This is a genomic window from Acinetobacter sp. WU_MDCI_Abxc222 (assembly GCF_025514755.1).
Lineage (GTDB): Bacteria > Pseudomonadota > Gammaproteobacteria > Pseudomonadales > Moraxellaceae > Acinetobacter > Acinetobacter geminorum.
On sequence record NZ_JAHPVG010000003.1, the window covers coordinates 345,111 to 402,781 of the forward strand.

Here is a 57,671-nt window from a genome sequence, read left to right on the forward strand (position 1 = left end):
CCTACATTTGATCCAATCATAAGAATAAATGAATATTGTAATTACTTTATCAAAAATGGCTTCATTGAGTATAATATTGATTGTAGACATTATTTGGCAGGATACAAGGTTGAGTTGCCAGACCTAAAATTATAATAATTTTATTATTTATTTTATTTGAAGTATAATTATTTTAGAATTTATCAAATTATTAAACAAAAGAGATTTCTGAAATATATATTTACGTATTTAATACTGAACATGTATAGTTAAAGAAATTGTAAATTTATTCTAGTTGAAGCTAGTATTGAAATTTGCAAGAATTTTTATAACTAACTGTTTGTATTATTATTTATGGATATCTGGAAATTTTTAAAAAGCTTTAATACGACTGGCACATATCTCTTTATTTCTACAATTATATTGTGTTTAATGATTATATATTTTTACATTATACATCCTTCTTAATCTAAATTATAAATAGAGATAAAATAATTATTTGTTTTTTAACTCTGTAATTTGTATGAAGTAGTTCTCATTTTTGATTAAAAAAGATAAGAACATTGTGTAGAACCAAGTTTTATGAAAATATGACTTGGTTATAATACATGGAGAATATAATAAGAATTATTTTTAAAATACCTTAGTCCCAAAATATAAAGACTGTACTGATCATAACAACGATGTCTGAAGTAAAAGATATGGAGATTTTTTATGAAATTTTGCCAAGTTTCGAGTTTTCTTTTAACAATAGCTGTTAGTCATTTCATTTATGCTGCACCAGCTACAACAAATTCTGTATTAAGTTCTTCTCAAGCAAAAGGAATTATTAAAAACCAATATATTGTTATTCTTAATAAAGATGTTGGTCCTTCTAACGAGTTTGCACAAGGTATTGCTAAACAGCATGGTGGGAAGATATTACAGACCTACGATACTGTACTTAAGGGATTTGCAATTTATTTACCCGATGTTGCAGGCACTGCTTTTGTTGAGGCAATGAAAAAAAATCCCAAAGTCGTTTCTGTAGAAAATGACACAGTCATGAAAATTGATGCGACTACGCAAAGCAATCCCGATTGGGGTTTAGATCGTATTGACCAAAAAACCTTACCTTTAAATTCGGCTTATTCATACTTACAAACAGGCTCAGGTACAACAGCTTATATTGTTGATACAGGAATATTGTCTACACATCAACAGTTCTCCGGACGAGTATTAAGTGGCTATACCGCGATATCTGATGGAAATGGCACAAGCGACTGTAATGGTCATGGTACACATGTGGCAGGAACAGTTGGTGGTAGTACTTATGGTGTCGCTAAGAATGTAAGTTTGGTACCTATTCGGATTTTAGGGTGTGATGGATCTGGTGCTTCAAGTAACGTAATTGCAGGCTTAGATTGGATATTGAAAAATGGTAAAAAACCAGCTGTAGTGAATATGTCTTTAGGCGGTGGGACGAGTACATCATTAGATAGTGCGGTTGAAAATTTATTTAATAATGGTTATGTGATGGTTGCGGCTGCAGGAAACTCTAATACTGATGCTTGTAATAGTTCACCGGCAAGAGTAAGCAAAGCAATTACTGTCGCAGCTACAGACAGTACAGATACTCGTGCTAGTTATTCTAATTATGGAAGCTGTGTTGATATTTTCGCACCCGGAAGCCAGATTAACTCCGCATGGATTGGGAGTAATACCACAACTAAAGTTTTAAATGGAACTTCAATGGCTACTCCACATGTGGCTGGTGTGGTAGCTGAAATGTTGCAAAGTACGCCCACTGCAACACCTCAGACAATCTCGACCAATCTTTTAAATCAAGCAAGTAGTAATGTTGTAAAAAATCCTTCTGGTAGCCCAAATCGGTTGCTATATAAATCTCCTCAGTAAAAGCAGTTATTTAAATTAGAAAAGGTCCCGAAGGACCTTTTTTAGATTTTTGCATGAGTACCGTATTTATCAATCATGATCATGATTGAGCTGGCTTCATTTAAACCGCGAACCGTTACCTTAATACCGTTTTTTTGAAATTTATTCACTACTGAATCTAGCATGAAACTGAAATCACATCCCAAATATCAGTATAAGTAAGATTAATATGGACTTTATTTATATTTTTTATGGAAAATGCAATTATTTTTAGGAATTGAGAGAGGTAATTGTAAGTTTTTCCTTTAAGTTGCTTATCTTAATGAGATTCTCTGAGAGAGTTCATCTATTTTAATAGCTACTTTTATGCAACAGAGCCTTTCATAAATTTGGATTTTAATAGTTCTGCTATTCATCATAATACAAATCATATAGAGAACTTGTATAAACCAATCCGTAAAGGTTTAAAAATTCTCGGAAAATTTTGACAATTTATAAGGTGGACTCATGAATAAACATTTACTGGCAAAAATTGCTTTATTAGGCGCCGCTCAGTTAGTTACTCTCAATTCAGCATTTGCTGATGTTCCTCTTACTCCATCTCAATTCGCCAAAGCGAAAACAGAAAACTTTGACAAGAAAGTTATTCTATCTAATTTAAATAAGCCACATGCTTTGTTATGGGGGCCTGATAATCAAATTTGGTTAACTGAGCGGGCAACAGGCAAGATTTTAAGAGTTAATCCTGAGTCGGGCAGTGTAAAGACAGTTTTTCAGGTGCCAGAGATTGTCAATGACGCTGATGGACAAAATGGTTTATTAGGCTTTGCTTTCCATCCGGATTTTAAAAATAATCCTTATATCTACATTTCAGGTACATTTAAAAATCTGAAATCTACAGATAAAGAGCTACCGAATCAAACTATTATTCGTCGATATACCTATAATAAGTCAACAGATACGCTTGAAAAGCCAGTAGATTTATTGGCAGGATTACCATCATCGAAAGACCATCAGTCTGGTCGTCTTGTCATTGGTCCAGATCAAAAGATTTATTATACGATTGGTGACCAAGGGCGTAACCAGCTTGCTTATTTGTTCTTGCCAAATCAAGCACAACACACGCCGACTCAACAAGAGCTGAATGGCAAGGACTATCACACCTACATGGGTAAAGTACTACGCTTAAATCTTGATGGAAGTATTCCAAAAGATAATCCAAGTTTTAATGGAGTGATTAGCCATATTTATACACTCGGGCATCGTAATCCGCAGGGCTTAGCATTCACTCCAAATGGTAAATTGTTGCAGTCTGAACAAGGTCCAAACTCTGACGATGAAATTAATCTCATTGTCAAAGGTGGCAACTATGGTTGGCCGAACGTAGCAGGTTATAAAGACGATAGTGGCTATGCTTATGCAAATTATTCAGCAGCAGCCAATAAGTCAATTAAGGATTTAGCTCAGAATGGAGTAAAAGTAGCCACAGGGGTTCCTGTGACGAAAGAATCTGAATGGACTGGTAAAAACTTTGTCCCACCATTAAAAACTTTATATACCGTTCAAGACACCTACAACTATAACGATCCAACTTGTGGAGAGATGAACTATATTTGTTGGCCAACAGTTGCGCCGTCATCTGCCTATGTCTATAAAGGCGGCAAAAAAGCAATTTCTGGTTGGGAAAATACATTATTGGTTCCATCTCTAAAACGCGGTGTTATTTTCCGTATTAAGCTAGATCCAACTTACAGTACCACTTATGATGATGCGGTGCCGATGTTTAAAAGCAATAACCGCTATCGTGATGTGATTGCGAGTCCAGACGGGAATGTTTTATACGTGTTGACGGATACAGCTGGGAATGTTCAAAAAGATGATGGCTCTGTAACAAATACCTTAGAGAATCCAGGATCTCTCATTAAATTTACATATAAGGCTAAGTAATACAGTCCATTAAAAAACCGATCTATAAAGATCGGTTTTTTTAGCTTCAGTAAAACTATTCTGTTACGACTAATACTGGTAAATGAATTTCTCCTAAAAGGGCTTGAGTGACACTTCCTAAGAAGAATTTTTTAAAGCCTTTTCGACCATGAGAACCAATGACTAACAAGTCTGCTTTTAACTCAGTAGCTGCTTTAATAATTTCTGTATGAATTGTTTGACCTTCAACAATTTTTGTATCAACAGAAATTCCATGTTTGCTAAATTGTTCTTTAGCCTCGTCTAGAATACTCTGAATAGATGCTTTAGCTTTATTAAAATAATCCTGTGCTAATTCTGTACTATCTATAAATTCTACAGAAATGAAAGGATCTATGGTCAGCGCATATACTAGAGTCACTTTACTACCAAAGGCTTTAGCAATTGCTGTTGCGTGATTAACAGCAATGAGTGAAGTAGGAGAGCCATCGACTGGAACCAAGATATGGTGATAACTCATATATTGCTCCTTATTGTCCTTTGACAATGTATGGTGTGGAAACACCGAATTATTATCTTTGTGCTTATATTATGAACAATTTTAAAAGTAATATTGTTTATTTTTAGTATGAATAAAAGCCAGAAAGTTTATTAAATGTTTTATCTTCAGGGATTGTAATGGCTTACCAAGTAAGGTTGATTCTGTTTAAGTATTGAAATGACTTGATTGGCATCTATAGCAGATTCAAATAAGAAGCCTTGACCAATGCTATATCCAAATTGACGAAGTAACTCTTCTTGTTCTGGAGTTTCAATTCCTTCTGCAATGAGTCCAAGTGATAAATTTGGAGCGAGTAAACCAATTGCCTGAACAATCGCGTAAATTGATGGGTCGTGTTGCATCTTTTGTATAAAACTACAATCTACTTTTAAACTGTCAATTGGGTAGTCGCGAATATGTGTTAATGATGAAAAACCAGTACCAAAGTCGTCGAGTGCAATACATACACCATGCTGCTTTAATTTATTAAGTGCACGGATTACATACTCTGAACCACGATCACCTAGCATGTGCTCGGTGACTTCAACTTCAATATAATGAGTCGGTATTTGAAATTGATTAATCTTTTTCAAAAGCCTTTCAGCATAGTTGTCTCTCAAGAATTCAACTGGAGCCGCATTTAATGAAACAGGGAGCGGCTTAATACCAAGATCTATCCATTTGGCTATGTCACGTAAAACTTGGTGTTGCATTGTTTCACCAATTTTACTCGCTAAATTATAATCTTTAAAAGCTTCAGCAATTTGTGCGGGATAACCTCTTTGCGCTGAGGTTGTATGCCAGCGCAATAAAGCTTCAAACCCCACTACACGATGGGTATTTAGGTCTACTTTAGGTTGATAGTATGGCTGGATTGTATGATGACGAATCAACTGGCGAGCTAAATTAAGCTGAGAAGCGACAGTTTCAGTCATTTGCATCATGCACGGATCATACATGCGGATACCACCACGACCACGCGCTTTTAAGTCATGCAATGCCATATCAGCACAACTAAGTAAACCTGACTGGTCTATAGCATCTTGGGGATAAATCGCACACCCAATGCTCATGCCACCATTTAATACATTTCCTAAATAAGTAATTGGCTGATTTAACTGTTGCAGTAAAATTGCTGCTAATTCACGAACATCATTTTCAGATTTGAGGTTATTGATAATAACTGCGAACTCATCGCCACCTAATCTGGCAACAAAGCATCTTTCATCATCCATACAATGACTAAAGCGTTTGGATAAAACTTTTAATAAATGATCACCTGCGCTATGACCCAAAGTATCATTAATATGTTTAAAATGATCGAGATCAATTAAAAGTAATCCCACACTTGTTTGAGTGTCTTTTGAATAGGCTAGGGTACGTTTAAGCTGAAATTTAAATGAGCGTCGATTACATAACCCCGTCAGTTCGTCTCTCTCACTCATATTCCTAAGTTGGTTTTCTGCCAAATGCTGTTGAGTAACATTACGTGAGACACAGAGTATTTGTCCGATTTCTCCATTTTCCCGATGAATAGGGGTAAGCATATTATCCCAATACTCAGGATCTTGATCTGGTAAGCAGCTCATTCCTGCAAATCTGGCAACTTTACCTTGAAGGGCTTTTTTTAAAGCGACCCGTCCGCGTTTACGAATGTGAGGTGGCAATAACTCAAGCCATTTCATTCCAAATTCTGTTTCATCAACAGGGACACCTAAAGCGAGGCATCCTGATTTATTCATATGTGAAACTGTGCCGTCTACATTAAGCACCTTAATGCAATCTACACTGATATCTAACATTTGATTTTGTATTTCAATGTTCTTCTGTAAGTTTTGTTGTTCTTGAATATCGTGATCAATATCTAAAAAGCTAACATACCATTCATTATTTTGAGATAGGCCGCGATACTTAGAAGCTTGGATGGAGAGTTTGCACCATCTATATTTATTTCCAACTTGTAAAAGTCGACATTTAAATTCTATTCTTTTTTGCAGGCGAATTGCTTCGAGCCATCTATTTTTGACTTCATCTAAATCGACAGGATATATAAAATCTAGCCATCGCTGAGGCAATGGAGAAAAGGTATCCAGCCAATATTCTGTACACTCTACATTGCAATATAATATCAAGCCATTTTCATCACTAACCCAGGTGGGTAGAGGAATTTGCTCAACAATAAAATGCTTTTGGGTGTTGTTCGACATTGAAGTCATAACATGCCTAGAAAGATTGCAAGTTGATTAATCTATTTATTAGTCGTTATTGTAATCTTTCTGTAGTAATCAAAACAGCGATAAATAAATTTTAAGTGTGCTTTTTTTGAACTAAAATTGGGAGATTAAAACCAATATATACTTAATATTTAATTTATGTTTTTGTTATTTATTGATTTTTATTCATCTTAAGTAAAAAAAATATTTATGCTTATTTTTGTAAAAAACTTATTAAAACAGAAACTTATAATTATATTTATGTATTTATTTTAACGAAACTAAATGTAATGATGAAAAGTAGTAAATTAAAAAATTAATAAATTTGATTTATCAAATTTTATTCACAATATATAAATAAAGGTATCCTAAACAGAGTTTAAATAAATACAATAAGCACTATTAAGTTTACAAAAGTAATATAAAATAATAGCTTATATTGTCGTAAAATTCTTTTTGTCAAAAAGGATATATATTTCCTTTTTGTGCATTTTATAGCCTACATTTTCCCCAAGATGTAGGTTTTTTTTATTCATAATTTTTAGTTTTTATAAACTAAATCTATATAAAATAAAAAAAAGCCAAAAGGCTTTTTATACGGTTTCTGGTTTTTTCAACTGTTGTTGAATGTACAAGTTCATATAGTATTGTTCGATATAATCATCGGCGTAGTTGTTTGCTAAGGTTTTTGTTGCCACTTGCTCATGTTTTAAATAGCAGTTTGATTCAAGATCTTTCTCGAGTACCCACCAGCTACGGTTAATACGACGTACCTGGAATTTGTCACTTTTGTATTTTCTTTTAGCCATTTTCCGAAATTTGCTATTCAGTTATTGAAAGAGAATTTCTACTGGACTTAAGAGCTCAAGTCAACAGATAGAAGGTTAATTGATTATTTTATGTGGGATGCTATTTCTCTCAATATCAAAGTAGAGACATTAAAATAGTTAAGCTCTCGTAATGAGAGCTTAACTATTGCTTGTAAATAGATTCTTATTTCGTCTTAGCGAGAAAGGTTCTTTAAAAGTAATTTTAAACTTTCCATCATTTTTTCTAACTGCAAAGGAGTAATGCCTTCAAAAGACTGTTCAAGTACTACACTGGTTAGGTCATTGATCTTGTTGATCATTTCAGTGCCTTTTTCTGTAAGTACTACACGAGTAATACGACCATCAGTCTGGCAAGAGTAGGTCTCAACCAATCCTTCATCTTTCAAACGATAAACAATTTTTGTGGTGGTCGACATTTTTGAAATAATCATATCTGAAAGTTCAGAAACACTCGCATGAGGCTTGCTGCTTAAGGCCAACATAATGCGTCGACGTGAGTTATCTAAACCATATTTTTTTAAAGCATTATCAATATTTTGTACATACTGAGCATGTACTTGAGTAATCCAATAATATGGAAAATCTTCAAGAGTAAAAGATTCTGTTGTAGGTAAAAAACGCGCATACTTCTTTGTCATTGACTTTTCCCCATACCTTGGTGGATCGCATTTCTGGTGAACTATCTTTAATAGTTGAAAAATATAGTTTCATCAAGCAAGTTATATCAGGACTTTACTTATTGAGCAAAAGTTATATAGCTTCATTTAACAATGACATGGTTTAACTGTCCTTATCTTTATGAGTGCCACTTTACTTTGCATAGACTGCAATTATTCTTCCTCTATAATCAAAGATTATTCAAGGTTCATACTGCTTATCAGGGCCAGACCTAAAACTCTTTGAACAAATATATGAGATTGCATCTAAACTTGCTTGCTCGTTAATTGAACGATGTTGCTTGCAAAGGCATCGTAGAAAAAAAATTATGATTTGACCGTGGCATTGAACGAGAAAGTTTTTGTCTCTAAAGTCATAACTATGAAAAATTAATATATTTAAATAATAAATATTTATATATATCAATTATTTGAATTGTTTTAATATTGGTAAAATTTACCATACATTTAACATGAAACATCTATTATTTAGTAAAATAAAATTAGCTTTATATTTTAAGTATTTGATTTTTATTTATAAATTTAAAACGTGATTTGAGATGATGAGCTATTGAAATAGAGCTATTTTTATCTATAAATTATAATTTTAATAATATTTATGTTAGTAAATGTTCAATAGTTAATCTAAAGAAATGTATTTTAATTGTTATTTTTTGTTTCATTTATTATAGTGCGCGTTCCAATAAATATTGATAACTCTTTGAGCTTAATGATGAAAAAATTACTACTTAGTTCGTTGATTGCATTAACTGTGGGAATTAATGGTTGCGCAACTATAGTTTCTGGTTCTTCTCAAACACTTACTTTCACTAGTGTTCCAGAGTCTGCGACCATTGAGATTAAAAATCGTAAAGGAATAAAAATCCATACTGGACAAACTCCAGCAACCGTAAGTTTGAAAAAGGGAGCAGGCTATTTTAAACCAGAAAGTTATCAGGTCACTTTTAGTAAAGCAGGTTATCAAAGTAAGACTGTAGAAGTTACGGGGACATTAAGTGGATGGTATTTTGGTAATATTCTTTTTGGTGGGCTAATTGGCATTTTAATTGTAGATCCTGCAACAGGTGCCATGTTTAGATTAGCTCCAAAAGATGTAAGCGCAGTTTTAGAATCGCAAAATTTATCTACTAAGTCGCAAAAAGAACCATCTTTAACTGTAATGTTGGCAGAAGAAGTGCCCGCACATATTATGGCAAGAGCTGTTCAAATCAAATGATATAAGTTCTATAAAATGAATGATTATTAAAAAGGGAGAATTTATTTTCTCCCTTTTTAATTATGAAATAGTTGCTGTTTTATCTTCTATTTTTTTCTTAACAATAGCATAGCTTATGCCTGTAACCACACTCCCAGCAGCGATTGCAGCAAGGTATAGCCAAGCATGATTAATTGCATTTGGAATTAAAAGAACAAATACACCACCGTGAGGAGTAACTAACTCACAATGGAACAAGGCAACAAGTGCGCCAGTTACAGCTCCACCTAAAATACAAGTTGGAATAACACGCATAGGGTCTTTAGCTGCAAAGGGAATAGCACCTTCAGAAATAAAACATAAACCTAATACAAAAGCTGCTTTTCCAGCATCTTTCTCTCCCGTGCTAAATTTATTCCTAGCTATGAAAGTCGCAATAGCCATACCAATAGCAGGGACCATGCCGCCAGCCATTGTGGCTGCCATAGGCATATAAGTATTTGTTGTCAGCAACCCAACAGTAAAAGCATAGGCCGCTTTATTGATTGGTCCACCTAAATCAATACACATCATGCTTGCTAATATAATTCCCATTAACACAGCATTTGTTGTACCCATGTTGTTTAAGAAGTCTTTCATTAGCTCAAAAATATGTGCTACTGGATGACCCACCACGTAAAACATAATAAGGCCAACAAATAATGTGCCTAATAAAGGAATAATTAGAATGGGTTTAAGTGCTTCTAAACTTGTAGGAAGTTTGAGTTTTTTTGCAATAAAAAGCGCGATATAGCCAGCAAGAAAACCTGAGACAATACCTCCTAAAAAACCTGCTTGTAACTGAGAAGCAAGTAAGCCGCCAATTAAACCAGGTGCGAGGCCAGGACGATCAGCAATCGAGTAGGCGATATAACCAGATAACATTGGAACCATAAGCATAAATGCTGCGGCCCCAATTTGTTTTAATATGGCTGGTAAGCTGCCTGCTTGCTCAGCTGCATTGAGACCAAAGCATAAAGAGAGAGCAATTAAAAGACCTCCCGCCACCACCATAGGTAACATATAAGAGACACCAGTTAAGAGATGTTTATATACGCCAACTTTTTCGGTTTTATCTTTGTTTTCTGCAGATGTTTGTTGCTTACCTTGTTCTAAAACTTGCGCATTGCTGATTGCTTCAGCAAACGCTTTATCTGTTTGCTTCAGAGCAAAACCTGTACTACATCTATAAACACGTTTACCTACAAAACGGTCTGTATTAACTTCAATGTCAGTCGCAAGAATAACGATGTCTGCATCAGCAATAGCTTGAGGTGATAAGATATTTTTTGCACCAACGGAACCTTGAGTTTCTACTTCAATATCATAACCGTGTTTTTCTGCACCTTGCTGTAAAGCTTCGGCGGCCATAAAAGTATGCGCAACGCCCGTAGGACATGCAGTGATCGCAACAAATTTTTTAGCTGTAGATGCTGATAAGCTATTATCATTTTGCCAGTCTTGAGCAGACTTAAAATGATCTAAAGCAGTTTGAAGAGCTGACTGAGCATCACTTTTGATCTCTTCAATATTAATAAAAGATAAAGGGTGCGTACCAAAAATATTAAGATTTTTCGGGCGTTGTCCAACAACGATAACTTGGTCAAAGCTTTCATTCACTTCGAATTCATCAAGTGAAATAATGCTATTTTGATAACCCTGTTGGGACGCGACTTGTGCAAGCTTACGAGCTAAAATCAAAGCATTGACTTGCTGTTGCGGACTATTAATAACAAATAATAAACGTTTAGCAGTTGGCATCAGATTCACTCAATGAATTGATTGTTGTTTGGGCTTTTAATTGGTTTAGCTTTTCAGCATTAGGAATACGAAAGCCTACTTGTGTTACAGCGTGACTTGCAATTGCTGTAGCAGTTTTTAATGTTTCTTCAGCAGAGAAGCCACTCAATAAGCCATGAATCATACCTGCTAAAAGAGAGTCACCCGCACCAACTGTACTTTTAACTATTACTTTAGGTGCTGTGGCGTGAAGTGGGTGAGTGTCATGTAACCAGTTTACACCGTCTTCACCCATCGAAATAACGACATGTTCAATTTTGGCTAGGTTTTCAAAAAGCTTTTTTTGTTCAGCATAGGTTGTAGCAGGAAGCTGATAACTTTCTACTAACTCATCTGTATTTGGTTTAATCATCCATGGCTGACATTCAATGGCAGCAACCAACGCTTTACCACTTGTATCTAGTGCAACTTTTTTCCCTTGCGCTTGAATGAGTTTAATAAGTTGTTTTAACTCATCAACACTAAATCCCTGCGGAATGCTTCCAGCAATAGCAACCACATCTACCAGAGGCAAAATCATTTCAATTTTTTGGAAGAGGTGCTTCTTATCTAGTTCAGATACGAAAAAACCTTTTCCATTTAAATCCGTCATACGTCCTGAATGTTCAGCAATTTTTATATTTTGGCGAGTTTCACCTTCAATATAAATAAATTCAGATTGAAATTGAGCTTCTTTAAAATGGTCATCGAAAATCTGTCTGTTTGTTGCTCCTAGAAAACCAGAAACAACAACCTTATGCCCCAAATCTTTTAAAACTTGTGCAATATTTAAACCTTTGCCTGCCGCATGTATTTCTACAGATTCTTGGCGGTTTACTTCACCTATCTGTAACTCATTGAGTTGTATAGTCACATCAATTGCAGGATTTAAAGTAATTGTTAAAACTTTAGCCATTACCATTCCTAATCTTTACATTTCTTGTTCGGATAACTGACGTACAACAGTAGCGCTATCACATTCAAGTGCACGCTTTGCAAGCACTTGAGCTTGGCTGTAGTTAAGTGTACGAATTTGGGCTTTAACCAAAGGAATACTATTCGGTGACATACTAAGCTCATCCACCCCTAAGCCCATTAGAATGGGTACAGCTTTTGGATCGGCTGCGAGTTCACCGCATATACCAACCCATTTACCATACTTATGTGCAGCTTTTACAGTTTGATCAATTAATTGCAAAATACTTGGGTGTAGCCCATCTGCTTCAGCCGATAGAATAGGGTGTCCACGGTCAATGGCTAATGTATATTGAGTTAAGTCATTTGTTCCGATACTAAAAAAGTCCACTTCTTGCGCTAGGATAGGTGCAAGTAAAGCAGCAGAAGGAACTTCAATCATGATCCCAACTTGTAAGTCGGCGCATGGATATGTCGCTTTAACTTCATCAAGAATAGCTTTTGCAGCACGCCATTCTTCTACACGTCCAATCATTGGAAACATAATTCTTAAAGGGCGGTCATCTGCAGCTTTAAGCAGAGCAATAAGTTGTTGACGCAACAGCTCTGGCTGTCTTAGCGTTAAACGAATACCTCTCAATCCTAAAAATGGGTTTTCTTCTTCAGCAATTGGAAGGTAAGGGAGTGGTTTGTCACCACCTACATCTAGCGTACGTACTACGAGGGGACGACCTGCAAGAGCATCTAAAACGATGCGATAATCTGCTTCTTGGGTAGCTTCACTCGGAGCGCTACTATGGGCCATAAAAACAAGTTCAGTCCTAAGTAGGCCAATTGCTTCGGCACCACATTCTACTGCATGAGGGGTCGCTTGAACTTTTCCTAAATTGGCAGCAATTTCGATTTGGTGTTGATCCAGAGTAATTGCAGGTTCTTGGCTATGACGTTCAGCTTCTTCACGAATTTTTTTCTGAAGCTCTCGCTCTTGTTTCGCTTGTTCGATTTGTTGAGCATTAGGATTTAAGATAAAAGCTCCGGTATCTCCATTAATTAAAAGAGAACTTTTTTGCTCAATATCTAGTACTTGATCACCAGCGCCAACAATTGCAGGGATACCTAAAGCACGAGCAACAATGGCACTATGAGCGCTTGCACCACCTACGGCGGTCAAAATACCTGCTACACGATCTTTATTAAGGCGGGCTACATCACTTGGTCCGACGTCATACATAATCAATATATAAGGTTCTTTAGGTTCTTCGATGATGACCTCACCGCAGAGTTGAGCCAAAACGCGATCACCAATATCACGTAGGTCTGTAGCACGCTCAGCCAGTAATCGATCTGGTAAAGCTGCTTGCTCTTTGGCTGCTGCTTCAATATGCTCATGCCAAGCAGCAGGAGCAGAAAGATTTAGGTTAATCTTTTGATAAACACCATTAATAAGATCTGGGTCATCAAGCATTTCCAAATGTGCTTGGAAGATTTGCTTAATTTCAGCCACTTCAGATTTTGCAATAACTTGGTGAATATTGTTTTTAACTGCGTGAAGTGCAATATCAAGTTTTTCTTTTTCTGCTTTGACACTTAAGCCCATGCGTTCATATTGGTAAACCTTAGGTTTAATTACATGTACAGGGCCAAAAGCTAAACCGCTTGAAGCAGCAATTCCTGTATTTGCGCTAAGTGGTTTTGAATGGCTTGGGATTTCACTAGATTGCTCTACTTTGATGTCTGAAGATTGTATAGGTTCAACTTCTTCACCTAAGCCTTGTTGCACTGCCAGAATAACTTTATCTAAAGCTTCAACTGCATCCGTTTCTGGTTCAGCAATGAAACGTAAAGTTTGGCCGCGTTTACAACCTAAAGCTAAGAGACGTGTCAAACTTTTAGCTGAAACAAAATTGCCTTCATCTACTGCGACTTGGATATCACCTTGAAAACTTTTTGTTAAGTTTACTAAATGAGTTGCTGGTCGAGCATGTAATCCATGTGCATTAGCGAGTACAACAGAACGGTGGGGCCAATCGGGAATAACATCTGCACCAATGATTTTAGCAATTTCATTTGGTGCTTGTGTTTGGTCTAATTGTGCAACTTGCTCTGGATTAAACAGAATATCAATCAGTCGATTAAATCTCTGGCTATCTAATTGTTCATTGGCAGCTATACAAACTAGCGTATTTAATTTTTGTCCGCCTAGGTCTAAAGCATGGCGGGGCTTTACAATACTGATTGCTGGTTGTTGAACAAACTTACTGCTTGAAATAGACCAGATTTGATCTTGTAGTTGAATAACTTGATCAGGGTCAAGTGAACTTAGAAAACCGCACTTTACGAAATTGTGTTTTTTTAGAATCTGAGATGCAGACCAAAATAAATCTTCAATATCTTGAGATTCAATTTCAGTTTGAATTAAATTTTCATGCAAAGTTAGAGATAATGGTTGAGCTTGTAAGATTTCAATAATTTGTTCAGGTTGTTTAGCATTTTTTACCTGTTCACTTACATCATGCATTAAAGCTCTAGTTAATATTTGTAGAACTTGTAAATGTTCATCAGATTTTGCTGCAATCACGACAGCTAAATAAATTCTGTTTTCACCATCCCATATAATTCCTTCTGGAAAATGAGCTAAACGGATACCTGTTTCTAAAATAAATTCGCGAGATTGGGGGGTGCCGTGGGGAATAGCAATACCTTGACCTAAATAGGTGGCACTTTGCTGTTCTCGATTGATGAGTCCTGTAATGTAGTCAGGTGTAACTAACCCATCTTTTACCAATATATCTACTAGACACTGTAATGCATGCTTTTTATCAACAGCATGTTGATTCATATGAATATGTCGAGGCTCTAGTGCTAGCATACTTATCCTTGAACAATTTCTTTGGTTTAGCTAAACAGAAAAAAAGAAGCTGTTTGTATTAAAAATAGGTTAGTTTAACCGTTTTTAAACAACAGCTTCGTATAAATAACGATAGCAGAACTTTAAAGCTATATCGACGTATTTACGTAAAAAATGCATGTTTTTAATACAAAGGAATAGGTGATTAATATATTTTAATTTTCTATGATAATTATTAGGTTAATAAGGTAACTTTATAAAAAAAGTGGGTATTAATATTAAAAAAAACCTCTATACCGGATTACGGGTATAGAGGCAAAAGTAAAAGATCCATAGATTAGTGTTGGATTTCTTTTTCTAAAAGTGACCATAAATTTTGATGTGATTTTTTAAACATTAGCATGTGCCCAATTGATTTATGCCCAAGTTTCATGGGATTTAGCTCTAGCATTTTTGTGGGTGCATTAGGATAGAGTTTTAATAAATCTTCAACGTTACGCTTGGTTGCAATTTCATCGTCACTTGCCCAAATAGAAGTAATAGGGCAGATAATTTCAGTATGAAAATCATGGTGGATTGTTTTACCAATAGCATTTTTCACATAGCCAGGATAGCTGCAAAATTCTCGCCATTGTTGGGCGACTTTTTTAGGTAAGTTTTCTCCCATTCCAATAAATTGAGTAGCACCATAACCTTTAATAGCACTAGAAATTGGAAAGATGACATTGAACATTACTGGTGCTAAAAACTTGGTTTTACCTTTAAGACCTTTTACATGGCCAGTGGAACCTGCGACCGCGATAACTTTTGCTACTTTATGAAAATTAGGCACAATTCCTAATAACTGTCCGCCAGCACTATGGCCAAGAAGAGTAACTTGCTGTGCTTCGGTTTTCCCCAGTAAAGTATCAATTGCACAAGGGATATCAAGAGTTCCCCAATCATTAATACTTGCAGTACTTTGCTTTAAAGTTCCATGCAATGAATCTCCAATTCCACGGAAATCAAAGCTTAATACATCATAGCCTTGCTGACTTAACCATGATGCAAAAGAATGATAGAAGCTTTTGGTAATGCCTGTTGCGGGACAGATTAATACGGGATTTGCTGACTTTGGGGATTGAGCTGGATAAAAATGTGCTGCAAGTTGATAACCGTCTTTGCAGGTCATCCAAAATGATTCAAAAGTGTTATCCATAATATTAAGTAAAGATTGGTTTATTGATGACTTTAAATTTACATGAGTTCCAAAATGAAACTTGATTAAAATGTGACTGCAAAGTCAATATTTATGTTATATAGCTCATTAAATTTTCAATAAAACGAATAATTGGAAAAAAGATGGATTTATCGAAAGCTGTGCAGCTTGCAATTGTGTTTAGTGGCGTATTTTTATGGATAGGGATGTTAACTGGGGTATGGAAATATTGGCAAATACGCCGTTCAGCATTAAGTCGTGCGCATTATTATGTGGATATCGCTCATCGAAGTAGTTTGCTCTATGCAGCTGCTACCCTAATTCTAGCTGTATTAAGCTATTATACTGTTTTAAATGAAAATATTGCTCTATTGTGTGTATTGGCAAATATTTTATTTTTTAGCTTTTCAATTGTGGTTTATATCATACATGGCTATTTACAGGATACGACAAATCAATTTAAACGTCCGCACAAGTTAGGTCGTTTTAGCTTGCCTCCATGGCTAATGTCTTTGATGATGTTAGGATTGATTGTGACTGAATTAGTAGCTACGGCTATTTTAGTTATCGGAACAATTTTTTTATTTTTAGGTATGTAAAAATGGATGATCGCTCATCCATTTTTTAAGTATTCGAGTTTTGTTGACTAAGACGTCTTTTAGCTAGTTTTCGCATCTTATGATCGACAAAAGCCCACACACAAAATATGAAAGAAACAACCATCGCATACATAAAGTATTCGGGTTTCAGATTTCCTTTAATCATACCTTGAAACAGTAAAGTCAGCATAAGAGCAAGTGGTGTTACTCCATAAACAACTGAATCTTTGCTGTTCAGAGTGTTAATGAAGACTTGTTTGTTGAAATGTAATGATAACATCTCCATCCCTCCTTGTGGTTGCGCTAAAACCGAATGTTTTAGTCAAGAATAAGTTTAATGTTGTACTGCTATTTTTAGTTCAATTCAATAGTCAATAGAAAAAAAATTAAGCAATTTTATAAAAAGCTCTATGTTTATAAATAGTTAAGGTATAAGAAAAGTAAATATTAAATATTTTTGTATAAAATGCATAATATTTTTGAAAAGAGAAATATTTAAGTGAAAATTATAATAATTTCTCTTTTCTGCAAGAATTGGTTTAATTACTTTGTTTTTTCAAAAAAGTATCAATCGCATGTTGAGCAATTTCTGCATCTTCAAAAGATTGAACACCAGAAACACCAATAGCCCCTAGAATTTGGCCTTCATAAATAATTGGTTTTCCACCTTCTAACATTCCTTGCGCACTAGGCATGCTTAAAAAACCTAAGCGTCCATTTTGTAGAAGTTCTTCATAGAATTTTGAAGGTCTACCTGATATTGAAGAACATTTTGCTTTTTCTAAACATAAATGTGAGGATAAAGGCGAGGCGCCGTCTAATCGTTTCATAAATAGTAGAGAACTTGTTTCATCAACAATAGCGATACTGACTTTAAAGTTGTGCTCAATTGCATATTTTTGAGCTTCGTCCATTAAAAACTCTGCATCGGCTTGTGTTAGGTAATATTTACTTTTCATTGTTGCTCTTCTTTCCTAGTAAGCTAAAAATTATTTTAGTGTAATTTTACAGTAAAAAATGATTATATCTATAGTTGATTTGTCATTGAAAGTAGTGTGGAAATAAAATGCCGGTTGGGTAAACTCAGCATTTTATTCAATATATAAAATCATGTTTGGGTAAAACTCGATTTCAAAAGAGACACTAAATTAAATGCTTTTAAATTTAACTTTGTCGATAATTACGGTAATTGCTAGAACAACTAAAGATGGGATCAACCAAGCTAAGTTTTGTTCATTTAAAGGTAAATGTTGAAGAAATTCAGGTAAATAATCTCCAAAACCAGCAACTTTAATACCGTCAATAATACCGAAAATTAAAGCAATACTTGTTACCGAACCGACAATAAAAGAAGGTTTTTGCCAAAATTTCCAAAAGAAGCTCAGCATAATCACAACAATTGCAGGGGGATAAATTGCGCTTAAAACAGGTACTGATACAGCAATAAGTTTGGTTAATCCAAGATTAGAAATAATGAAAGAGAAACCAACTAAAATGAATACTAAAAGTTTGTAAGGCAATTTAGTTAACTGCGCAAAATACTCACCGCAAGCACAAGTTAAGCCAATCGCTGTCACCATACATGCTAGAAAAATTAGGCCAGTTAAGAATAATGAACCCATATTGCCAAAAGCATGTTGAACATATGCATGTAGAATTACTGCACCATTTGCTGCATTTGGCGCAACTTCGTGACTACCTACACCTAATTTGAATAAGCTTAAATAGACTAAAGTAAGACCCGCACCGGAAATAAGGCTGGCAATAATTGCATATTTAGTCACTAATTTTTTATCGGTAACACCACGCGAATAAATCGCTTGAATAATTACGATACCAAATACTAGTGCGCCTAAAGTATCCATAGTGAGGTAACCATTTACGAAACCTTCCGAAACCGGAGATTCAACGTAATGGTTGATTGGAGCAGGAACATAACCCGCAGGAATCATAACTGCTGCAATGCCTAAAATTGCTAAAGCAATAATTTTTAGAGGGGCAAGCACATGTCCAACTGTATCCAATAACTTGTTAGGATAAAGTGAAACTACAGTTACAAATGAAAAATAAATTGCGCTGTAAATTAAAAGGCTACTACTTGATGTTCCAAAATAAGATGAAAAACCAATTTCATAAGAAACAGTAGCTGTACGTGGAGTAGCAAATAAAGGGCCTACTGATAAATAACAAACAACGGTTAAAATCAGACTTGCTACTCGACCAAGAGGAGAGCTAATAATTTCAATGGAACCCTGCATACGAGAGAGTGCCATGATGGTAATTACAGGTAGACCAACTGCAGTAATCAAAAAGCCTATAGCGGCTAGCCATACATGATCACCGGCTTGTTGAGCGACAATGGGAGGAAAGATAATATTGCCAGCCCCAATAAAAAGGGCAAAGGTCATAAAACCTAGGGCAATAATATCTCCGGTACGAAGATGTTGCATAAATTAAAATTAATAAAAAAGAAGGAATTTTAGAGCAAAAGAGAGCATGATCAAGCGGTATTTTATGTGAAAAAGATTTTTTTCGAAGCTCAAAATCCATTAATAGATATTAAAAATATCAACTGGTTAAGGTATGTAATTGAAAAACCATTGAAAGAATCTGGGAAATTATTTTTTATATCTGACTTTTTAAAGAAATTATGCAAGAATAAAAATATAAATTTCTATTATGACTGTTGAATATTTGGGCATATAAAGCTTCCAGCCTATCCTATATCCGTTCTAAAATATTCTAAATTAACTTACATTTTTGTAGGTATTGTAAAAGCAGTATCTACGAGGATAAAACCGAATGAGAGCTTCTACTGTTACAATAAAAACTGAACAAGATCTAGAAAAGTTAAGAGTTTCTGGACGTCTTGCTGCGAAAGTTTTAGAAATGATAGGGGCATATATTAAACCGGGTGTATCTACTGAATATTTAGATAACCTCTGTAATGACTATATTGTAAATACTTTAAAAGTTATTCCTGCGAATGTGGGTTATCATGGTTTCACTAAAACTATATGTACTTCTGTAAATGAAGTTGTTTGTCATGGGATACCATCACCCAATAAAATTTTAAAAGATGGCGATATTATTAATATTGATGTTGCCATTATTAAAGATGGCTATTTTGGTGATACGAGCCGTATGTATTTTGTGGGTAATGTAAATCCACAGGCAAAAAAACTTGTCGAAACAACATATGAGGCAATGGTTGCTGGTATTCATACTGTTAAGCCTGGAGCTACGTTAGGCGATATTGGCTATGCTATTCAGTCGGTTGCTCATCGAGAAGGATATAGTATTGTCCGCGAATATTGTGGACATGGGATTGGTAAGGTTTATCACGAGCAACCCAATATTTTGCATTATGGGCAGCGCGGACAAGGCATGGTCTTAAAGAAAGGTATGGTATTTACTATTGAACCTATGATTAATGCAGGTAGGCCACAGGTAAAAGAGTTAAATGATGGATGGACCGTCGTTACTCAGGATCTTTCACTATCTGCTCAATGGGAACATATGGTTGCAGTAACAGATACTGGCTTTGAACTATTAACGCCTTGGCCGGAAGGTGTAGTAAACTATCCTATAATTTGAATAATAAAAAAGTTCGATAATTGTCGAACTTTTTTATTTTAATTCATTTTAGTGTTCGGAAAGATGTTCTACTAAATAATCAATAAACACTCGAACAGCAGGTAGCAACCCTCGGCGTGATGGATAAACTGCATGGAATACACCATGGGGTGCTTTCCATTCGGGTAAGATTGGTAGGAGTTGCCCAGATTTTACAAAATCTTCTGCTGCGCTCTCAGGTAATAAAGCGATGCCACAGCTTTGACTAGCCAATTGCGCTAACATATGAATATTTGTACCCATTACAGTAGGACTGACTTTGACTTTCTTTTGCTGATTATCAGGGCCATGTAAAATGAATTGTTGATCAAGATGTTCTTCAGATAAACTTAAAATGCGGTGTTCGCTAAGTTGTTCGGGATTTTTTATATCTCCAAATTCATTTAAATATGCCTGACTTGCGAATAGACTTTGTTGTATAAGGGCAAACTGTCTAAGAACTAAACTTGGATCGTCATCAAGTTTTGAACGAATACGTAAAGCAATATCAATTCCTTCATTAATGACATCTACTCGACGATTGCTGACCATAAGTTGCAAACGAATTTCTGGATATTTTTTTAAGAAAGCAGGCAGGATTTTAGGGAGTTGATTTTGAGCAATATCAACAGGAACACTAACTTTTACAACACCTCTAGGTTGAATACTTAGATGATCAACCAGATCGTGAGCAGCTTGTGCAGCATTCATCATGACCTGAGCATGTCTATAAATATCCATCCCAATATCTGTAACAGCAAAGTGGCGTGAGCTACGTTGAATCAGGCGAACTCCTAAATTCTCTTCGAGGCTGTACACGCGACGGCTTAATTTTGATTTTGGTATATCCGTTACACGCTCAGCAGCACTAAAGCCACCATGCTCAACGACGAGAGCAAAACAATAAAAATCATCAAGATCAGTGAGCATTAAAATATCCTATTTCTGCAACAACCATGATTTTACATTATTATTTTTGCAACGATAATTTTTAAACTAAATTTTTTGTAATTAAAACATATACTAACATATTTAGCTTAAGTGAAAAATTAAAATTGCATTGTAATTACAATGCAATTTTAATGTATATTTTCTACTAAGTGTCTATAGCCTTTTCTAGAACTTTTAATTAATTTCTCTTACACTATCATTTTCCTTATTTCTCAAATCTAATGCACTATCAATTGATTGAACTTAACGATGCTTCTGCGAATATTGAATGTCCATTTTGCAAACAAGCGATAATTGACTGGGCACAAGAACAATATGTTCAGCCATGTGAACATACTTTATTTATTGCTATGGACTTAGGGTTTGAATTTATTGCTGATCGATTTGAAGAGTGTATGGATCAGAGTGTAGATGAGTTACATGAAGATCCGAATATGAATATTTTTGAAGCTCTCACAACAACAACTTATGAAAATCTAATTATTTTAAAATCTGATTTAGGTGTGGAAAATTTATTTCGCTATGTCGGGGTAAGTGATCGTTAAGATTGAGAGTATAAAAAAGCCAATCTATTGATTGGCTTTTTTATTATTTACGCTTCTGGCGCTGCGCTATATTGTTCAACTAATGGTTTTAATTCGCCATTTTGGAACATTTCGAGCATGATATCGCTACCGCCAATAAGTTCGCCATTTACCCAAAGTTGCGGGAATGTTGGCCAGTTCGCAATTTTTGGTAAGGTTGCACGAATATCAGGGTTTTCCAAAATATTTACATATGCAAATGGACGACCAATTTGACTGAGCGCCTCTACAGCACGTGCAGAGAAACCACATTGTGGAAACTGTGGAGTGCCTTTCATGTAAAGTAAAACGGGATGCTTCGCAATTTGATCGCGGATTAACGCTTCAGTATCACGTGCTTGTTCAGTCATAAAGAGATCCTCAACTAATCTAGCAGCATTATAGGGGGTGTTTACATCGCTTTGCAAACCACCTGATTACTTAAAGTTGCATTGAATATTCAATATTTTATTGTATAAACCGAAGTGATAGTGGAAAGCGGACGAAATTTTAGATAAATGAGTGATGAGACTTTTCATCAGAGCTAGTTTTTGCTTATATAAACCCTTCCTAAAACCTCATACAGACAGAGTTCGTTATGAATGATATTACCCTAGCTCCAATACAACCTGATCAACCATCACATTTAATGGCTACTTATGGTCGCCAAGCGATCAGTTTTGTACGAGGCCGAGGAGCATATCTATATACCGAAGATGGCACAGAATATTTAGATGCTTTAACCGGTATTGCTGTATGTGGTTTAGGTCATGCGCATCCAGTCATTGCAGAAGCAATTGCTGAACAGGCTGCAACACTGGTACATACAAGTAACCTATTTGAAATTCCTTGGCAAACGGCTGCTGCTCAGAAGCTGGCTGAAGTTTCAGGAATGGAAGAGATCTTCTTTTCAAACAGTGGTGCGGAGTCAAATGAAGGCGCCATTAAAATTGCTCGTAAATTTGGTACTCAACAAGGTATAAGTTCACCAAAGATAATTGTGGCAGAGCAATCTTTTCATGGTCGTACTTTAGCAACACTTTCAGCAACTGGTAATAAAAAAGTACAAGAAGGTTTTGCTCCATTAACCAGTGATTTTATTCGTGTGCCATTTGGTGATGTAGAAGCAATTCAAGAAGCTGCTTTACAGCATCCAGATATTGTTGCGATTTTGATTGAGCCAATTCAAGGTGAGGGTGGTATTAATACTGCGCCTCAGGGCTTTAGCTATCTTGAAGAAGTTCGCATCATATGTAATCAACATAACTGGCTAATGATGCTAGATGAAATCCAAACTGGTAATGGTCGTACAGGCAAGTATTTTGCTTATCAGCACACAAATATTGTACCCGATGTTCTTACGACTGCGAAAGGACTTGGTAATGGCTTTCCAGTGGGGGCTGTAATGACACAAGGTAAAGCTGTTGGCTTATTAGGACCAGGTAGTCATGGTTCTACTTACGGTGGCACAGTACTTGGTTCTCGTGTGGTTTATACAGTAATAGATACCATCCAAAAAGAAAATGCTGTAGAAAATGCGGCAGTCGTTGGTGGTTATATTGTTGATCAATTACGTGCGCAATTGGCAGATAAAAATGTGCAAGTACGTGGCTTTGGTATGATGATTGGTATTCAATTGCCTAAAGACTGTGCTGAACTCGTTGCAATTGCTCGTGATAAACACAAGCTTATTATTAATGTTACAGCTGGTTCTGTAGTGCGTTTATTGCCACCAATTAATATGACTCAAGCACAGGCTGATGACTTACTAGAGCGTTTAGTCGCTTTAATTAATAACTATCTTTAAGTTTTTTATATCAATAAAAAATGGGCATATAAATGCCCATTTTTTTATGCGAAATAATTAACCAGAAATGTACTGTTTTAACTGTTCAATGAGATTTTTCTGATCTTCCATTGCTGCTTTTACTAAGTCACCAATAGAGATAAATCCAACTAGTTTTTCATTGTCTAATACAGGTAAGTGACGTAAATGACGATCTGTCATGAGCTGCAAACATTCTTCAACCGTGTTATTTAAGCTTACCGTAAGTACTTTGGATGTCATAATTTCAGCGACTGTGGTGCTATATGATGAACGTTCCATAAGCGTTACTTTTCGCGTGTAGTCACGTTCAGATAAAATTCCGACAACTTTTTCTCCTTCAGCTACCACGAGTGCACCAATCCCTTTATCAGCCATGATCTTAATTGCTTCAAGGACAGTGGCTTCTGGAGAAATTGTAAAAATATCTTGCTCTGATTTGTTCTTGATTACTTGTGCAACGATTGTCATTTCTTCTGTCCTGTGTTTTATCATTTTGATTTAAATTAGCTTGATTTTATAAAAATGCAAAGACTTGATAGTCATTCAAATGCAAGTTTCACATTCAAGCGTTCAAAAAGCATTCTATATTGATCAGTAGGAAACTAAAGAAAAGTTTTATGCTTCTTGCCAATGCGGATGTTTGAAAAAGAAATGTTGCATTTGCTGTGTAGATAACTTTAATTTTCTATGAGATGAATTAAACAGAGCAGGAGTGACGTTAAGTCGAGTTAAAGTTGGTAGTAAAGACTCATGGAAATCTTTAGGTGTAATTCTTCTTGGTTTGTAGTGGGGCCAATGCTCTTTTGCGTAGCGATGTGCCTGCAACCCATTAAGCCAAAAAGGAAAAATAAAGTCTTCCTGATCTGATTTAATTGCCCATCCTTGATGAAATAATCCCCAAAGAACCCCGCAATACATCATGGTTCTTAAAATATAAATCTTAATCATCAAGTCTCTTGAAACCGGTTGTAGATTACTTAAACTTTTCATTGTGGATTTAAAGGTTCTAACTTGTCTTGCTTATTATAAAAAAATCAGATGACATTTCAGTTTAAACAGGTATCAAATCGTAAACAAATATTCCAACTGTGAAATTCATGTCCTTTACTTAAAGCGGCTAAAGCCTCTGGTGCAATACAATACAAACCAAGTCCGTAGTGAATTATATTTAAAGAAATTTTTATACAGGCATAAAAAAACGCCACCTGAGCCACGATTGAAGTGGCGAAGTAAAGCTTTTGATAAATTGATAAATTCGGGTTTTTACGGGCATAAAAAAACGCCACATAAGTGACGTTTCTTTATGCTTGCATTGTGGCTAACTTTTGCCAATATTGTGCTTTAAGTGAGTCACGTTCAACACGGAAACCTTGATAATACAATTCTGCTAAAAACAGAGCAGCTTTACCGTGCCCAGCACGAGCAACTTCTTCTAACTGTGCAACTGCATCCTGAAAATTCATTTGAGAGTGAATTGTGTTTACTGCAGTTGCGTACACATGTTCTAAATCATGATGAGAGATACGTTGAATCATAGAAAACTCCTTATTGTAATTATGATTACTTTTTCTAAAGGCCACTGCCTTTAAATTAATTTAACTTAGAATTATTAAACTAATATTACAAATTAATGGATTTGTCAACTATTGGTGCATACCAGTTAATTCACTATTAGGATACATGATTAAACATTATTCACAAATAATTTTGAGTAAAATCAATATGAGAATAAAAGACAAGGAGAATAAAATATGACAAATACTATCGATGGCTTTGTTTTTGATACTCCACCAAGAGAGGAACAAATCATAGAACTAGCCCATTATCATCGTAAGCTATTAGACGAAGCGATCTTTCATCAAGAGATCCATTTAGGGGATTATTGTCTTGCTCAGCGCAAAAGGGTATTTGACTTTGCACGGCATTTGGAACCTGCACAAAAAAACTGGTTTTATCAAGTTTATGATGGTGAACTGAGAAAAATTGCCGACGAAGACGAACTGCATCCAGCCGATGCTGAAGAAGGTTTAAGTATTTTTGCGATGTTTTTAGTCTTGGTGATTATTGCAGCAATTTTATACTTTTCCGTTATTCGTTCACTAATAAGCTAAGTATTATGATCCAGTAAGGTATGTTTCTTGGCCTTACTGGATGTTTGATCTTGTGCTTATGAGTATTGAACCCTACACTACACTAATTCGAGGTAGGTCATGCTCATATTCAAACAAAATTTTCTTAAATTAAAGTCTGAGTTAAAAGTTGATCAATGTTTTAACCTATTTGTGGTTATTGTCATTGGTTGTATTTTTGTGCTGTCATATTTAGCATTACTTCGGCCTATTAGTCCGGAACAATATCAACGAATTATACAACTCTCTCATCAGGCTACTTATCCTAAAACTCAGGATATGGCTGAACTGCTAATAGCTCAATCAGAAATTCATAGAGCAGAGTATTTAAAGTTAATGCATGCATATCAATTTGAAGGTGCTCATATTAGACAATATCCAGCACTTGCTCAGGAAGATACTCAGTAAATAGGTTAATCAGGCTAATTCTTGGTTTCCAAAGCTTTTTGAGCACTATTGTGGCAGGCAAAATTTTGAATTTATGCTAAACTTTATCTTTTTAAACGCGCTGCTTTTCAAGGAATCCGCATGGAGCAACAATCGAATATGCAAAATAAATTCTTGATAGATGCTGAGATCGGTGATGACGATGTCACATTACCTAATTTACCTGCTATCGATGTTCCCATCGTTGAATCTCCTGCTAAAGCACAAGAAAATATTGAAGTAGCTAAAGACGAAGTAGCTTCTACAGGAACAGCGGCTGAACAACCAAAAACTGGTTTTTTTGGCCGGATGAAAGAAGGCTTAACCAAAACTCGTCGTAATTTCGCTGATGGTATGGTCAATATCTTGATTGGCGGAAAGGAAATTGACGATGAATTACTTGAAGAAGTCGAAGAGCAATTATTGGTTGCAGATATTGGTGTTGAAGCAACTAAAACCATCATTACCAATTTAACAGAGCGTACAGCTCGTGGTGATTTGATCTATTCCCACTCTTTATATAAAGCGTTACAAGAAGAGTTAGTTGCTTTGTTGGCTCCACGTGTTAAACCATTGCATATTGACCCTAATAAGTCACCTTATGTGATTTTAATGGTTGGGGTAAATGGAGTGGGTAAAACTACAACTATTGGTAAGTTGGCGAAACGTTTACAAGGTGAAGGTAAAAAAGTGATGTTGGCTGCTGGTGACACATTCCGCGCCGCAGCAACTGAGCAATTACAGATCTGGGGCGAACGTAACGATATCTCTGTAGTAGCGCAAGGTCATGGAGCTGATAGTGCTTCTGTTATTTTTGATGCCTTTGAAAGTGCTCGTGCTAAAGGAATTGACGTATTAATTGCGGATACGGCAGGTCGTTTACATAATAAGAGTAACTTGATGGAAGAACTCAAAAAAGTTAAACGTGTTATGCAAAAAATTGATGCAACTGCACCGCACGAAATTATGTTGGTGGTAGATGCAGGAACAGGTCAAAACGCGATTAACCAAGTACAAGAGTTTGATCAAGCTGTAGGTTTAACGGGTATTACCATTACTAAGTTGGATGGAACTGCGAAAGGCGGTGTACTCTTTAATATTGCAAGTCGCACCCATGTGCCAATTCGTTTTATTGGTGTAGGTGAAAAAATAGATGATTTAAGACCATTCTCGGCTAAATCTTTTGTTGCTGCACTGTTTGAAACTGATAAGTAAATTGGTTGGTAACCTTAAAAAGCTTCACTAAATCGTGAAGCTTTTTTATATGTATATCTTTTTTATTGTTGCGAAAATAAAACGAACTGTCATATTTTTAATGCTGATTATGAAAAATGACTTTAATACACTGTATTCATTCCCAAACAACGGCCCTTGGTCAAATCAATAGGTAGGAAATAACAAAATGTCTACTTTCTTAGATAAAATTAAAAACCGTCGTACAATTTATGCAATTGGTAAAAACGTTGCATTAGATCGCACTAAAATTGAAGAAACTATCCGTGAAGCTGTTAAGCACAGTCCTTCAGCTTTTAACTCACAATCTTCACGTGTAGTGACATTATACGGTGAATCTCATGCTAAATTTTGGAATTTAGTTCGTGAAGCGTTGCGTAAAATTGTTCCTGCCGATGCTTTTGCAGGTACAAATGCAAAAATTGATAGCTTTGTAGCTGGTGTTGGTACGGTTTTATTTTATGAAGACCAAGCTGTTGTTAAAAGCTTACAAGAGCAATTCGAATTATATGCAGACAACTTCCCAGTATGGTCTGAACACTCAAGTGCGATTGCTCAATTTGCAACTTGGACTGCACTTTCAGAGCTTGGTTTAGGTGCTTCTTTACAGCACTATAACCCAATTGTCGATGCAGACGCAGCTGAAGCATTTGATGTTCCTGCAACTTGGAAATTACGTGCTCAATTAGTATTTGGTTCTGTTGAAGCACCAGCAGGTGAAAAAGCATTTATTAATGATGCTGATCGTTTCAAAACTTTCAATTAATTTAATTGAAGTTAAAAAGAGCACCTATTTTAGGTGCTCTTTTTATGTTTTTAGAATGAATAGGAGGAATACATAAAACGAAAATTTGTGAAATTCAAATACATATTTCAAAATAATAAATCAAGAAATTAGTCGATAACTGCTTTGTCATAAAATAGTCACAATCATATTGCATATTGCTCATGATTTAATAGCTTATCAAACACAGAGAAAGAGACAGATGACTTTAAGATTAGGTGTTGCTGCAATTGGTTTATTACTCAGCGGTTCGGTATTTTCAGCAGTTACAATTACAGCACCAGAGGAAATTGTAATCCTTGCGGTGAATGGTCAGGAAGTCAACTCTGGGTTATTTCGTTCATCTAAAAATAATTATAAAGTCGATGCTGGTGAAACAAGCTTAAGTGTGCGCTACCAAGAATACTTTGAACATTTAAGCGGGGAGCATGACATTGTTAAATCTGGAGTAGTCACAATTCAAACTCCGGCTCTCAAAGATGGGCAAACTTATAAGCTCGCAATGGTAGATGCACCAAAACAATTTGAACAGGCTAAGAAATATGCTGAGCAACCAACAGTGGCTTTGTACAGCGCAAATAATGAATTAATAGTACAACAAACTGGTGCAAACAATGAGGCAAAACCATGGTTTGCAACTGGCTTGTTGGGTAAAGTCACTGACTTTACGACTAAATCATCTAAATCGCAGCCTGAGGCAGTGTATGCCTCTGCTAAACCTACTTCTGCTCAGGTGGCTGTACCAGCTCCAACATCTATACCTGTAACAGGTGTAGCCCAAACGAATGATCAACGTTTAGTAGAAACTTGGCAAAAAGCTTCTAAAGCTGAGCGTCAAAAATTTATGGCATGGTTAGCTGAACAATCAAATTAATTTACTATTAGTACCTATTAAGTTGGTTGAAATGAAAAAAGACCTCAGATGAGGTCTTTTTGATTTAGGTTAGGAACCAGATGTAATAGCCTAAGAGCATGAGAGGCCAAGCCACCCATGGGCTAAATAACCACTTCCATAACCAGAAGTTGGGTACGAAACCCACTCCGTAAATAAATCCACCAGAAATACCAATCATGACCAGCATAAGCAGGCTATGATTGTAGTGCCCATTAGCATCTAGCATGAGTGAAGGGTAAACCAACAAAATTGCAGCAAGAGGCAATGCCAACAGAAAAGAAAGGGCCATTGCAAATGCTTGAGCTTTTCGATGATTTGATGCTGTCATTGCTTTTGCCATCATTTATTCCTCATCTAAATCTTGATGATGTTCGATATAAAGCGCGCTGAGTACACCCGCAAAACATGCCATCAAAATGCCTAGGATCCATGCGAAATACCACATAGTTTTCTCCTTAATACAAGCTATGCGAGTTTGACTCGATATGTTTGTTAGTGATGACTCCCCACATTTTGTAATAAGACCAACTGGTATAGATCAAAATAAGAGGAACAAAAATGCAGGCAGCAACCGTCATAACGCCTAAAGTAAGGTGACTTGATACAGCATCCCACATTGTCAAGCTAGAGTTAGGATTAATACTAGATGGAAGTAGGAATGGGAATAGGGCAAAACCAGCAGTTAAAATTGCTCCTACAATCATTAAACTTGTACCAGTAAAACTTAGGCCTGCTTTTGCTTTTGAAGATGCAACAATTGCAATGATTGCGCCTAATATGGCAAGAACAGGGGCAACTTTAGTAATTGGATAGGTACTGTAATTGTTCACCCAACCCGGATTGCTATTGGTAACCACTTCTTTAGCTAATGGATTAAGCGCAGCATTTGGATCTATAGCAACAGCATAGCTATAACCTGGCACTTGCCCGAAATACAGCCATGCTCCAATTACAAGGAAACAAATTAAAAAGATAATTGCCATAATTTGAGTGGCTTTGGCGGAACGTTGTTTTAAAGCTTCATCAGTACGTAGCATGAGCCACGCACCTCCATGTGCACAAAGCATAGACAAACTTACTACACCGCAAACTAGAGCAAAGGGGTTAAGAAGAGCAAAAAAGCTGCCTGTATATTCAGAGCGTAATGTGCTATCTAAACTAAAAGGAATACCTAAAAATAAATTACCGAATGCCACACCAAACACAAGCGCTGGAACAGCACCACCGATGCACAGACCCCAGTCCCAAGAGTTACGCCATTTGGTATTTTCAAGTTTAGAGCGATAATCGAAACCGACTGGCCGTAGGAAGAGTGCAAATAGAACTAATAAGAGTGCCCAGTACATGCCTGAGAAAGCGACTGAGTAGACCATTGGCCATGCAGCAAATAGTGCACCACCCGCCGTAATAAACCAGACCTGATTACCATCCCAGTGTGGGGCAATGGTATTGATTGCAGCACGACGCTCGTTATCAGTTTTTCCAACGAAAGGCATAAGAGCCATAGACCCCATATCAAAGCCATCGGTAAGTGCGAAGCCGATGAGTAGTACACCAACTAACACCCACCAAATGACTTTCAATAATTCATATTCAATCATGATAAAGCCTCCCCATTAACAGCTGTTTTCGGCTCTTGCTTTTCAAAATGATATTTACCAGTGTGTAAAGAACTTGGTCCTAAACGAGCAAATTTGATCATTAAATACATTTCAATAATTAAAAGAGCGGTGTAGAACGCTGCTAGCGCAATAATTGAACCCCACACGTCACCAGTACTTAAACTAGAAGCAGATAGATGTGTTGGTAGGATTTCACCAATAGACCAAGGTTGACGACCACCTTCAGCTACATACCAACCAGTTTGTGCAGCAATCCAAGGAAGCGGCAGAGCAAACAATGCATATTTAAGTAGCCAAGGTTTGTTTTCAGCGTTTCTTCTTGCTACGGCCCAAGTCGCTAAAATGAAGAGTAATAGCATCAAGAAGCCAGAGGCAACCATTGCACGGAAAGAGAAAAATAGTGCTGTAACATTTGGAATAGTATCTTTTACAGCAGCTTTAATATTTTGCTCGCTTGCATCAACTACATTTGGTGCATATTTCTTAAGAAGTAGGCCATAACCTAGATCTTTTTGATTTTTTTCAAAAGAGGCCAATAACTCTGGTGAACGATCACCTGCACGTAATTTTTCAAGTTCAGCATAGGCCTGCATACCATTACGAATACGAACTTCGTGCTGTTGCATGAGATCTTTAAGACCAGTAACTTCTTTGGTTGTTGAACGAGTTGCAATTAAACCTAATGCATATGGAATTTTAACTGCGTAATCTGTCCGCATCTCTTCATGGTTTGGTACACCAAACAAAGTAAACGGAGCAGGGGCAGGATGAGTATCCCATTCGGCTTCGATCGCAGCGAGTTTAGTTTTTTGAACATCACCTAGCTCATAGCCAGATTCGTCACCTAACAAAATCACTGAAAGTGTAGATGCGAGACCGAAAATGGCAGCAATTGCAAATGAACGACGTGCGAAAGGAAGATCACGTTTTTTAAGTAAATAATAGCTTGAGATGGCGAGTACAAAAATTGCACCAGTTACATAACCCGCAGATACAGTGTGGACGAATTTCACCTGAGCTACAGGGTTAAAGATAAGCGCGCCGAAATCAACTAATTCCATACGCATCGTTTCGAAGTTAAATGCAGCACCTACAGGGTTTTGCATCCAACCATTCGCCACTAAAATCCAAAGCGCTGACATATTCGACCCGAGAGCGACTAACCATGTTACGCCTAGATGCTGAACCTTACTTAAACGATCCCATCCGAAGAAGAATAAACCAATAAATGTAGACTCAAGAAAGAATGCCATAAGGCCTTCAATTGCTAATGGAGCACCAAAAATATCACCTACATAGTGTGAGTAATAAGCCCAGTTTGTTCCAAATTGGAACTCCATGGTTAAGCCAGTTGTTACCCCTAAAGCAAAGTTAATACCAAATAATTTTCCCCAAAATTTAGTCATATCCTTGTAAATTTCTTTACCGGAAATGACATAAGTGGTTTCCATGATGGCAAGGATAAATGCCAAACCTAGAGTTAAAGGGACGAAAAGAAAGTGATACATTGCGGTCATCGCAAATTGAAACCGCGAAAGATCAACCACGCTTTCAGAAATCATCAACGTGTCTCCTTAATGTGGGAAATGTTATCGCCAGCAATATGCTCGGCGACCTGATTGTCAAAATTTTTGGGGATGGTGGGAGCATCAAACCAAATATGTTTAATCGTTAAGAGGAGCACTATTTTTATTATTAGAATAATAGTGATTTCTTTAACTAAACGACCATTAAGATTTTTAAAATTAAGGCTCATAAATTAAACCTCATTTGATATTAATTTTATTATTAATCAAAATATAATAAAAATAAACATTAAATATATTTTAAATGAATATTTAAATAATTAATTGTTACAAAACAAGCACTTAATATTTTAAAATAAATACTATACTAAAATAGTTTGAATTAATTATTAAATCCTACTAAAACACTTGTAAATAAAAATATTAAGTTGATTAAAATGGTTTGTTTTAATTTAATACCGACCAAAATGGTTGTATATTGTATTTATAAATTATATTCCAAACTAAAATGGTTGGAATAATAAATAATTAATTAAAAAGAAAATAATAAAATATAGACGTAATAAAGCCTGCTAAAAGCAGTAAGTAAATAGAATAGTAGTAAGAATTTAATCGGGGGCGAAAAGATCGTTTGATACAGAAATTTTCTTGGCTACATAATGGCTTTTATGCACTCTGACAAGGATAACCTGAGAGTATAATTCGAGTTCGCCGTATTCTGGTTCGACTTGAACGTAGTGGAGCTGGCCGAATTCATCACGCACTCGCGCTTGGGCAGAAAACCCAGGTCTAGCATTACCACTGGAAACCGTCGCTAATCGTCCTAAAAGATTATAATTTGTATGAGTAAGCTTTGGTTTAATTACTTGGTCAAGGCAGTGAATCATGAATACAGTAAAAAAGATTGCGATGACAAGGGCTGGGACGATTAAATAAAATGGTGAAATAAAATAATGCTGGATTGCAAAGAAAGAAAGCTGTAAAAAATAACCTGCAAAACTGAAGTTGATTAGTAAAAAAACGAAAATTAAGGCTTTAGAAAATTTAACGTTAAGTAGTGGTGAGTTAGAAAGCCAAACAGGCGCAATTTTTTTGAGTAATTGACTTGGACGAAGTCCAATATACATACCAATGGTTTCTACCACGCTGAGTAATATCAAAGCCACTACACTTAAATGGAATGGCATAAGATAATAATTGAAAAAGAAATCAGCCATGGCAGAAACTCTAATGTTGATCGCTTCAGTCTACGATATAGATACCGCCATCTGAATGTACTTTAATCTCAACTTTATTTAAAAAATCACCTAAACATGGTCCTGAGATACATTCGCCTGTTTCCACGGTAAATAAAGCACCATGGGTAGAACATTGAATATATTCTTGGTCCTGATCGAGAAATTGATTTTCTACATATTCAAGCTCTGTTTGCAAATGAGGGCATAAGTTTTGATAAGCATAGAATGCGCCATCACGTTGCGTAATGAAAATAGTAGTTCCTTGTAAAGTGTCAAAAGCTCTAGCTTCACGCTCAGGAACTTCTTCCGTCATACAGATCCTTTCCATTTCAAGCACATTCCTTCTGAAAATTTTCAAGAAGTTTAGCATAATCATTGATCGCTAAACGTGGGCCAAATTGAGAAACAACTTCACTAGAAATCAAGACAGCCAACTGTGCAGCAGCGTTCAAATCTTGATGATGGTTTAGGGCATAAAGGAATGCGCCTGCAAATGCATCACCTGCACCATTGGTATCAACCGCTTCTACGTGGCGACCTGCAACATGGAAATGTTGAGTAGAATTAGAAACCAAAGCACCTTTAGCGCTTTGTGTAATGACTACTGTATGATTTTTAAAACGTAATTGCGCAAGAGCGTCTTCTACAGTTGTTGTATTTGTATACATTAAGGCTTCTTGTTCATTACAAAATAGTAAATCTACGCCATCATCCATAAGTTCTTCTAAGCCTTCGCGAGCGTATTGCACCATCGCAGGATCTGAAAGGGATAAAGCAATCTTAACACCATTTGCTTTTGCAATTTCTCTGGCTTGTTTTACAGCTTTACGCGCTGTTTCACTTGTAGAAAGGTAGCCTTCAATATAAAGCCATTTTGCTGTTTTTAATGGTTCAAAGTCGATTTGATCTTGAGAGAGTTCAGCAGTGATACCTAGATAAGTATGCATCGTACGTTCAGAGTCAGGGCTAATGAGTACCATACAGGTACCTGTCACGCCTTCACTGATTGATTTTGGAGTGGTTTGAATGCCAGCTTCATTTAAACCTTGTAGATAAATTGAACCTAAATCATCGTTACCAACGCGGCAACCATAAAAAGCACTTCCACCTAATGCACTAAAGGCCACAGTCGTATTTGCAGCAGAACCACCACTTGCTTGACCTTTGTAATCTTGATGCTGTTTTAACTCTGCATAAAGAGCAGACTGAGTGTCGCCATCGGACAACTGCATTGTGCCTTTTTGCAAGCCTTGCTGACTAAGAAAATCATCAGACACTTTAAATTCTTGGTCGATTAATGCATTACCAATTGCAAAAAGATCTACAGTTGCCATATGTGTTGTCACAAAATAAAAAATCAGGTTGCTAAGTTTACACCATTGCTTGGGTTTGCTGTAGTTTGTTGAATAAAATTCAGTTAAATCAAAAGTTAGTGGAAAAATATTGTTGTGTGAATATTTTTTAGATTCGAGGTAGGTCAGCCAAATAAAATTGATAAGCTTTTTTATTCAATGTCTATCATATACATAGAATTAAAAGCTTTTGTTCTGGTAGGATAAAACATTCATCGCTATGTGCTTGATATCAAAGCTATGCCGATGAAAACTAATACTCAACAAAAAACATAGTATTTTACTTGGTTTTTGTTCGCCAATCTCAAGCTGACTCAGGCTATAATGAGACTTATTCACTTATCCGATATGTTAGGAGATCACATGACTGTAGATGTCACTGAAACCATTTCTCAAACTGTTCACCCTGCGTTTCAGTTGCTACGTCAGCACCATGTAGAAGCATTAGATATTTTAGTGTCTGAATATAAGCATAAAGTCACAGGTGCGGTGCATTATCACTTGGCAACTGATTATGATGAAAATGTATTTCTTGTTGCTTTTAGAACACAGCCTATGGACTCTAAAGGCACGGCACATATTTTAGAACATACGGCTTTGTGTGGCTCTGAAAAGTTTCCGGTACGTGATCCGTTCTTTTTAATGATTCGTCGTTCTTTAAATACCTTTATGAACGCGTTTACAGCAGCAGATTGGACTGCGTATCCATTTGCTACTCAAAATAAAAAAGATTTCCAAAACTTACTTTCTGTTTATCTTGATGCGGCATTTGCTGCAAATTTGAATCCACTTGATTTTGCTCAAGAAGGTATTCGTATTGAACTAGAAAATGGTCAACCTGTATATAAAGGTGTTGTTTTTAATGAAATGAAAGGTGCGATGAGTGCACCGTCTGACCAACTTTACCATCAGTTGGCTCATCATTTATTCCCTGAAACCACCTATCATTACAACTCAGGTGGTGACCCAAAAGATATTCCTGATTTAACGTATGAGCAGTTAGTCGATTTCTATAAGGTACATTACCACCCAAGTAATGCTGTATTCATGACCTTTGGTAATCAAACAGCATATGAGCTGCAAGACCAATTTGAAAAATTAGCTCTACATAAGTTTTCTGCGGGAACAACTTTATATTCTAAGCCTGAAAAACGTTTAGCTGCACCAATTGAAGTAACAGAGAACTACGGTGTTGATAGTGATGATTTAAAGGATAAAACTTATCATGTTCTATCTTGGTTATTACCAGAAGCAAACGACATTAAATTGCGTTTAGGAATGCGTTTAGTTGAAGGGATTTTATTAGAAAATTCAGCTTCGCCACTACGTCATTACTTAGAAACTTGTGGTTATGCTCAATCTACAGGTCCATTAATGGGCGTAGATGACAGTAATTTTGAAATGACTTTCTACTGTGGCGTTCAAGGTTCAAATCCTGAACATGCTCAAAGCTTTAGAGATGGTGTTTTAAATATTCTGCGTGATGTTGCTGCTAAACCAATTGATAGTAATTTAGTCGATGCAATTTTACATCAAATCGAGTTACATCAACGTGAAATTAATGGTGATGGTACACCGTATGGTTTAAGTCTAATTTTAAATGGTTTAAGTGGTGCGATTCACCATAATGACCCAATTCAAATTTGGGACGTCGACAGCGCAATTGCACAGGTTAAAGAAGAGTTGAAAGACCCAATGTGGCTATCAAATCTGATTCAAACACATTTGCTCGACAACCCTCATCGCGTACAGATGACTTTAGTTCCAGATCCGACCAAGTCTGTAAAAGAGCAGGAAGCGGAAAAAGCTCGTTTAGCAGCTATTGGTGAAAAGCTAACAGAGGCTGATAAGGCTGAAATCATTGCTAAAACCAAGGCTCTAGAGGAACGTCAAGATACTCCTGATAATCTTGAGTTATTGCCAAAAGTAGGTTTGGAAGATGTACCTGCTGACTTGCATATTGTGCAAGGTCAGTTACGTGAAATTATTTGTAATCGTATGGATACGCCGTTGAACTTGTATCATGCTGGTACTAACGGCATTTACTATCAACAAGTACTCATTCAGATTCCTGAAGATATTGTGAAGTCGCCTTACTTCAATTTGCTTTCTATTTTGATGGGTGAAGTGGGTGCAGGCGAATATGGTTATCTTGAGCTACAAAACTTGCAAACCGCTGTAAGTGGTGGTTTAGGGATGGGTGCTTCTTTACGTAGTAAAGTTGATGATAAAGATAAAATTAGCGCTTGGTTGACTTTAACGACTAAATCATTGACTCAGAAATTTGATGCAATTCATTTATTAAAATTAGCATTTGAACAGCTTCGATTTGATGAAAAAGAACGAATTATCGAGTTATTGCAACAACGTAAAACACGTTGGCAATCTCGTCTCTCTGGATCAGGTCATAGCTATGCGATGCAGATTGCTTCTCGTAACATGAGTGCCCTGGCTCAACGTGACTATCAAAACACGGGTTTAGGTGCATTGAACTGGTTGGGTGAGCTTGTTACTAAAATTACCCAAGATGATGCCGCTTACGATGAGCTGATTGCAGAATTAAAACGTATTCATAGTAAGTTGTTGCAAGCACCTAAACAGTTCTTACTAGTGTGTGAAGAACATCAATCTGAACGTTTGGTTGAAGAAATCCAGAATGTTTGGGATAAGTTGAATGTTGATACAGCTACAACTGAGTTAACTCAAGTAGAACAAGCTAATGATAATAATCATGAAGCATGGTTAATTCAGGCAAACGTTCAATTCTGTGCGTCTGCATATCAAGCCGTAGAAGTATCACATCCAGATGCGGCTCCATTAATGGTATTGGCAGCTTATTTACGTAATGGATTCTTGCACAGTGCTATCCGTGAAAAAGGTGGTGCTTATGGCGGCGGTGCTAGTTATGATGGAAATGCCTGCTCATTCCGTTTCTTTAGCTACCGCGATCCACGTTTAGCAGAGACTTTTAAGGACTTTGAAGCAAGCGTGCAATGGTTATTAAATACCGAGCAACAACCTCATCAGCTTGAAGAAGCGATTCTTGGTTTAGTGGCAAGTATGGATAAACCAGGCTCTCCAGCAGGTGAAGCGATTACAGCATGTTATGCATTGTTGCATGCAAGAACACCAGCTTTCCGCCGTACTTTGCGTGAAAGATTGTTGCATGTAACATTGGATGATTTAAAACGTGTTGCTCGTCAATATTTAGTAGAACAAACTCCTGTAAAAGCTGTAGTTGCGCCATTTGCAAAACGTGATGAATTGCAGCAATTAGGTTTTACCATTCAACAAGTTAATTAAAATAAAAATTGGAGATGAACATGGCGTTCAGACAATTTGAACGCACATCTTTACAGCTAAGCATGGGAATCGTGCTTAGCTGTTTATGTGCGTCTGTGACATATGCTGACACCTTGGCACCTGTAACCCCTGCGACAGTTGATGCATGTGTTGCTCTTGCTTCGAATGCCGATCGTCTGGCTTGTTACGACTCTGTATTTAAACCAGCAGCTCTACCTGTTGTTCAAGCCGCGGTAGTACCTGAGCCTGTTAAAAAAATCGATCGGCCTGCTGTTCAACCAACAACATTGAAAGAGAAGGTTGTAGATACGGTTAGTAATATTAAAGTGATTGGTAAAGCGCCTACACTTGAACCGACTACCTCTTTGTTAGATCAACGTTGGGAGTTATCAGAAAAAAGTAAGCTAGGTGTTTGGAATATTCGTGCTTATCAGCCAGTCTATTTACTACCTGTATTTTGGACCAGTGATAAAAATGAATTACCAACCAGTCCAAATCCCAACAATGTAGAAAATACAGCTCAAAATTTGAAATCGACCGAAAGTAAGTTTCAGCTTTCTTTAAAAACGAAAGCTTGGGAAAATATTTTTGGAAATAATGGTGATTTGTGGGTGGGGTATACCCAATCTTCACGTTGGCAGACGTTTAATGCTGAAGAATCTCGTCCATTTCGTGAAACCAACTATGAGCCAGAAGCAAGTTTAATGTTTAGAACGAACTACGAGTTGCTTGGTTTAGATGGGCGTTTGCTTGGAGTTACCTTAAACCATCAGTCAAATGGTCGTTCAGATCCATTATCTCGTAGCTGGAACCGTGTCATCTTTAATGTTGGATTGGAGCGCGGTAACTTTGCTTTAATGCTTCGTCCATGGATTCGTCTTGAAGAAGATAGTAAAGATGATAATAACCCAGATATTGAAGATTACGTTGGTCGTGGTGATTTAACAGCGTTTTATAAGTGGAAGCAGAATGACTTTTCTTTAATGCTGCGTCATTCATTGAAAGGTGGTGATGATTCTCATGGTGCTGTGCAATTTGATTGGGCTTTTCCAATCAGTGGTAAGTTACGCGGACATTTCCAATTGTTTAACGGTTATGGTGAAAGCTTGATTGATTATAACCATCGAGCAACTTATGCTGGTTTGGGTGTATCGCTCTTGAATTGGTACTAAAATTCTATAAAAAAGCCGCTTTTAAAGCGGCTTTTTTATTATCCAATTTGAATATTGGCTTGAGGATGTTTGAGTCGACTCTTTTTCGGAGTAGCGATTAAATAGGCGAGTGTTAAAGGGCCAAGCCGTCCAGCAAACATGAGTAAACTTAAAATGAATAAACTACCATTATGTAAATCTGGTGTGATTCCACGAGATAGACCCACTGTACATGCGGCCGAAACAACCTCAAAAAGCAAATTCATAAAATCTGCTTTAGGCTCTAAAAGCAAAAGAATAAAGAAGCCCATGAAGATGAGGATGCTTGTAATAGCAGTTACCGCTAATGCTTTATAGGTCGTTTCATGAGATACGGAGTGGTTAAATATTCTAATTTCATCTGTACGGCGTAAAAATGAAATTACACTAAGTACTAAAATGACAAAGGTTCCAACTTTGATTCCACCAGCTGTACTCAGTGAACCACCACCAATAAACATCAGTAACATCATCAGTAAGGAACTACTGTTGGTCATTGCACCCGTATCAATGGTATTAAAGCCTGAAGATCGTGGAACTGTTGCCTGAAACCAAGCATTTAATGCTTGTTCACCTGAGTTTAACATCCCTAAAGTTGCCGGATTTTGAGCTTCTAAAGCCCATATTAAAATAAAGGCAACTAGGTTAATAATTGCAATGGTGGTAAGAATAAGCTTGCTATTTGGTGTCAGTTTTTTCCATCTTTTGTTTTGTTTAATATCCATGAGCACTAAAAAACCAAGACCACCTAAAGTATAAAGGATGCTAATGGTTATACAAATAATATAGTTGCTTTGAAAATTCATTAAGCTGTTGGAAAATAATGAAAAACCTGCATTGTTAAAAGAGGAAATACTATAAAAAACCGCATAATATAAACCACGTGCAAACCCGTATGTTGGTGTAAAAGCAGTCGTGAGAATAATTGTACCAATCAGTTCGAAAATAAGGGTATAGGTAACAACTCCTTTAGCAACAAAAGTAACTTTTGATAGACTCGTTTGTCCGAGACTATCTTGAGCCATCATTTGCTGTTTAAGACCGACTTTAGGAGACAAGCTTAATGCCGCCAATATCGCAAAAGTCATAAACCCCAAACCGCCAGACTGGATCAGTAATAAAATAATAGTTTGCCCAAACAGGGTAAAAGACTCATGAATATTTAAAACAGATAAACCCGTAATTGTTACTGCTGAAGTGGCTGTAAACAGCGCATCCATCCAACTGACATTGCCTGTATTGGCAAATGGTAATTTAAGCAATAAAGTGCCAAAGATAATAAAGCCTAAAAACCCTAGCGCTAAAAGTGAAGGCGGGCTTAAATTTAACGTTTTATGGGGCTTGGGATATATAGACATATTCTTGAGTTCGTTTTCTTATATGAAGCAGTTAGAAAGTTTCTTTAACTGAGGTAGGTGACCTTCTAAAATAAGAATATCATGTGTTTGCAAAGTGAAATTTTCTTCAGTCTCAAACAAAATCTGTTGCTGTCTTTTCACGAGCAATGTTTTGACTTGAGGCGCTTGCTGCATAATGCCATATAAATTGATGCCATTAAGTTTATCTGGGATCTCAATTTTAATAATGTAATGATCATCTTCTAAAGACATATAACGGCTTACCATAGGGTAGTTCAGAGCTTGAGCAACTCTTACCCCCATATCTTCTTCAGGATGAATAATCTTATTGATATTAAGGTGTGACAAAATGGTGTGATGAGCTTTGGTCTTTGCTTTAACCCAAATTTTCTCAATTCCCAGATTTTTTAAATTTAGCACACACAAAATACTGGCTTCAATATCTTCACCAATTGCGACTACAACTGCGTCACAATTTTGTATATTCAGTTCGTCAAGCACATGTTCGTCAGTGGCATCAGCAATGACGGCATGAGTTAAAACATCGGCAAGATTTTCAACATTCTTTTTGACCGTATCGATGCCAATAACATCATGATTTAATTTTGTGAGTTCATGAGCAACCGTTGCTCCGAAACTACCTAAGCCAATGACTGCAAACTGTGCCATGTTGGTCCTTTTTTCCGAGTTAGATCATTATTTTTAAGGATATTTTCTTTAAGATAAAGAGAAGCAATGTAAAGATGCCAGAAATATAAAAAGAATTGTATAAAAAAGCCGACAACTATGTCGGCTTTTTATCAAAACTAAAGATTATTTTAAGAAACGTTTATAGCCGACGTTATCAGTAATTTCTGCATACGGATAATTAATCTGCTCGAGTGTTTCAATCAATCCATCAGGGTTTTGTTTCGCATCAGTTGCTTGTAAGCCCACTAACACACGTCCTTCTGCCGCACCATGGTTACGGTAATGGAAGAGGGTAATGTTGTGGGTTGGACCTAAACGAGTTAAGAAGGTTAAGAGCGCACCCGGACGTTCAGGGAATTCAACACGGAACAATCTTTCATCATCTAGATTTGCGTGACCGCCAATTAAATAACGAATATGTAATTTTGCAACTTCATCGTCAGAAAGGTCATCAACTACATAGTTTTGCTGTTTAAGCTGCTCTAAAATTTCATGACGTTCTGCATCTCCACCTTTTAAACTAATACCGACGAATACTTGCGCTTCATCTGTATTATTCGCTCGGTAGTTAAACTCAGTGATATTGCGACCTTGTAAAGCACGACAGAAGCCTAAGAATGCGCCTTTTTCTTCAGATAAGGTAACTGCATAAATCGCTTCACGTTGCTCACCTAACTCGGTGCGTTCGGCAATATAGCGTAGGCGGTCAAAATTCATATTGGCGCCGCAAACAATCGACACCATATTTTTATTACTGATTTTATGCTCGTGAATATATTTTTTGATACCCGCTAAAGCCATTGCTCCAGAAGGTTCAACAATGCTGCGGTTTTCATCAAATGTGTCTTTAATTGCTGCACAGATTTCATCTGTATTCACAGTGACAATATTAGGATCAACAATCGGTCCTGAATTATCAGATTTGCGCAAACGAATAATATCAAATGGTAAAGCACCAATTTGTGCAACAGCTGTACCATCTGCAAATAGGCCTACATGTGGCAAAATTACACGTTCATTTGCTTCTAAAGCTGCTTTTAAACAAGCAGACTCTTCATATTCAACGCCAATAACTTTTACGTGCGGTGCAACTTCACCAAGGTAAGCAGCTACGCCTGAGATAAGGCCACCACCACCTACAGCAACAAACACGTACTCTACATCACGCCATTGACGTAAAATTTCATTGGCAATTGTGCCTTGACCTGCAATGACAAGTTCATCGTCATAAGGTGGAATAAATACAAGACCTTCAACTTCTGCACGTTGTTGAGCATATTTATTTGCGATATCAAAGCTATCGCCATGTAACACGACTTGACCGCCTAAGCGTTTAACCGCTTGAACTTTAATGTCAGGTGTTGTACTTGGCATAACAATAATAGCGGGAATTCCTAGTCTTTGCCCCGACAAAGCTACGCCTTGAGCATGGTTGCCAGCAGAGGCACAAATTACCCCGCGTTCAAGTTGTTCTTTAGGTAATTGACTAATACGGTTATAGGCACCGCGTAATTTAAAAGAAAAAACGGGTTGTAAATCTTCACGCTTAAAACGAATTGTATTATTTAATTTTTGACTAATTCGTGGAGCTGCTTCGAGAGGTGTTTCAATTGCAACATCATAAACCGTTGCTTGTAAAATTTGTCGTACCACACGAGACAGCATGTTCATCTTCCCTATAACAGTTTAAAATAGGAAATTATTGTAGCAAACCCTTGTGCATTTGCGCCGTTTATTGGCGCATAAATGTCAAAAAATAGTTGAGTGATGTAATGAGCCTATATGCAACCCAAGATGAAAAGAAACAAGCTGCTGCGAAAGCTGCTTTAAAACACTTACCCAAAGGTGGCATTTTGGGTGTTGGGACTGGAAGTACCGTAAACTTTCTAATTGATTTACTTCCGGAATTACAATTAGAAGCAGCTGTGGCAAGTTCTCAAGCAACAGCTGATCGTCTTAAAAAGCTTGGTATTGAAGTGGTTGATATGAACCATGTAGGTAGCCTAGATGCCTATGTTGATGGTGCAGATGAGATTGATCGCCATATGCATATGATTAAAGGTGGTGGTGCTGCATTAACACGTGAGAAAATCGTTGCATCAATCGCTAAGAAATTTGTGTGTATTGTTGATGATTCAAAATGGGTTGATCAACTTGGACGTGATTTTCCACTTCCAGTAGAAGTTATTCCAATGGCGCGTTCAGCTGTAGCTCGTAAATTGGTCAGTTTAGGTGGTGATCCGGTTTATCGTGAAGGTGTAGTTACAGATAATGGTAATGTTATTTTAGATGTATTTAATTTGAACATCTTAAACGCAATTGATTTGGAAAAGACCATCAATAATATACCAGGTGTTGTGACTAACGGTATTTTTGCGTTAAATCCAGCAACGATCGCAATTGTTGCGACAAATAATGGTATTGAAGAGCGTACAGCACAGTAATGTCTGTGGAAATGCCAGAGATTAAAATCGTTCGACACGTAAGAGCACGAAAATTGCGCTTACGTGTTGAGCCTGCGTCTATACGACTTACTGTTCCGCTATTTTGCAGTAAGAAGCAAATTCAGCATTTTTTAGCGCAATCTGAACAATGGTTAACCGAAACGTGGAATAAACAACAAAATGTCCAATCGGCATCCATTGAAATTCCTTCAGAAATTTATTTCTTTAATAAAGAACAGCCATTTCAAGTCATTGTTCAAAAGCAGCATCGTGTTTTTCAATTCGACTGGGAAAACAATTTTTTATTTATTAAAGCCACACAGCCATATTTGGCATTGCAAAACGCAGTTATTGCCTATGCGAAACAAGAATTACCAGAGCTTTTAAAAGAATTAAGTGAGCACACTCATTTGGCTTATAGGGAGTGTACAATTCGCCGCCCGAAAACTCGGTGGGGAAGTTGTAGTAGCCAGCATAATATTATGCTACATGCGGGATTGGTGTTGATGCCACACGAAATTGCTCGCTATGTGGCTATTCATGAGTTGGCGCATACCAAACATTTTGACCATAGTCCTGCATTTTGGGCAGAAGTTGAAAAATACGATCCATATTTTCAAAAACACCGCAGACAACTTAAATCAAATCCATTGCCTGCATGGTGGTATGTTTCAGCTTAACTAAAGCTACATTCTAGTTGAGGTGTTTGTAAGCTATCGGGTGCTTTTCGGCTATCTAAACCTGCTGTAGCACTAATGATCTTATTTGCTTTAATAGATACTTGGATAAAGTTGTATTGTTGCGTCGTGTTATTTGGTTCGGCTGAACTTGAATTGAGTAAATAACTTGAACTAGCAGCATCTGTTTGCAATAAATTATCGGTACTATCAGCACTTAAAGCAGCACGATAAATTTGTGAACCTTTACTCAAGTCGATTTGACCGTTCGCACGAAAATTAAGCTGACATCCGGTTGAGGTGTCTTCATAGTGACCCACTAAATAGTCTGTAGCTGGTAGGTTTGGATCTGATAGGTTGATGCTTGTTAAGCCTTGTTTGCATGGATAGTTTGATCCATTACACGTCGCTGTGGTAGTAAACCCAACAGCTCTACGGTAATCTCCAGCACCGTCAATGCGAATGAAGGTAGTGGAATTTACGGTAGGAACAATTCCTGAATATTGTTTCTTGTCCAGTAGATTATAACCTGTTTGATCTAAAGACTGTTGTGAATTAGCCTGAGCCAATTGCAAAGTAGATACTTTTAGGTTGGTTCCAAAGTAATCGCGCGTTACTTTTTGATTAGCTGCAATATCTAACAGCGTATTTTTTAGTGGATCAATATTATCGGGGGCTGGAGTAAAAATAGGGGTAAAGGATGTTTGATCCCCATGAAGTTTTTTCCCATCCAAAAAGCCATCTTTTAAATCAGTTGCTAAACTTTTAACAAGTTCTTGGTAGGTTGCTGCTTCGCCATGAATTGTTGACCAATATTGTAAGTAACCAAAGCTAAGATAACTATCCACATATGTGGTAGGTTGTTTAGTTGAATACTGCTGTAAATTTAAAATTGTTAATGTATTAGCTGGGCTTAAACTAGGAATAGCTGAGTCTTTAAATGCGTTCATTAACGATTTGTAGACATCTTGAGCTGCTAAATCAACATGTAACTGTTCAATACGGGTTGGATCAACAGTCTCTTGAGGGAGTTGCCCTGAGCGGATGATAGCTCTTTGATAAACCGCTTCACTGCTTGGGCTGATGAATTGGGTTTTGTTACTTACCGTATTCGGTGTAATAAATGCATGATAAATACCTGACAAATTTTGATATTGTGAAGTAATTGGGTCAAACACTTGAGATGAACTTTGAGTTGTAATTTCTACGCGATATAGACGATTCAATTTTGTAGTAGGAATTTTGACATTAAAGCTGTTTAAACTCGCAATTGAAGTATCCACTAAAACAGCATTGTTGGTGTTGTCATATACTTTAAGCTCGATATTACGCATTTCTACAGGGGTTTTTAAAGTAACATCAGTTGTTGCTTCAGGTGTGGGATCTACGGGTGCCGGAGTACTTGGTGAGCTGCTTCCGCTACTACCTCCACCTCCGCAACCAGTAAGGGCTACACTTAAAATTAATGTGCTCAAGCCAAGGTAGTTACGTAATTTTCTTTCTTTTGATTGTTGAAGCATCCTAGCTCTCCAAAAATTAATCTGGTATTTATTTGCTGATATTTATGTGATTATGACAGTTCAGTATGTGCTATCTGATTGTCGTTAAAATTAAAAAAATTAAAATTACCAAGCATGAAATGGTTTTGTAAGCTTGGACATCCTGTCATACTACTGCCCAAGTATAGATTCAAAAATTGAGGTAATGCACGTGATTTCTGTCGGAATTGTTGGTGGAACGGGTTATACAGGCGTTGAACTATTACGTATCTTATTACGACATCCTAAAGCGCAGGTTCGAGTTCTTACTTCACGTACAGAAGCGGGCAAACCAGTTGCAGATATGTTCCCTAATTTACGTGGACATACAGATCTTCAATTTTCAGATTTAAACATTGATGCATTAAAAGAGTGTGATGTTGTATTTTTTGCAACTCCACATGGCGTTGCGATGCAGCATGCCAAAGATTTGATCGCAGCTGGAACTAAAGTTATTGATTTAGCAGCAGACTTTCGCTTACAAAATCTTGAACAGTTTGAAAAATGGTATGGCATGGAGCATGCTTGCCCAGATGTATTAAAAGATTCTGTATATGGTCTAACTGAGTTAAACCGTGAAAAAATTAAACAAGCTCAAGTGATTGGTAACCCTGGGTGCTATCCGACGACTGTTCAATTAGGTTTAGCGCCACTGTTAAAATCAGCACAAGCACTGATTGAAACAAAAAATATTATTATTGATGCGAAATCTGGTGTTTCTGGTGCTGGCCGTAAAGCAAGCTTAGGCATGATTTACAGTGAAAATGCAGATAACTTTAAAGCATATGGTGTTGCAGGCCATCGTCATCATCCGGAAATTGTAGAAGCACTAGAAAATATTTCAGAACAAAAAGGTGGGTTTGAAGGACTTTTGTTTGTTCCGCATTTAGTACCGATGATTCGCGGTATGTTAAGTACAATTTATGTAGACTTAACGGAAGCGGGTAAGCAGGCAGACTTACAAGCTTTATATGAAAATTTCTATGCTAATGAAAAATTCGTAGATGTGATGCCTGCGAATAGTTCACCTGAAACACGTAGTGTGCGCGGTGCAAACGAGCTTCGTATTGCTTTGTATAAACCACAACCAAATAAACTGATTATTTTGGCGGCTCAGGATAACCTTGTAAAAGGTGCATCTGGTCAGGCTGTACAAAATATGAACCTGATGTTTGGCTTTAATGAAGACGAAGGCTTACAAGGGATTGGTTTATTACCATAAAAAACTCTTTTTTGCTTCACACACATTTAAATTTCGATTTAAATGTGTGTCTTGACTCTGATCTTGAACACTGAGATGACGATGCAAAACTCTGGACAGACGACTTCGGCAGAAAGTTCGTTGCAAAAGAAAAATTTTTTAAACACCAATAAGCCTTTGTTTATTGGTGCTGCCATTTTAATGAGTGGTTGTTTTGCGCTCGGCTATACAATTGGGCACCGTCAAGGTTTAACTGTTGTTGGTTACGATGCAGATGCGGAGCAATTGGTTGAGGTAGTGCAAAAGCAAAAAACAGCTTTAGATGCAGTTAATAAAAGCCTAAACTCGGCAGTACAAGAGCGTGATGTGGCTGTGACTAATGCAAATGATCTGTTTGAAGCGCTTAATCAAGCGAACGCCGATAAGACTCAGCAAGAAGGTATGAGTAATATCTACCGTGAGATTTTGAGACAGCGCGGTGGTTTAAGCTTAACGGTTCAAAATCTGGCAATTAAGCCTTTACCTGAAAATGCTTATGAATATCAGCTAGACTTAGTGCAAGTAAGTCCAAGTAAACGCCGTGCTTTAGGATCGGTTGAAATAAGATTGATCAAAGATACAGAGGTTTTAGTTGTACCGCTTGAAGCGAAGAACTTTAACTTTACTGACTTTGAGCGTTTGACAGGTCGTTGGACGATGCCTAAAGGTTTCACGCCTCAATTTATTGAAGTGCGTTTAACAGGCGGCTCTGAAACACCAGTTATTAAACGTTTTAGTTGGCAGCGTGGTAAACCTGTCGAAACATCTTCTGCATTCGTGGCAGAAATTCCTCAAGCTGAAGCAAATTCACAATAGTAACATCCTATGCGAACAAATAAGCGTCAAACAAACTTAAAAGATATCAAGGCTTCTTTTCAGCAGTCTGGCTATGTCGATTGGCACTTCCATCCACGCTTAAGTGATTCGCAAAACGAAGATCATGATGGAGAGGTTGTAGTACAAACAGCTCCTCCAGAACTCAAGCGTCCCCCATTATATGCAGTCGTATTAATGAATGACGATTACACCCCAATGGACTTTGTAATTGAAATTTTACAACAATACTTTGCAATGAATCTTGACCAAGCAACTCAAGTAATGCTAACAGTACACTATGAAGGTAAAGGTATTGCCGGAGTCTATCCAAGAGACATCGCGGAAACTAAGGCAAACCTTGTTAATAATTACGCTCGATCGCAAGGTCATCCATTACTTTGCCAGATTGAGCCTAAAGCATAAGGGGGTTACATGCTCAGTCGTCAATTAGAAGTATCATTACGTTTGGCTGTTAGCATGGCTCGTCAAAAGAGACATGAGTTTCTTACAGTTGAACATTTATTATTAGCACTACTCGACAACGATTCAGCCGTGAATGCATTAAAAGCATGTGGGGCTGATATAGTTTCTTTGCGTAAAGAATTAGAAGAATATGTAGAACAACATACTCCTAAGCTTGGCGAAAATAGCGAGCAAGCTCCTCATCCAACAGAAAGTTTTGACCGCATTTTGCAACGTGCTATTTTCCACGTGCAATCAAGTGGCGGCGATCGTACTGTTGAGGGTGCAGATGTTTTGGTCGCAATGTATTCAGAGCGTGATTCTTTTGCTGTGTATTTACTTAAACGTCATCAAATCAATCGTTTGACATTGACTCAATACTTGTCTCATGGGACACGTAAAGATGAAGTGCAAGTTGAAGAAGAAGTTGAAGATATTGAGGGTGAAACTAGCGCAAGCAATGCAGGACCATTAGAGCTTTATACACTGAACCTAAATGTTGAAGCGCAAAAAGGCAAAACTGACCCACTGATTGGTCGTGAAAAAGAAATTGAGCGTACAGCACAAATTTTATGCCGCCGTCGTAAAAACAATCCATTGCTTGTAGGTGATCCAGGTGTGGGTAAAACCTCGATTGCTGAAGGTTTGGCATGGTTAATTGTGAACGGCAAAGCACCTAAACCTTTAAGTCAGGCTGAGATCTATAGTTTAGATATTGGTGCATTGGTTGCTGGAACTAAATATCGCGGTGACTTTGAAAAACGTTTAAAACAATTGCTTAATGCATTGAAGAAAAATCCAAATGCGATTTTATTCATTGATGAGATTCATATGATCATTGGTGCAGGCTCAAGTATGGGCAGCACAATGGATGCGTCAAATCTTATTAAGCCAGCTTTAGCTAATGGTACTTTACGTTGTATTGGTTCAACGACTTTCCAAGAATATCGTCAGGTTTTTGAAAAAGACCATGCGTTATCACGTCGTTTCCAAAAGATTGATGTCAATGAGCCAAGTATTGCTGAAACGATTGATATTTTACGTGGATTGAAAACTAAGTTTGAAGATTTTCACCACGTACAATATGACGATAAGGCTTTGGTATCAGCTGTAGAGCTTTCTGCTAAGTTCATTAATGATCGTTTCTTGCCAGATAAGGCAATTGATGTCATCGATGAAGCAGGTGCTCAACGCCGTTTGAAAGCTGAAACTGATGATAGCTTGATTACTGTTGAGAATATCGAAGATATCGTTTCTAAGATTGCTCGTATTCCACCAAAAACTGTGTCTAAAGATGATAAGTCAGTGCTTGAAAATCTTGAGCGTGATTTAAAACGTGTGGTGTTTGGTCAAGACGAAGCAATCACTGCATTAGGCTCAGCGATCAAGTTATCTCGTGCTGGATTGAAGTCACCAGATAAACCAGTGGGTAGTTTTGTTTTTGCTGGTCCAACAGGTGTAGGTAAAACTGAGGTTACTAAGCAGCTCGCTAAATTATTAGGTGTAGAGCTTGTTCGTTTCGATATGTCTGAATATATGGAACGTCATGCAGTTTCACGCTTAATTGGGGCACCTCCAGGGTATGTGGGTTATGACCAAGGTGGTTTGCTCACTGATGCGATCCATAAAAATCCGCATTGTGTCTTGTTGCTTGATGAAATTGAGAAAGCACATCCAGATGTGTTTAATCTATTGCTACAAATCATGGATCATGGCGCTTTAACGGATAATAATGGACGTAAGTCAGATTTTAGAAATGTGATTATTGTTTTGACTACGAATATTGGAGCGGAAAGTATTTCTCGCGCGAGTATTGGTTTCACTGAACAAGATCATAGTTCTGATAACCAAGAAGCCATGAAACGTGCTTTCTCTCCAGAGTTCCGTAACCGTCTAGATGGTGTTATTCAATTCAAAGCATTACCAACTACTGTGATTGAGTCTGTAGTCGACAAATTCTTAACAGAATTACAAGCGCAATTGGATGAAAAACAAGTTGTTCTTGATGTTGATCAAAGTGCGAGAGATTGGTTGGCTACAAATGGTTATGACCGTTTGATGGGTGCTCGTCCAATGCAACGTCTCATTCAAGAGCACTTGAAGAAACCACTCGCTGAAATGATTCTGTTTGGTGAACTTGCAGATCATGGTGGTAATGTGGCTGTATCGGTGAAAAAAGAAGATGGCAAAGCTGTCGGCTTAAAACTTGAAGTATTTGAAGATCATCATACGGCAGAACCAGCTTAAGTTATGTTAATTGAGAGTTTTACTATAACCCGAATACTGAGCGTATTCGGGTTATTTATTATCACGGCAATTGCTGAAATTCTTGGTTGTTATTTTCCTTATCTGATTTTAAAAGAAGGGAAGTCGGCTTGGTTATGGCTACCTACTATTTTAAGCTTGGCGGTCTTTGTATGGCTGTTGACTTTACATCCGGCAGCTTCTGGACGCATTTATGCGGCCTATGGCGGTATCTATATTTTTACTGCGCTTATGTGGCTACGTTTTGTTGATCAGGTGGGATTAACAAGATGGGATATATTAGGTGGTCTAATTGTGCTTTGTGGAGCTGGTTTAATTATTTTGCAACCTCAAGGGTTGATTCGTTAATGCATCATTGAATCAAATCTTAAGCGAGAAAATAAGAAGTTTTTTTCAAAAAAAAGACTTGTCAAACTCATCAACAATGCGTATTTTAGATTTAAGGAACATTTTTTAATATTTGAGATAAAGATGTTAAATCAATCTGTGAACACTAACGCTTACTATTACTTTTGGCAATTTAGATAGTTGCCTGAGCGTATTCGGGCATGAGAAAGTTGCCCATCACAGTTAATACCTGATCGGCAACCCCGATCAGGTTTTTTTATGCTTTATCTTTTTAGAATCGAGGAACTTAAAATGAACAACATGACTTATTCATACTTTAGCAACTTTTATTGGTTTTACTTTTGCTTACCTTTACCAACGAATAGATCCAAAACGCTCAAATAAATGATCGGACTGAGTAGATTGCAGTCCCAAGGAAAAAACCAATGAATGCCCTAAATACTTTACTGACTCAAACCAATACAAAAGAAACACCAGTTAGTTTACCTATCCAGTTAAAAGCGAAATACCCGCTTGCACACTCTTTCGCACGTCAAGTTGCCGAACACCGTCAAATTATTCAAAATATTCTTAACGGCAAAGATCATCGTCTAATGGTAATTACAGGGCCTTGTTCAATTCATGATCCAGTTGCAGTACTTGAATACGCTGAAAAACTGCAAAAATTACAAGAAAAAGTTAAAGATCAGATTTTTATCGTGATGCGTACATACATTGAAAAACCACGTACCACTATTGGTTGGAAGGGGTTCATGTATGATCCAAATTTAGATGGTTCATCAAATTTACAACTTGGTTTAGAAAAATCTCGTGAACTCTACCTACAGATTATTGAAAAGGGTTTGCCAATTGCGAGTGAAATTTTAAGTCCAATGGCAACTGGCTATTTTGATGATTTATTGGCTTGGGGTGCAATTGGAGCTCGCACAAGCGAATCTCAGATTCACCGTGAAATCTCAAGTCATATGCCATACAGTATTGGTTTCAAGAATGGTACTGATGGCTCAATTCAGATTGCATTAGATGCGATTCAGTCCGCGCAAAATGAACATCAATTTTTAGGAATGAACCAACAAGGCTTGCCTTCAGTGATTCAAAGTGCTGGGAATCCATTACCGCACTTGATCTTGCGTGGTGCGAATCATGGGCCTAATTACGATTTGGCTTCAATTCAGGCGATACGCGAAAAGTACAAACAAAATCTACCTGCACTGGTGATTGATTGTAGTCATGGTAACAGTGGGAAAGATCCGTTGCGTCAGCCAGAAGTTTTACAGCAAATCGTTGCTGAACGTTTAAAAACACAAGTTCGAGGTGTCATGATTGAAAGTCATTTGGTTGATGGTAACCAAAAGATTTCTTGTGATATGACTTATGGCCAGTCAGTAACTGATGGTTGTTTAGGGTGGGAAAAAACAGAGCAGCTTTTATTAAATGTCTCTAAGCAATTAAAGACAAAAGAATTAGCTCATTCCGCTTAATTATTTTTAGATTTTATAAAGGGATCTATAAATAGATCCCTTTATTTTTTAAGAAGCATGTTTGAGTTCGGATAGGAATGTATTGATTTCATGTCCAAACTTTTTAGGCTCGGTTAATAAAGGTGTATGGCCTGAGCGTTCAAAATATATGGCTTTTGCATGCTCGACACTATGTGCAATCAGCGTCTGACCAGTTTCTGGATAAAGTGTCGAATTACGACCAATAAAGAAAGTCGTTGGACATGCTAACTGCTGAATTGCTTCTCGATAATCTTCATTGTGATAAAGATAATTTTCGACATACCAAAACAAGTAATCTAAACGTTGAATAGGTAATAAATATTTTTGTAAAAAAGGCTGTTTTAAAGCTGTTTTAAAAACTAGCGGACTAAAAGGATTGCTACTTTGCAATTCAATAAAATCTACCCATAGACGGACTAGTTCTTGTCGATCTGGAAGTGAGAGTTCATAAAGATATTTGGCGTTTTTATGCTTTAACAATAATTGATAAATATCATTTAATAATTGTTTGAACTGGGTGTGAAGAGGGCCGAATAAACCATATTCCCAAGTCGAATCTACTGATATTTTCGGTGTTTGATCAATATGTAAATAGGCTTTTAACTGCTGTGCCAGTTGCGCATGTTTCATGCCATGCATGGCAGTTGTTGCGCCCATTGAATAGCCCATTAAGATAAAGTTATCGAGTTTTAATTGATCTATTAAATGAGCAACATCTTGCCAATGGCTAGAAATGGCATCTTGCTCGGGAATTGCACAATTCTTTGACCCACCGAAACCACGCCAGTCTGGAATAATAAACTCATATTCTTTGCGGTTTGCATAAATAAACGGTAGCCACTGCCAACTTTGCATGCCAAGGCCAGATAAAACCAAAACAGGCTCACCACGACCAACACGGCGTACAAATAAATTTTCCCGATCGGGCATGGTGTAATACGGCATGGCTATTCTCCAGATGGGTTATCTTGGGCAAAGCGTTTTAATTGAGGGATGACTTGTTCCAACCATTTGATCCATTCACTTTCCATCGTAATTCCAAGTTCTAAGATCATTTTGTGGATGTATAACACACGGTCATTTAGATCATCACTGTCTTTAAAATCTTTATCATAAATACTTTGATAAAGTTTGAGCTTCTCTTGGTGTAAACCAAGATGCCTTAACAGTTCAGGTAATATCTGATTATTGCTCAATTGTGCTTCTGCACGCAATCTAACCATTAAATCATCACGAAGCTGCGCAGGTTCACTTTGTTGAGTCATCCATGAAGCCAGTTCTATACGACCCAGTTGTTCGACCTGATAGGTTTTTTTTCGGCCATTATCCATTTCATTTTCTAAAGTGGAAACCCAGCCTTTTTTAAGCATGTTATTGAGTTCACGATAAATTTGCTGGTGAGTGGCATTCCAGAAAAAGCCCATTGATCGGTCAAAGCGGCGGGCGAGTTCAAACCCTGTACTTGGACGTTCAAGCAAGCTGGTCAATAAAACATGAGGAAGTGACATGGCAATCCAGTTTGTAAGCAAAAGTAAAGTGTGACTCATGAGATTATGCAACATGTTGCATAAAAGTCAAAATTTGATTATAAATTTATGCAACAAGTTGCATTAGCAAGCATATTGCTAGCCATAGGAGAAAATATGTCAGCTTATCCACATTTATTAAAGCCACTTGATTTAGGCTTTACTACTTTAAAAAACCGTGTGCTTATGGGGTCTATGCATATTGGTTTAGAAGAAGCACCGCAAGGATATGAGCGCATGGCTGCGTTTTATGCTGAGCGTGCAAAAGGTGATGTGGGGCTGATTGTAACTGGTGGTGTTTCTCCAAATGATGATGGTGTTGTCTTTAGCCACGGAACCAAACTAGATACAATTGAAGAAGCTGAAAAACATAAAGTAATTACCCAAGCTGTTCATGAAGCTGGGGGTAAAATTGCTATGCAGATTTTACATACGGGTCGTTATTCTTATCAGGCAAATAACGTTGCACCTTCAGCAATTCAAGCACCGATTAACCCGATTAAGCCTAAAGCTTTAAGCTCTGCGGAAGTACAACAAACCATTGATGACTTTGCCAACTGTGCCAAACTTGCTCAATATGCGGGCTATGATGGTGTAGAAATCATGGGCTCCGAAGGTTATTTAATTAATGAGTTTATTGCAGCTCGTACGAATCATCGTGATGATGAATGGGGCGGTAGTTACGAAAATCGTATCCGCTTTCCAATTGAAATTGTAAAGCGTACGCGTGAATTAGTCGGTGAAAACTTTATCATTATTTATCGTCTATCCATGCTTGATTTAGTTGAAGGCGGTTCAAGTTTTGATGAAGTAATTCAGCTTGCAAAAGAAATTGAAAAAGCTGGTGCAACCATAATCAATACTGGTATTGGTTGGCATGAGGCGCGTATTCCAACAATTGCAACCAAAGTTCCGCGTGCTGCATTTACTTGGGTGACTGAAAAACTCAAAGGTGAAGTCTCTATACCTTTAATTACTTCTAACCGAATCAATACGCCTGAAATGGCTGAACATGTATTGGCATCTGGTCATGCTGATATGGTGTCTATGGCACGACCAATGTTAGCTGATGCTGAGTTTGTCTTGAAGGCAAGTCAAGGCCGTAGTGATGAAATTAATACGTGTATTGGGTGCAACCAAGCTTGTTTAGATCATATTTTCTCAATGAAAATTGCAACTTGTTTAGTAAACCCGCGTGCATGTTATGAAACTGAACTGATCTTTAAAGAAGCTCAGGTTAAAAAGAATATCGCTGTTATTGGCGCGGGTCCGGCAGGTTTAAGTTTTGCGGTATATGCAGCAGATCGCGGGCATCAAGTTAAAATTTTTGAAGCAAGTCATCAAATTGGTGGTCAGTTTAATATTGCAAAAACGGTGCCTGGAAAAGAAGAGTTCTACGAAACTTTACGTTACTTTAGTCGTCAAATTGAATTGCGACCAAATATTGAACTTGTGTTAAATCATCAAGCAACTTATGAAGAATTAAGCCAAGCAAATTTTGATGAAATTGTGGTTGCAACAGGTGTAACGCCTCGTCAATTACAGTTTGAGGGAATTGATCATCCTAAAGTACTGAGCTATTTACAGGTTTTAAAAGAGCGTGTGCCAGTAGGACAACGTGTTGCCATTATTGGAGCGGGTGGTATTGGTTTCGACACAGCTGAATATCTTACTCATGAAGGTGAAAGTGGCAGCTTAAATCCAGAAAAGTTTTATGAAGAATGGGGAATCGATACTCAATATGAACATGTAGGCGGTTTAAAACAGCCAAAAGTTGAGGCCTCTGAACGAGAAATCTATTTACTACAACGTAAAACTGCTGCTGTAGGTGCTGGTTTGGGTAAAACAACAGGCTGGATTCATCGCACAGGACTAAAAAATCGTCAGGTCAAAATGTTTGCAGGTGTGCAATACGACAAGGTAGACGATCAAGGTTTACATATTACTGTGGATGGAAAACCAAGTGTACTTGAGGTTGACCATGTGGTGATTTGCGCAGGCCAAGAGTCATTTACTGCAATGTATGATCAATTAAAAACAGATGGAAAAAAAGTTCATTTAATTGGTGGCGCTAAAGAGGCAGGTGAACTGGATGCAAAACGTGCAATACGCCAAGGTGCTGAATTAGCAGCGACACTATAAATTTTTATGGGCATTTTTTTAAAGAGAAATGCCCATTACTTCTTTGGTTAAATTATAGGATATAAAAAACAATGACACTCGAAACAACAAAACAGTCTTTAGAAAAATGGCATGAAATGGTTCAGGCTGGTAACTTATCCGATCTAAATGACTTGCTGGCGGATGAAGTGGTTTTTCGTTCACCAGTTGCTTACAAACCTTATGAAGGAAAGCAGGTCGTTTTCTTTATTCTTACCAATGTGATTCAGGTGTTCGAAGACTTTAGCTATCATCGTGAGTTTTATACAGAAGACGGTGAAAATGTAGTGCTTGAGTTCAGTGCTAATGTCAGTGGTAAATCATTAAAAGGTATTGATATGATTCGTTTTAATGAACAAGGCAAAATTATTGATTTTGAAGTAATGATACGTCCAATGAGTGGCTTAGCTGCATTGGCTGAACAAATGGGTATAAGAATTGCTAAGTTTCAACCTCAATAATTTTAGTAAATAGCCTAAGTAAGATAGAGATCAATAAAATGTGGTTAAAGCTTTCAACTCTAGCATTGCTTCCTGTACTGTTTGTACAGGGAACAAAGGTTCGTAAGAATACACCACGCTTGCTAGAAGCCAGTGGTGAGAGACAAGGCATCGTTGGCAAGGGAAGACCTCTATCATTGCTTATTTTAGGAGACTCTGCCGCAGCAGGTGTTGGGGTAGAAAACCAAAAAGATGCTTTATCTGGTGCAATTATTTCTGAGTTGCAAGATCAATATTCGATACGCTGGAAACTGCATGCAAAAACAGGTGATACAACTAAGCAGGTTTTTCAAGCAGTACAGCATTTAGAGCAACAAAATTACGATGTGGTGGTTACGTCGATCGGTGTTAATGATGTAACAAAATTAACCTCAGCAAGTTCATGGATAAAACAACAAAAACAATTATTTCAATATATACAGGCACGTTTTCAGCCTAAACTCATTATTGTTTCTGGTGTACCACCTATGCAGCATTTTCCAGTGTTACCAAATCCATTGGCTTGGTTGTTTGGAAAATATGCGGAACAAATGAATCAGACATTAGATAAATGGTTACAATCACAAAATCAATTTAGATTCGTTCAATATGATATTGGGCATTTTCAAGCGATGAATCTGCCTATGGCAAGTGATGGCTTTCATCCGAGTAAGGAAATTTATGCAATTTGGGGACAACAGGTTGCAGCATTAGTGCGGCAATCATTTAACTCATAATCAGAGGTAGTGATTGGAAATGGGTATATCTACTTTAAATAAAATTAAAGCTTTCGGTTCAGAATTGTTCGATTCGGTATTAGGTGCCGAACAGCCAAAAATCTATTATGACCCAAATGGGAAAATAAAAGATATTCTGGAGAAATTGCCCCAGCTCAAG

Annotated in this window: 57 protein-coding genes and 1 pseudogene (2 of these 58 cut by a window edge); 27 read left to right on the forward strand and 31 right to left on the reverse strand. The window is 37.1% G+C overall.

The annotated features are described in order from the left end of the window. A protein-coding gene (locus tag KTJ10_RS07585; protein ID WP_262441724.1) for a DUF6527 family protein crosses the window boundary here: on the forward strand, positions 1–135 show its 3' portion. Its footprint begins 132 nt before the window's first position; 135 of the gene's 267 nt are visible here — the last part of the coding sequence; its start codon lies beyond the left edge, outside the window; it ends in the stop codon at positions 133–135. A 558-nt stretch (positions 136–693) separates the two neighbouring features. Further along, the gene (locus tag KTJ10_RS07595) at positions 694–1,875 is read left to right on the forward strand and encodes a S8 family peptidase (protein ID WP_262441726.1); all 1,182 of its coding nucleotides are present in this window, start codon (positions 694–696) and stop codon (positions 1,873–1,875) included. A gap of 41 nt (positions 1,876–1,916) precedes the next feature. Here the strand turns inward: KTJ10_RS07595 and KTJ10_RS07600 are convergent. Then, a pseudogene (locus tag KTJ10_RS07600) lies at positions 1,917–2,089 on the reverse strand (sodium-independent anion transporter); the annotation flags it as partial. Between the two features lie 272 nt (positions 2,090–2,361). On the opposite strand from KTJ10_RS07600, the gene KTJ10_RS07605 reads away from it, so the two are divergent. Further along, positions 2,362–3,801 carry a glucose/sorbosone family PQQ-dependent dehydrogenase gene (locus KTJ10_RS07605; protein WP_262441727.1) on the forward strand — a complete coding sequence of 480 codons (1,440 nt, stop codon included), beginning with the start codon at positions 2,362–2,364 and terminating at the stop codon, positions 3,799–3,801. Positions 3,802–3,856: 55 nt separating this feature from the next. On the opposite strand, the gene KTJ10_RS07610 is transcribed toward KTJ10_RS07605, so the two are convergent. From KTJ10_RS07610 to KTJ10_RS07625, 4 genes are all read right to left on the reverse strand, one after another. Continuing rightward, a complete protein-coding gene (locus tag KTJ10_RS07610) occupies positions 3,857–4,300 on the reverse strand; it encodes a universal stress protein (RefSeq protein WP_170248221.1) in 444 nt (147 codons plus the stop codon). Positions 4,301–4,446: 146 nt separating this feature from the next. Then, a complete protein-coding gene (locus tag KTJ10_RS07615; protein ID WP_262441728.1) occupies positions 4,447–6,537 on the reverse strand; it encodes an EAL domain-containing protein in 2,091 nt (696 codons plus the stop codon). Between the two features lie 590 nt (positions 6,538–7,127). Then, positions 7,128–7,343: a hypothetical protein gene (locus KTJ10_RS07620; RefSeq protein WP_017480975.1), complete on the reverse strand. Its 216-nt coding sequence runs from the start codon at positions 7,341–7,343 to the stop codon at positions 7,128–7,130. 194 nt (positions 7,344–7,537) lie between these two features. Next, on the reverse strand, positions 7,538–8,002 hold the full coding sequence (locus KTJ10_RS07625; protein ID WP_002121027.1) for a MarR family winged helix-turn-helix transcriptional regulator: 465 nt from the start codon (positions 8,000–8,002) through the stop codon (positions 7,538–7,540). Positions 8,003–8,753: 751 nt separating this feature from the next. On the opposite strand from KTJ10_RS07625, the gene KTJ10_RS07630 reads away from it, so the two are divergent. After that, positions 8,754–9,257, forward strand: a complete 504-nt coding sequence (locus KTJ10_RS07630; RefSeq protein ID WP_086265591.1) for a hypothetical protein — start codon at positions 8,754–8,756, stop codon at positions 9,255–9,257. A gap of 60 nt (positions 9,258–9,317) precedes the next feature. Here the strand turns inward: KTJ10_RS07630 and KTJ10_RS07635 are convergent, their stop codons facing one another. The 4 genes from KTJ10_RS07635 to KTJ10_RS07650 form a co-directional block, all read right to left on the reverse strand. Beyond that, positions 9,318–11,036 carry a fructose-specific PTS transporter subunit EIIC gene (locus KTJ10_RS07635; RefSeq protein ID WP_262441729.1) on the reverse strand — a complete coding sequence of 573 codons (1,719 nt, stop codon included), beginning with the start codon at positions 11,034–11,036 and terminating at the stop codon, positions 9,318–9,320. Continuing rightward, the gene (pfkB, locus tag KTJ10_RS07640; protein WP_262441730.1) at positions 11,023–11,970 is read right to left on the reverse strand and encodes a 1-phosphofructokinase; all 948 of its coding nucleotides are present in this window, start codon (positions 11,968–11,970) and stop codon (positions 11,023–11,025) included. The genes KTJ10_RS07635 and pfkB overlap by 14 nt, the downstream gene beginning before the upstream one ends. A 15-nt stretch (positions 11,971–11,985) precedes the next feature. Next, positions 11,986–14,838 (reverse strand): phosphoenolpyruvate--protein phosphotransferase, encoded by a 2,853-nt coding sequence (ptsP, locus tag KTJ10_RS07645; protein ID WP_262441731.1) that lies wholly within the window; start codon positions 14,836–14,838, stop codon positions 11,986–11,988. A 316-nt stretch (positions 14,839–15,154) separates the two neighbouring features. Continuing rightward, positions 15,155–16,015: an alpha/beta fold hydrolase gene (locus tag KTJ10_RS07650; protein WP_199977676.1), complete on the reverse strand. Its 861-nt coding sequence runs from the start codon at positions 16,013–16,015 to the stop codon at positions 15,155–15,157. Positions 16,016–16,158: 143 nt separating this feature from the next. Here KTJ10_RS07650 and KTJ10_RS07655 point away from each other — a divergent pair, with 143 nt between their 5' ends. Then, positions 16,159–16,614 (forward strand): hypothetical protein, encoded by a 456-nt coding sequence (locus tag KTJ10_RS07655; RefSeq protein ID WP_262441732.1) that lies wholly within the window; start codon positions 16,159–16,161, stop codon positions 16,612–16,614. A 25-nt stretch (positions 16,615–16,639) separates the two neighbouring features. Here KTJ10_RS07655 and KTJ10_RS07660 read toward each other — a convergent pair whose 3' ends face one another. From KTJ10_RS07660 to brnQ, 3 genes are all read right to left on the reverse strand, one after another. Then, a complete protein-coding gene (locus tag KTJ10_RS07660) occupies positions 16,640–16,894 on the reverse strand; it encodes a hypothetical protein (protein ID WP_005068965.1) in 255 nt (84 codons plus the stop codon). 259 nt (positions 16,895–17,153) lie between these two features. Beyond that, positions 17,154–17,573 carry a GlcG/HbpS family heme-binding protein gene (locus KTJ10_RS07665; protein WP_086265585.1) on the reverse strand — a complete coding sequence of 140 codons (420 nt, stop codon included), beginning with the start codon at positions 17,571–17,573 and terminating at the stop codon, positions 17,154–17,156. 189 nt (positions 17,574–17,762) lie between these two features. Next, positions 17,763–19,064, reverse strand: a complete 1,302-nt coding sequence (gene brnQ, locus KTJ10_RS07670) for a branched-chain amino acid transport system II carrier protein (RefSeq protein WP_262441733.1) — start codon at positions 19,062–19,064, stop codon at positions 17,763–17,765. A gap of 352 nt (positions 19,065–19,416) precedes the next feature. On the opposite strand from brnQ, the gene map reads away from it, so the two are divergent. Then, on the forward strand, positions 19,417–20,211 hold the full coding sequence (map, locus tag KTJ10_RS07675) for a type I methionyl aminopeptidase (RefSeq protein ID WP_262441734.1): 795 nt from the start codon (positions 19,417–19,419) through the stop codon (positions 20,209–20,211). A 48-nt stretch (positions 20,212–20,259) separates the two neighbouring features. On the opposite strand, the gene KTJ10_RS07680 is transcribed toward map, so the two are convergent. Then, positions 20,260–21,159: a LysR family transcriptional regulator gene (locus tag KTJ10_RS07680; RefSeq protein ID WP_086265582.1), complete on the reverse strand. Its 900-nt coding sequence runs from the start codon at positions 21,157–21,159 to the stop codon at positions 20,260–20,262. A gap of 242 nt (positions 21,160–21,401) precedes the next feature. Between KTJ10_RS07680 and KTJ10_RS07685 the strand changes: the two genes are divergently transcribed. After that, complete coding sequence (locus KTJ10_RS07685; RefSeq protein ID WP_199993190.1) at positions 21,402–21,725, forward strand: hypothetical protein; 324 nt, start codon at positions 21,402–21,404, stop codon at positions 21,723–21,725. Positions 21,726–21,772: 47 nt separating this feature from the next. Here the strand turns inward: KTJ10_RS07685 and grxD are convergent, their stop codons facing one another. After that, positions 21,773–22,114 carry a Grx4 family monothiol glutaredoxin gene (gene grxD / locus KTJ10_RS07690; protein WP_002120913.1) on the reverse strand — a complete coding sequence of 114 codons (342 nt, stop codon included), beginning with the start codon at positions 22,112–22,114 and terminating at the stop codon, positions 21,773–21,775. A 227-nt stretch (positions 22,115–22,341) separates the two neighbouring features. On the opposite strand from grxD, the gene KTJ10_RS07695 reads away from it, so the two are divergent. Then, a complete protein-coding gene (locus KTJ10_RS07695) occupies positions 22,342–23,550 on the forward strand; it encodes an aspartate aminotransferase family protein (RefSeq protein WP_262441736.1) in 1,209 nt (402 codons plus the stop codon). Positions 23,551–23,607: 57 nt separating this feature from the next. Here the strand turns inward: KTJ10_RS07695 and KTJ10_RS07700 are convergent, their stop codons facing one another. The 3 genes from KTJ10_RS07700 to KTJ10_RS07710 all read right to left on the reverse strand — a co-directional run bounded on the left by KTJ10_RS07700 (position 23,608) and on the right by KTJ10_RS07710 (position 25,106). Continuing rightward, positions 23,608–24,039, reverse strand: coding sequence for a CBS domain-containing protein (locus tag KTJ10_RS07700; RefSeq protein ID WP_004791938.1), 432 nt, complete (start codon positions 24,037–24,039; stop codon positions 23,608–23,610). A 147-nt stretch (positions 24,040–24,186) separates the two neighbouring features. Next, positions 24,187–24,561, reverse strand: coding sequence for a DUF2750 domain-containing protein (locus KTJ10_RS07705; protein ID WP_262441737.1), 375 nt, complete (start codon positions 24,559–24,561; stop codon positions 24,187–24,189). A 311-nt stretch (positions 24,562–24,872) separates the two neighbouring features. Next, positions 24,873–25,106 carry a hypothetical protein gene (locus KTJ10_RS07710; protein WP_002121063.1) on the reverse strand — a complete coding sequence of 78 codons (234 nt, stop codon included), beginning with the start codon at positions 25,104–25,106 and terminating at the stop codon, positions 24,873–24,875. A 216-nt stretch (positions 25,107–25,322) separates the two neighbouring features. On the opposite strand from KTJ10_RS07710, the gene KTJ10_RS07715 reads away from it, so the two are divergent. The 5 genes from KTJ10_RS07715 (at position 25,323) to KTJ10_RS07735 (ending at position 29,017) form a co-directional block, all read left to right on the forward strand. After that, positions 25,323–25,682, forward strand: a complete 360-nt coding sequence (locus tag KTJ10_RS07715; protein ID WP_002120892.1) for a hypothetical protein — start codon at positions 25,323–25,325, stop codon at positions 25,680–25,682. Between the two features lie 99 nt (positions 25,683–25,781). Further along, positions 25,782–26,108 (forward strand): hypothetical protein, encoded by a 327-nt coding sequence (locus KTJ10_RS07720; protein ID WP_002120920.1) that lies wholly within the window; start codon positions 25,782–25,784, stop codon positions 26,106–26,108. A gap of 120 nt (positions 26,109–26,228) precedes the next feature. Then, positions 26,229–27,341 (forward strand): signal recognition particle-docking protein FtsY, encoded by a 1,113-nt coding sequence (gene ftsY / locus KTJ10_RS07725; protein WP_019767698.1) that lies wholly within the window; start codon positions 26,229–26,231, stop codon positions 27,339–27,341. Positions 27,342–27,528: 187 nt separating this feature from the next. Then, on the forward strand, positions 27,529–28,125 hold the full coding sequence (locus KTJ10_RS07730; protein ID WP_031948528.1) for a nitroreductase family protein: 597 nt from the start codon (positions 27,529–27,531) through the stop codon (positions 28,123–28,125). Positions 28,126–28,345: 220 nt separating this feature from the next. Next, positions 28,346–29,017 carry a DUF2057 domain-containing protein gene (locus tag KTJ10_RS07735; protein ID WP_262441739.1) on the forward strand — a complete coding sequence of 224 codons (672 nt, stop codon included), beginning with the start codon at positions 28,346–28,348 and terminating at the stop codon, positions 29,015–29,017. 64 nt (positions 29,018–29,081) lie between these two features. On the opposite strand, the gene KTJ10_RS07740 is transcribed toward KTJ10_RS07735, so the two are convergent. The 8 genes from KTJ10_RS07740 to KTJ10_RS07775 form a co-directional block, all read right to left on the reverse strand. After that, the gene (locus tag KTJ10_RS07740) at positions 29,082–29,381 is read right to left on the reverse strand and encodes a cyd operon YbgE family protein (protein ID WP_086265577.1); all 300 of its coding nucleotides are present in this window, start codon (positions 29,379–29,381) and stop codon (positions 29,082–29,084) included. Further along, positions 29,382–29,483: a cytochrome bd-I oxidase subunit CydX gene (gene cydX, locus KTJ10_RS07745; RefSeq protein ID WP_002120988.1), complete on the reverse strand. Its 102-nt coding sequence runs from the start codon at positions 29,481–29,483 to the stop codon at positions 29,382–29,384. Between the two features lie 10 nt (positions 29,484–29,493). Then, the gene (gene cydB, locus KTJ10_RS07750; RefSeq protein WP_262441740.1) at positions 29,494–30,639 is read right to left on the reverse strand and encodes a cytochrome d ubiquinol oxidase subunit II; all 1,146 of its coding nucleotides are present in this window, start codon (positions 30,637–30,639) and stop codon (positions 29,494–29,496) included. Next, positions 30,636–32,222: a cytochrome ubiquinol oxidase subunit I gene (locus KTJ10_RS07755; RefSeq protein WP_086265575.1), complete on the reverse strand. Its 1,587-nt coding sequence runs from the start codon at positions 32,220–32,222 to the stop codon at positions 30,636–30,638. Before KTJ10_RS07755 ends, cydB begins: the two co-directional genes overlap by 4 nt. Then, positions 32,222–32,416 (reverse strand): cytochrome oxidase putative small subunit CydP, encoded by a 195-nt coding sequence (gene cydP / locus KTJ10_RS07760; protein WP_005073962.1) that lies wholly within the window; start codon positions 32,414–32,416, stop codon positions 32,222–32,224. Before cydP ends, KTJ10_RS07755 begins: the two co-directional genes overlap by 1 nt. Positions 32,417–32,794: 378 nt before the next feature. Continuing rightward, positions 32,795–33,403, reverse strand: a complete 609-nt coding sequence (locus KTJ10_RS07765) for an OB-fold-containig protein (RefSeq protein WP_002121106.1) — start codon at positions 33,401–33,403, stop codon at positions 32,795–32,797. A 25-nt stretch (positions 33,404–33,428) separates the two neighbouring features. Then, the gene (locus KTJ10_RS07770) at positions 33,429–33,737 is read right to left on the reverse strand and encodes a Rieske (2Fe-2S) protein (protein ID WP_262441741.1); all 309 of its coding nucleotides are present in this window, start codon (positions 33,735–33,737) and stop codon (positions 33,429–33,431) included. Positions 33,738–33,753: 16 nt separating this feature from the next. Further along, complete coding sequence (locus KTJ10_RS07775) at positions 33,754–34,758, reverse strand: adenosine kinase (RefSeq protein WP_017480985.1); 1,005 nt, start codon at positions 34,756–34,758, stop codon at positions 33,754–33,756. A gap of 381 nt (positions 34,759–35,139) precedes the next feature. Here KTJ10_RS07775 and KTJ10_RS07780 point away from each other — a divergent pair, with 381 nt between their 5' ends. Together KTJ10_RS07780 and KTJ10_RS07785 are read left to right on the forward strand one after the other, a co-directional pair. Then, a complete protein-coding gene (locus KTJ10_RS07780) occupies positions 35,140–38,079 on the forward strand; it encodes an insulinase family protein (protein ID WP_199977658.1) in 2,940 nt (979 codons plus the stop codon). Positions 38,080–38,099: 20 nt separating this feature from the next. Next, positions 38,100–39,251, forward strand: coding sequence for a phospholipase A (locus KTJ10_RS07785; protein WP_199977656.1), 1,152 nt, complete (start codon positions 38,100–38,102; stop codon positions 39,249–39,251). Positions 39,252–39,289: 38 nt separating this feature from the next. Here KTJ10_RS07785 and KTJ10_RS07790 read toward each other — a convergent pair whose 3' ends face one another. The 3 genes from KTJ10_RS07790 to ilvA form a co-directional block, all read right to left on the reverse strand. Then, a complete protein-coding gene (locus KTJ10_RS07790; protein ID WP_199977654.1) occupies positions 39,290–40,627 on the reverse strand; it encodes a TrkH family potassium uptake protein in 1,338 nt (445 codons plus the stop codon). 18 nt (positions 40,628–40,645) lie between these two features. Next, positions 40,646–41,296 carry a potassium channel family protein gene (locus tag KTJ10_RS07795; protein ID WP_199977651.1) on the reverse strand — a complete coding sequence of 217 codons (651 nt, stop codon included), beginning with the start codon at positions 41,294–41,296 and terminating at the stop codon, positions 40,646–40,648. A 144-nt stretch (positions 41,297–41,440) separates the two neighbouring features. Next, positions 41,441–42,988 carry a threonine ammonia-lyase, biosynthetic gene (gene ilvA, locus KTJ10_RS07800; protein WP_262441742.1) on the reverse strand — a complete coding sequence of 516 codons (1,548 nt, stop codon included), beginning with the start codon at positions 42,986–42,988 and terminating at the stop codon, positions 41,441–41,443. A gap of 101 nt (positions 42,989–43,089) precedes the next feature. On the opposite strand from ilvA, the gene rpiA reads away from it, so the two are divergent. Together rpiA and KTJ10_RS07810 are read left to right on the forward strand one after the other, a co-directional pair. Beyond that, the gene (gene rpiA, locus KTJ10_RS07805) at positions 43,090–43,761 is read left to right on the forward strand and encodes a ribose-5-phosphate isomerase RpiA (RefSeq protein WP_000061060.1); all 672 of its coding nucleotides are present in this window, start codon (positions 43,090–43,092) and stop codon (positions 43,759–43,761) included. Further along, entirely contained in the window at positions 43,761–44,441 is a 681-nt protein-coding gene (locus KTJ10_RS07810; RefSeq protein WP_199977649.1) for a SprT family zinc-dependent metalloprotease, read from the forward strand. The genes rpiA and KTJ10_RS07810 overlap by 1 nt, the downstream gene beginning before the upstream one ends. Here KTJ10_RS07810 and KTJ10_RS07815 read toward each other — a convergent pair. Further along, on the reverse strand, positions 44,438–45,958 hold the full coding sequence (locus KTJ10_RS07815) for a hypothetical protein (protein WP_199977647.1): 1,521 nt from the start codon (positions 45,956–45,958) through the stop codon (positions 44,438–44,440). The genes KTJ10_RS07810 and KTJ10_RS07815 overlap by 4 nt on opposite strands. 184 nt (positions 45,959–46,142) lie before the next feature. On the opposite strand from KTJ10_RS07815, the gene argC reads away from it, so the two are divergent. The 6 genes from argC to KTJ10_RS07845 all read left to right on the forward strand — a co-directional run bounded on the left by argC (position 46,143) and on the right by KTJ10_RS07845 (position 52,588). Beyond that, entirely contained in the window at positions 46,143–47,198 is a 1,056-nt protein-coding gene (argC, locus tag KTJ10_RS07820; protein ID WP_199977645.1) for an N-acetyl-gamma-glutamyl-phosphate reductase, read from the forward strand. Positions 47,199–47,273: 75 nt separating this feature from the next. Next, positions 47,274–48,032 carry a DUF6776 family protein gene (locus KTJ10_RS07825; protein WP_130172510.1) on the forward strand — a complete coding sequence of 253 codons (759 nt, stop codon included), beginning with the start codon at positions 47,274–47,276 and terminating at the stop codon, positions 48,030–48,032. A gap of 9 nt (positions 48,033–48,041) precedes the next feature. Further along, positions 48,042–48,455, forward strand: coding sequence for an ATP-dependent Clp protease adapter ClpS (gene clpS, locus KTJ10_RS07830; protein ID WP_002121129.1), 414 nt, complete (start codon positions 48,042–48,044; stop codon positions 48,453–48,455). 9 nt (positions 48,456–48,464) lie between these two features. Then, entirely contained in the window at positions 48,465–50,741 is a 2,277-nt protein-coding gene (gene clpA / locus KTJ10_RS07835) for an ATP-dependent Clp protease ATP-binding subunit ClpA (protein ID WP_032036333.1), read from the forward strand. A gap of 3 nt (positions 50,742–50,744) precedes the next feature. Next, positions 50,745–51,107, forward strand: a complete 363-nt coding sequence (locus tag KTJ10_RS07840; protein WP_086265565.1) for a YnfA family protein — start codon at positions 50,745–50,747, stop codon at positions 51,105–51,107. Positions 51,108–51,532: 425 nt separating this feature from the next. Then, a complete protein-coding gene (locus tag KTJ10_RS07845; protein ID WP_199977643.1) occupies positions 51,533–52,588 on the forward strand; it encodes a 3-deoxy-7-phosphoheptulonate synthase in 1,056 nt (351 codons plus the stop codon). Positions 52,589–52,636: 48 nt separating this feature from the next. Here the strand turns inward: KTJ10_RS07845 and KTJ10_RS07850 are convergent, their stop codons facing one another. Together KTJ10_RS07850 and KTJ10_RS07855 are read right to left on the reverse strand one after the other, a co-directional pair. Then, positions 52,637–53,554, reverse strand: a complete 918-nt coding sequence (locus KTJ10_RS07850) for an alpha/beta fold hydrolase (RefSeq protein ID WP_202732322.1) — start codon at positions 53,552–53,554, stop codon at positions 52,637–52,639. Positions 53,555–53,556: 2 nt separating this feature from the next. Further along, complete coding sequence (locus KTJ10_RS07855) at positions 53,557–54,117, reverse strand: PadR family transcriptional regulator (RefSeq protein ID WP_005069032.1); 561 nt, start codon at positions 54,115–54,117, stop codon at positions 53,557–53,559. A gap of 135 nt (positions 54,118–54,252) precedes the next feature. On the opposite strand from KTJ10_RS07855, the gene KTJ10_RS07860 reads away from it, so the two are divergent. The 4 genes from KTJ10_RS07860 to KTJ10_RS07875 form a co-directional block, all read left to right on the forward strand. After that, positions 54,253–56,277 carry an NADPH-dependent 2,4-dienoyl-CoA reductase gene (locus tag KTJ10_RS07860; RefSeq protein WP_199112713.1) on the forward strand — a complete coding sequence of 675 codons (2,025 nt, stop codon included), beginning with the start codon at positions 54,253–54,255 and terminating at the stop codon, positions 56,275–56,277. Positions 56,278–56,348: 71 nt separating this feature from the next. Continuing rightward, positions 56,349–56,756 (forward strand): nuclear transport factor 2 family protein, encoded by a 408-nt coding sequence (locus KTJ10_RS07865; RefSeq protein WP_032006434.1) that lies wholly within the window; start codon positions 56,349–56,351, stop codon positions 56,754–56,756. Positions 56,757–56,794: 38 nt separating this feature from the next. Further along, positions 56,795–57,511 (forward strand): SGNH/GDSL hydrolase family protein, encoded by a 717-nt coding sequence (locus KTJ10_RS07870; protein WP_262441743.1) that lies wholly within the window; start codon positions 56,795–56,797, stop codon positions 57,509–57,511. Positions 57,512–57,530: 19 nt separating this feature from the next. After that, positions 57,531–57,671, forward strand: the start of a protein-coding gene (locus KTJ10_RS07875) for a YheT family hydrolase (RefSeq protein ID WP_262441744.1). It continues 954 nt past the right edge of the window; only the first 141 of its 1,095 coding nucleotides appear in the window; the start codon lies at positions 57,531–57,533; its stop codon lies beyond the right edge, outside the window.

Coding starts and splice junctions, on each gene's coding strand:
- KTJ10_RS07650 (WP_199977676.1), bottom strand. CDS start 16,015: ATGGATAACACTTTTGAATCATTTTGGATGACCTGCAAAGACGGTTAT.
- KTJ10_RS07630 (WP_086265591.1), top strand. CDS start 8,754: ATGAAAAAATTACTACTTAGTTCGTTGATTGCATTAACTGTGGGAATT.
- KTJ10_RS07655 (WP_262441732.1), top strand. CDS start 16,159: ATGGATTTATCGAAAGCTGTGCAGCTTGCAATTGTGTTTAGTGGCGTA.
- KTJ10_RS07710 (WP_002121063.1), bottom strand. CDS start 25,106: ATGATTCAACGTATCTCTCATCATGATTTAGAACATGTGTACGCAACT.
- clpA (WP_032036333.1), top strand. CDS start 48,465: ATGCTCAGTCGTCAATTAGAAGTATCATTACGTTTGGCTGTTAGCATG.
- KTJ10_RS07790 (WP_199977654.1), bottom strand. CDS start 40,627: ATGTCTATATATCCCAAGCCCCATAAAACGTTAAATTTAAGCCCGCCT.
- ptsP (WP_262441731.1), bottom strand. CDS start 14,838: ATGCTAGCACTAGAGCCTCGACATATTCATATGAATCAACATGCTGTT.
- KTJ10_RS07615 (WP_262441728.1), bottom strand. CDS start 6,537: ATGACTTCAATGTCGAACAACACCCAAAAGCATTTTATTGTTGAGCAA.
- KTJ10_RS07780 (WP_199977658.1), top strand. CDS start 35,140: ATGACTGTAGATGTCACTGAAACCATTTCTCAAACTGTTCACCCTGCG.
- KTJ10_RS07680 (WP_086265582.1), bottom strand. CDS start 21,159: ATGCTCACTGATCTTGATGATTTTTATTGTTTTGCTCTCGTCGTTGAG.
- map (WP_262441734.1), top strand. CDS start 19,417: ATGAGAGCTTCTACTGTTACAATAAAAACTGAACAAGATCTAGAAAAG.
- KTJ10_RS07765 (WP_002121106.1), bottom strand. CDS start 33,403: ATGGCTGATTTCTTTTTCAATTATTATCTTATGCCATTCCATTTAAGT.
- argC (WP_199977645.1), top strand. CDS start 46,143: ATGCACGTGATTTCTGTCGGAATTGTTGGTGGAACGGGTTATACAGGC.
- rpiA (WP_000061060.1), top strand. CDS start 43,090: ATGAGCCTATATGCAACCCAAGATGAAAAGAAACAAGCTGCTGCGAAA.
- KTJ10_RS07825 (WP_130172510.1), top strand. CDS start 47,274: ATGACGATGCAAAACTCTGGACAGACGACTTCGGCAGAAAGTTCGTTG.
- KTJ10_RS07665 (WP_086265585.1), bottom strand. CDS start 17,573: ATGAAAAGTAAATATTACCTAACACAAGCCGATGCAGAGTTTTTAATG.
- cydB (WP_262441740.1), bottom strand. CDS start 30,639: ATGATTGAATATGAATTATTGAAAGTCATTTGGTGGGTGTTAGTTGGT.
- KTJ10_RS07730 (WP_031948528.1), top strand. CDS start 27,529: ATGTCTACTTTCTTAGATAAAATTAAAAACCGTCGTACAATTTATGCA.
- grxD (WP_002120913.1), bottom strand. CDS start 22,114: ATGACTGAACAAGCACGTGATACTGAAGCGTTAATCCGCGATCAAATT.
- KTJ10_RS07850 (WP_202732322.1), bottom strand. CDS start 53,554: ATGCCGTATTACACCATGCCCGATCGGGAAAATTTATTTGTACGCCGT.
- clpS (WP_002121129.1), top strand. CDS start 48,042: ATGCGAACAAATAAGCGTCAAACAAACTTAAAAGATATCAAGGCTTCT.
- KTJ10_RS07625 (WP_002121027.1), bottom strand. CDS start 8,002: ATGACAAAGAAGTATGCGCGTTTTTTACCTACAACAGAATCTTTTACT.
- KTJ10_RS07795 (WP_199977651.1), bottom strand. CDS start 41,296: ATGGCACAGTTTGCAGTCATTGGCTTAGGTAGTTTCGGAGCAACGGTT.
- KTJ10_RS07810 (WP_199977649.1), top strand. CDS start 43,761: ATGTCTGTGGAAATGCCAGAGATTAAAATCGTTCGACACGTAAGAGCA.
- KTJ10_RS07705 (WP_262441737.1), bottom strand. CDS start 24,561: ATGAAAAGTTTAAGTAATCTACAACCGGTTTCAAGAGACTTGATGATT.
- KTJ10_RS07700 (WP_004791938.1), bottom strand. CDS start 24,039: ATGACAATCGTTGCACAAGTAATCAAGAACAAATCAGAGCAAGATATT.
- KTJ10_RS07775 (WP_017480985.1), bottom strand. CDS start 34,758: ATGGCAACTGTAGATCTTTTTGCAATTGGTAATGCATTAATCGACCAA.
- KTJ10_RS07685 (WP_199993190.1), top strand. CDS start 21,402: ATGCACTATCAATTGATTGAACTTAACGATGCTTCTGCGAATATTGAA.
- cydP (WP_005073962.1), bottom strand. CDS start 32,416: ATGAGCCTTAATTTTAAAAATCTTAATGGTCGTTTAGTTAAAGAAATC.
- cydX (WP_002120988.1), bottom strand. CDS start 29,483: ATGTGGTATTTCGCATGGATCCTAGGCATTTTGATGGCATGTTTTGCG.
- ilvA (WP_262441742.1), bottom strand. CDS start 42,988: ATGAACATGCTGTCTCGTGTGGTACGACAAATTTTACAAGCAACGGTT.
- KTJ10_RS07635 (WP_262441729.1), bottom strand. CDS start 11,036: ATGCCAACTGCTAAACGTTTATTATTTGTTATTAATAGTCCGCAACAG.
- KTJ10_RS07735 (WP_262441739.1), top strand. CDS start 28,346: ATGACTTTAAGATTAGGTGTTGCTGCAATTGGTTTATTACTCAGCGGT.
- KTJ10_RS07855 (WP_005069032.1), bottom strand. CDS start 54,117: ATGTCACTTCCTCATGTTTTATTGACCAGCTTGCTTGAACGTCCAAGT.
- KTJ10_RS07845 (WP_199977643.1), top strand. CDS start 51,533: ATGAATGCCCTAAATACTTTACTGACTCAAACCAATACAAAAGAAACA.
- KTJ10_RS07815 (WP_199977647.1), bottom strand. CDS start 45,958: ATGCTTCAACAATCAAAAGAAAGAAAATTACGTAACTACCTTGGCTTG.
- KTJ10_RS07715 (WP_002120892.1), top strand. CDS start 25,323: ATGACAAATACTATCGATGGCTTTGTTTTTGATACTCCACCAAGAGAG.
- KTJ10_RS07620 (WP_017480975.1), bottom strand. CDS start 7,343: ATGGCTAAAAGAAAATACAAAAGTGACAAATTCCAGGTACGTCGTATT.
- KTJ10_RS07785 (WP_199977656.1), top strand. CDS start 38,100: ATGGCGTTCAGACAATTTGAACGCACATCTTTACAGCTAAGCATGGGA.
- KTJ10_RS07605 (WP_262441727.1), top strand. CDS start 2,362: ATGAATAAACATTTACTGGCAAAAATTGCTTTATTAGGCGCCGCTCAG.
- KTJ10_RS07865 (WP_032006434.1), top strand. CDS start 56,349: ATGACACTCGAAACAACAAAACAGTCTTTAGAAAAATGGCATGAAATG.
- KTJ10_RS07740 (WP_086265577.1), bottom strand. CDS start 29,381: ATGATGGCAAAAGCAATGACAGCATCAAATCATCGAAAAGCTCAAGCA.
- KTJ10_RS07770 (WP_262441741.1), bottom strand. CDS start 33,737: ATGACGGAAGAAGTTCCTGAGCGTGAAGCTAGAGCTTTTGACACTTTA.
- pfkB (WP_262441730.1), bottom strand. CDS start 11,970: ATGGCTAAAGTTTTAACAATTACTTTAAATCCTGCAATTGATGTGACT.
- KTJ10_RS07695 (WP_262441736.1), top strand. CDS start 22,342: ATGAATGATATTACCCTAGCTCCAATACAACCTGATCAACCATCACAT.
- KTJ10_RS07860 (WP_199112713.1), top strand. CDS start 54,253: ATGTCAGCTTATCCACATTTATTAAAGCCACTTGATTTAGGCTTTACT.
- KTJ10_RS07755 (WP_086265575.1), bottom strand. CDS start 32,222: ATGATTTCTGAAAGCGTGGTTGATCTTTCGCGGTTTCAATTTGCGATG.
- KTJ10_RS07870 (WP_262441743.1), top strand. CDS start 56,795: ATGTGGTTAAAGCTTTCAACTCTAGCATTGCTTCCTGTACTGTTTGTA.
- ftsY (WP_019767698.1), top strand. CDS start 26,229: ATGGAGCAACAATCGAATATGCAAAATAAATTCTTGATAGATGCTGAG.
- KTJ10_RS07595 (WP_262441726.1), top strand. CDS start 694: ATGAAATTTTGCCAAGTTTCGAGTTTTCTTTTAACAATAGCTGTTAGT.
- KTJ10_RS07840 (WP_086265565.1), top strand. CDS start 50,745: ATGTTAATTGAGAGTTTTACTATAACCCGAATACTGAGCGTATTCGGG.
- KTJ10_RS07720 (WP_002120920.1), top strand. CDS start 25,782: ATGCTCATATTCAAACAAAATTTTCTTAAATTAAAGTCTGAGTTAAAA.
- KTJ10_RS07660 (WP_005068965.1), bottom strand. CDS start 16,894: ATGTTATCATTACATTTCAACAAACAAGTCTTCATTAACACTCTGAAC.
- brnQ (WP_262441733.1), bottom strand. CDS start 19,064: ATGCAACATCTTCGTACCGGAGATATTATTGCCCTAGGTTTTATGACC.
- KTJ10_RS07610 (WP_170248221.1), bottom strand. CDS start 4,300: ATGAGTTATCACCATATCTTGGTTCCAGTCGATGGCTCTCCTACTTCA.